The sequence below is a fragment of the Mycobacterium sp. E1747 genome, from assembly GCF_001667775.1.
In the GTDB taxonomy this organism is placed as follows: domain Bacteria; phylum Actinomycetota; class Actinomycetes; order Mycobacteriales; family Mycobacteriaceae; genus Mycobacterium.
Genome location: NZ_LZJI01000029.1, coordinates 1 through 47,483 on the forward strand (window position 1 = coordinate 1; position 47,483 = coordinate 47,483).

Annotated in this window: 40 protein-coding genes, 1 tRNA gene and 4 pseudogenes; 24 read left to right on the forward strand and 21 right to left on the reverse strand. The window is 66.6% G+C overall.

The window, feature by feature from the left end; genetic code table 11:
* The first annotated feature begins 298 nt into the window (after positions 1-298).
* Positions 299-1,114, forward strand: coding sequence for an oxygenase MpaB family protein (locus tag A5695_RS02215; protein WP_068077666.1), 816 nt, complete (start codon positions 299-301; stop codon positions 1,112-1,114).
* On the opposite strand, the gene A5695_RS02220 is transcribed toward A5695_RS02215, so the two are convergent.
* From A5695_RS02220 to A5695_RS02230, 3 genes and pseudogenes are all read right to left on the reverse strand, one after another.
* On the reverse strand, positions 1,111-2,232 hold the full coding sequence (locus tag A5695_RS02220; protein ID WP_068077669.1) for an epoxide hydrolase family protein: 1,122 nt from the start codon (positions 2,230-2,232) through the stop codon (positions 1,111-1,113). The genes A5695_RS02215 and A5695_RS02220 overlap by 4 nt on opposite strands.
* Before the next feature lie 672 nt (positions 2,233-2,904).
* A pseudogene (locus A5695_RS29340) lies at positions 2,905-3,402 on the reverse strand (GNAT family N-acetyltransferase); the annotation flags it as partial.
* Positions 3,399-3,674: a DUF1778 domain-containing protein gene (locus tag A5695_RS02230; RefSeq protein ID WP_068077604.1), complete on the reverse strand. Its 276-nt coding sequence runs from the start codon at positions 3,672-3,674 to the stop codon at positions 3,399-3,401. The gene A5695_RS02230 and the pseudogene A5695_RS29340, both read right to left, overlap by 4 nt.
* Positions 3,675-3,817: 143 nt before the next feature.
* Between A5695_RS02230 and A5695_RS02235 the strand changes: the two genes are divergently transcribed.
* The gene (locus tag A5695_RS02235) at positions 3,818-4,393 is read left to right on the forward strand and encodes a hypothetical protein (RefSeq protein WP_156749418.1); all 576 of its coding nucleotides are present in this window, start codon (positions 3,818-3,820) and stop codon (positions 4,391-4,393) included.
* Positions 4,394-4,823: 430 nt separating this feature from the next.
* Here the strand turns inward: A5695_RS02235 and mobF are convergent, their stop codons facing one another.
* Complete coding sequence (gene mobF / locus A5695_RS02240; protein ID WP_068077671.1) at positions 4,824-7,628, reverse strand: MobF family relaxase; 2,805 nt, start codon at positions 7,626-7,628, stop codon at positions 4,824-4,826.
* Positions 7,629-8,106: 478 nt separating this feature from the next.
* On the opposite strand from mobF, the gene A5695_RS27095 reads away from it, so the two are divergent.
* From A5695_RS27095 to A5695_RS28220, 3 genes are all read left to right on the forward strand, one after another.
* Positions 8,107-8,304: a helix-turn-helix domain-containing protein gene (locus A5695_RS27095; RefSeq protein WP_082945800.1), complete on the forward strand. Its 198-nt coding sequence runs from the start codon at positions 8,107-8,109 to the stop codon at positions 8,302-8,304.
* Between the two features lie 101 nt (positions 8,305-8,405).
* On the forward strand, positions 8,406-9,803 hold the full coding sequence (gene xerC / locus A5695_RS02245) for a tyrosine recombinase XerC (protein WP_068077608.1): 1,398 nt from the start codon (positions 8,406-8,408) through the stop codon (positions 9,801-9,803).
* A gap of 320 nt (positions 9,804-10,123) precedes the next feature.
* On the forward strand, positions 10,124-13,624 hold the full coding sequence (locus A5695_RS28220; protein ID WP_156749419.1) for a lipopolysaccharide assembly protein LapB: 3,501 nt from the start codon (positions 10,124-10,126) through the stop codon (positions 13,622-13,624).
* Between the two features lie 115 nt (positions 13,625-13,739).
* Here A5695_RS28220 and A5695_RS02255 read toward each other — a convergent pair.
* From A5695_RS02255 to A5695_RS02270, 4 genes are all read right to left on the reverse strand, one after another.
* Positions 13,740-13,814 (reverse strand) — tRNA-Val (locus A5695_RS02255).
* Positions 13,815-13,860: 46 nt separating this feature from the next.
* Positions 13,861-14,322, reverse strand: a complete 462-nt coding sequence (locus A5695_RS02260) for a peroxiredoxin (protein WP_068077612.1) — start codon at positions 14,320-14,322, stop codon at positions 13,861-13,863.
* Complete coding sequence (locus tag A5695_RS02265; RefSeq protein WP_068077614.1) at positions 14,322-14,744, reverse strand: DUF3052 domain-containing protein; 423 nt, start codon at positions 14,742-14,744, stop codon at positions 14,322-14,324. Before A5695_RS02265 ends, A5695_RS02260 begins: the two co-directional genes overlap by 1 nt.
* An 81-nt stretch (positions 14,745-14,825) precedes the next feature.
* On the reverse strand, positions 14,826-15,407 hold the full coding sequence (locus A5695_RS02270; RefSeq protein ID WP_082945801.1) for a hypothetical protein: 582 nt from the start codon (positions 15,405-15,407) through the stop codon (positions 14,826-14,828).
* 184 nt (positions 15,408-15,591) lie between these two features.
* On the opposite strand from A5695_RS02270, the gene aceE reads away from it, so the two are divergent.
* The 8 genes and pseudogenes from aceE to A5695_RS02310 all read left to right on the forward strand — a co-directional run.
* On the forward strand, positions 15,592-18,378 hold the full coding sequence (aceE, locus tag A5695_RS02275) for a pyruvate dehydrogenase (acetyl-transferring), homodimeric type (protein WP_068077618.1): 2,787 nt from the start codon (positions 15,592-15,594) through the stop codon (positions 18,376-18,378).
* A gap of 206 nt (positions 18,379-18,584) precedes the next feature.
* The gene (locus A5695_RS02280; protein ID WP_068077619.1) at positions 18,585-19,907 is read left to right on the forward strand and encodes a CdaR family transcriptional regulator; all 1,323 of its coding nucleotides are present in this window, start codon (positions 18,585-18,587) and stop codon (positions 19,905-19,907) included.
* A gap of 143 nt (positions 19,908-20,050) precedes the next feature.
* Complete coding sequence (locus A5695_RS02285) at positions 20,051-20,959, forward strand: ACP S-malonyltransferase (protein ID WP_068077621.1); 909 nt, start codon at positions 20,051-20,053, stop codon at positions 20,957-20,959.
* A gap of 84 nt (positions 20,960-21,043) precedes the next feature.
* On the forward strand, positions 21,044-21,388 hold the full coding sequence (gene acpM / locus A5695_RS02290) for a meromycolate extension acyl carrier protein AcpM (RefSeq protein ID WP_068077623.1): 345 nt from the start codon (positions 21,044-21,046) through the stop codon (positions 21,386-21,388).
* A complete protein-coding gene (gene kasA, locus A5695_RS02295) occupies positions 21,385-22,635 on the forward strand; it encodes a 3-oxoacyl-ACP synthase KasA (RefSeq protein ID WP_068077625.1) in 1,251 nt (416 codons plus the stop codon). The genes acpM and kasA overlap by 4 nt, the downstream gene beginning before the upstream one ends.
* 84 nt (positions 22,636-22,719) lie before the next feature.
* The gene (gene kasB / locus A5695_RS02300) at positions 22,720-23,979 is read left to right on the forward strand and encodes a 3-oxoacyl-ACP synthase KasB (protein WP_068077627.1); all 1,260 of its coding nucleotides are present in this window, start codon (positions 22,720-22,722) and stop codon (positions 23,977-23,979) included.
* Between the two features lie 47 nt (positions 23,980-24,026).
* The gene (locus A5695_RS02305) at positions 24,027-25,448 is read left to right on the forward strand and encodes an acyl-CoA carboxylase subunit beta (protein ID WP_068077629.1); all 1,422 of its coding nucleotides are present in this window, start codon (positions 24,027-24,029) and stop codon (positions 25,446-25,448) included.
* 173 nt (positions 25,449-25,621) lie between these two features.
* Positions 25,622-26,152: pseudogene (locus A5695_RS02310) on the forward strand (hypothetical protein); the annotation flags it as partial.
* A gap of 74 nt (positions 26,153-26,226) precedes the next feature.
* Here the strand turns inward: A5695_RS02310 and A5695_RS02315 are convergent.
* Positions 26,227-27,786 (reverse strand): FAD-dependent monooxygenase, encoded by a 1,560-nt coding sequence (locus tag A5695_RS02315; protein WP_068077630.1) that lies wholly within the window; start codon positions 27,784-27,786, stop codon positions 26,227-26,229.
* A 54-nt stretch (positions 27,787-27,840) separates the two neighbouring features.
* Between A5695_RS02315 and A5695_RS29990 the strand changes: the two genes are divergently transcribed.
* Positions 27,841-27,969, forward strand: a complete 129-nt coding sequence (locus A5695_RS29990) for a hypothetical protein (protein ID WP_255398571.1) — start codon at positions 27,841-27,843, stop codon at positions 27,967-27,969.
* Here the strand turns inward: A5695_RS29990 and A5695_RS02320 are convergent.
* Positions 27,966-29,510, reverse strand: coding sequence for a glycerol-3-phosphate dehydrogenase/oxidase (locus A5695_RS02320; RefSeq protein WP_068077632.1), 1,545 nt, complete (start codon positions 29,508-29,510; stop codon positions 27,966-27,968). The two genes, A5695_RS29990 and A5695_RS02320, sit on opposite strands and share 4 nt — an antisense overlap.
* Positions 29,507-30,082, reverse strand: a complete 576-nt coding sequence (locus A5695_RS02325) for a TetR/AcrR family transcriptional regulator (protein WP_068077634.1) — start codon at positions 30,080-30,082, stop codon at positions 29,507-29,509. The genes A5695_RS02320 and A5695_RS02325 overlap by 4 nt, the downstream gene beginning before the upstream one ends.
* Before the next feature lie 47 nt (positions 30,083-30,129).
* On the opposite strand from A5695_RS02325, the gene A5695_RS02330 reads away from it, so the two are divergent.
* The gene (locus A5695_RS02330; protein ID WP_156749421.1) at positions 30,130-31,710 is read left to right on the forward strand and encodes an FAD-binding oxidoreductase; all 1,581 of its coding nucleotides are present in this window, start codon (positions 30,130-30,132) and stop codon (positions 31,708-31,710) included.
* The gene (locus A5695_RS02335; RefSeq protein ID WP_068077638.1) at positions 31,707-32,624 is read left to right on the forward strand and encodes a diacylglycerol kinase; all 918 of its coding nucleotides are present in this window, start codon (positions 31,707-31,709) and stop codon (positions 32,622-32,624) included. The genes A5695_RS02330 and A5695_RS02335 overlap by 4 nt, the downstream gene beginning before the upstream one ends.
* On the opposite strand, the gene A5695_RS02340 is transcribed toward A5695_RS02335, so the two are convergent.
* From A5695_RS02340 to A5695_RS02350, 3 genes are all read right to left on the reverse strand, one after another.
* Positions 32,621-33,133 (reverse strand): DUF3145 domain-containing protein, encoded by a 513-nt coding sequence (locus A5695_RS02340; RefSeq protein ID WP_068077640.1) that lies wholly within the window; start codon positions 33,131-33,133, stop codon positions 32,621-32,623. The two genes, A5695_RS02335 and A5695_RS02340, sit on opposite strands and share 4 nt — an antisense overlap.
* Before the next feature lie 140 nt (positions 33,134-33,273).
* Positions 33,274-34,092 (reverse strand): serine hydrolase, encoded by an 819-nt coding sequence (locus A5695_RS02345; RefSeq protein ID WP_068077641.1) that lies wholly within the window; start codon positions 34,090-34,092, stop codon positions 33,274-33,276.
* Entirely contained in the window at positions 34,092-35,165 is a 1,074-nt protein-coding gene (locus tag A5695_RS02350; protein WP_068077643.1) for a class I SAM-dependent methyltransferase, read from the reverse strand. Before A5695_RS02350 ends, A5695_RS02345 begins: the two co-directional genes overlap by 1 nt.
* Before the next feature lie 107 nt (positions 35,166-35,272).
* Between A5695_RS02350 and A5695_RS02355 the strand changes: the two genes are divergently transcribed.
* On the forward strand, positions 35,273-36,358 hold the full coding sequence (locus A5695_RS02355) for an S-(hydroxymethyl)mycothiol dehydrogenase (protein WP_068077645.1): 1,086 nt from the start codon (positions 35,273-35,275) through the stop codon (positions 36,356-36,358).
* The gene (locus A5695_RS02360; protein ID WP_068077647.1) at positions 36,358-36,981 is read left to right on the forward strand and encodes an MBL fold metallo-hydrolase; all 624 of its coding nucleotides are present in this window, start codon (positions 36,358-36,360) and stop codon (positions 36,979-36,981) included. Before A5695_RS02355 ends, A5695_RS02360 begins: the two co-directional genes overlap by 1 nt.
* A gap of 124 nt (positions 36,982-37,105) precedes the next feature.
* On the opposite strand, the gene A5695_RS02365 is transcribed toward A5695_RS02360, so the two are convergent.
* Positions 37,106-37,825, reverse strand: a complete 720-nt coding sequence (locus A5695_RS02365) for an SHOCT domain-containing protein (protein WP_068077649.1) — start codon at positions 37,823-37,825, stop codon at positions 37,106-37,108.
* Positions 37,826-38,159: 334 nt separating this feature from the next.
* Here A5695_RS02365 and A5695_RS02370 point away from each other — a divergent pair, with 334 nt between their 5' ends.
* Positions 38,160-39,257 carry an SAM-dependent methyltransferase gene (locus A5695_RS02370; protein ID WP_068077651.1) on the forward strand — a complete coding sequence of 366 codons (1,098 nt, stop codon included), beginning with the start codon at positions 38,160-38,162 and terminating at the stop codon, positions 39,255-39,257.
* 70 nt (positions 39,258-39,327) lie between these two features.
* A complete protein-coding gene (locus A5695_RS02375; protein WP_068077653.1) occupies positions 39,328-39,690 on the forward strand; it encodes a hypothetical protein in 363 nt (120 codons plus the stop codon).
* A 1-nt stretch (position 39,691) separates the two neighbouring features.
* Here A5695_RS02375 and A5695_RS02380 read toward each other — a convergent pair whose 3' ends face one another.
* Positions 39,692-41,398 (reverse strand): Hsp70 family protein, encoded by a 1,707-nt coding sequence (locus tag A5695_RS02380; protein WP_068077655.1) that lies wholly within the window; start codon positions 41,396-41,398, stop codon positions 39,692-39,694.
* A 106-nt stretch (positions 41,399-41,504) separates the two neighbouring features.
* Positions 41,505-42,590, reverse strand: coding sequence for a dihydrodipicolinate reductase (locus A5695_RS02385; RefSeq protein WP_068077657.1), 1,086 nt, complete (start codon positions 42,588-42,590; stop codon positions 41,505-41,507).
* A 107-nt stretch (positions 42,591-42,697) separates the two neighbouring features.
* Here A5695_RS02385 and A5695_RS02390 point away from each other — a divergent pair, with 107 nt between their 5' ends.
* Positions 42,698-43,027: an MmpS family transport accessory protein gene (locus tag A5695_RS02390; RefSeq protein ID WP_197515333.1), complete on the forward strand. Its 330-nt coding sequence runs from the start codon at positions 42,698-42,700 to the stop codon at positions 43,025-43,027.
* Between the two features lie 143 nt (positions 43,028-43,170).
* Positions 43,171-43,710 (forward strand): ester cyclase, encoded by a 540-nt coding sequence (locus tag A5695_RS02395; RefSeq protein WP_068077660.1) that lies wholly within the window; start codon positions 43,171-43,173, stop codon positions 43,708-43,710.
* Between the two features lie 48 nt (positions 43,711-43,758).
* Here the strand turns inward: A5695_RS02395 and A5695_RS02400 are convergent, their stop codons facing one another.
* Complete coding sequence (locus A5695_RS02400; protein WP_082945802.1) at positions 43,759-44,469, reverse strand: haloacid dehalogenase type II; 711 nt, start codon at positions 44,467-44,469, stop codon at positions 43,759-43,761.
* A gap of 15 nt (positions 44,470-44,484) precedes the next feature.
* On the opposite strand from A5695_RS02400, the pseudogene A5695_RS30150 reads away from it, so the two are divergent.
* Positions 44,485-44,562: pseudogene (locus A5695_RS30150) on the forward strand (hypothetical protein); the annotation flags it as partial.
* Between the two features lie 76 nt (positions 44,563-44,638).
* On the opposite strand, the gene A5695_RS02405 reads toward A5695_RS30150, so the two are convergent.
* From A5695_RS02405 to A5695_RS02415, 3 genes are all read right to left on the reverse strand, one after another.
* Positions 44,639-44,875 (reverse strand): hypothetical protein, encoded by a 237-nt coding sequence (locus tag A5695_RS02405; RefSeq protein WP_068077662.1) that lies wholly within the window; start codon positions 44,873-44,875, stop codon positions 44,639-44,641.
* Between the two features lie 285 nt (positions 44,876-45,160).
* Positions 45,161-46,648 (reverse strand): NAD(P)/FAD-dependent oxidoreductase, encoded by a 1,488-nt coding sequence (locus A5695_RS02410; protein WP_068077664.1) that lies wholly within the window; start codon positions 46,646-46,648, stop codon positions 45,161-45,163.
* A 206-nt stretch (positions 46,649-46,854) separates the two neighbouring features.
* Entirely contained in the window at positions 46,855-47,097 is a 243-nt protein-coding gene (locus tag A5695_RS02415; RefSeq protein WP_068077677.1) for an acyl carrier protein, read from the reverse strand.
* A 225-nt stretch (positions 47,098-47,322) separates the two neighbouring features.
* Between A5695_RS02415 and A5695_RS29350 the strand changes: the two are divergent.
* Positions 47,323-47,483: pseudogene (locus A5695_RS29350) on the forward strand (cutinase family protein); the annotation flags it as partial.

The window sequence follows — 47,483 nt, forward strand, 5'->3', positions numbered from 1 at the left end:
GGAGCAACAGCGCCGCCGGGTTCAGCAGGTCGGCGACCCGGGTCGCGGGCCGCTTCATCATCGCGGACGACGCCATGCTTTCGAGTGAACCACGACCCGGACGTTACAACCGGCCCAAAACGGGCACGCCTAGCCCATGAGCACCCAATTCGGTGTCCCGGCCTCCGGGCCGGCGCGCCACGCGGCGAGCGCACCGACGAGCGCGTTCGACTCGCCCCTGCTGATGTGGTGGGTGATCGTCGTGCTGATCGCCGCGGTGGTCGTCGCGGGCATCTTCGCCATGGCGTCGTCCGCGATGATGAAGCGGCCCGCGACCCGGGTCGCCGACCTGCTGAACCCGGCGGCGCTGTTGCTCCCCGCGGCGAACGTGATCATGCAGTTGTCCTTGCCGGGCGTCGGGTATGGGGTGCTGGAAAGCCCGGTGGACAGCGGCAACGTCTACAAGCACCCGTTCAAGCGGGCCCGCACCACCGGCACCTACCTGGCGGTCGCCACCATCGGGACCGATTCCGACCGCGCGTTGATCCGCGGCGCCGTCGACATCGCGCACCGGCAGGTTCGCTCGAAGTCGTCAAGCCCGGTGTCCTACAACGCATTCGACCCCAAGTTGCAGCTGTGGGTGGCCGCGTGCCTGTACCGCTATTTCGTGGACCAACACGAATTTCTGCACGGCCCGCTCGATGACACCACCGCCGAGGCCGTGTATCTCGACGGCGCGCGGCTGGGCACCACTCTGCAGGTGCCCGAGGGCATGTGGCCGCCCGACCGGGCGGCGTTCGACGCGTACTGGAAGCGCTCGCTCGACGAGCTGCGCATCGACCCTCCGGTGCGGGAGCATCTGCGCGGCGTGGCGTCGCTGGCTTTCCTGCCGTGGCCGTTGCGCATCTTGGCCGGCCCGTTGAATCTCTTTGCGACGAAGGGGTTTCTGGCTCCGGAATTTCGCGCACTGATGCAGTTGGACTGGTCGCGGCGCCAGCAGCGGCGGTTCGAGTGGCTGCTGTCCGCGCTGCGGCTGGCAGATCTCTTCCTACCGCGCGGGATCTGGATCCTCGGCTATCAGATCTACCTGTGGGACATGCGGTTTCGTGCGCGACGGGGTTGGCCGATCGTCTAGCCCCGCACCGTCGCGAAGAATGTGCGCACGTCGTCGACGAACAGGGCCGGTTGCTCGAATGCGGCGAAGTGCCCGCCGCGCTCCATCGTCGTCCAATGCGTGATGTTGTAGACCGGCTCACACCAGCTTCTTGGCGCCTTCAGCAGCTCGTGCGGGAAAGCCGCTACGCCCGTGGGCAATTCAACACGGTCCAACTGCCCAAACACCTTGAAGCTCTCCCAGTACAGGCGGGCCGAGGACGCGCCGGTGTCGCTCACCCAATAGACCATCACGTTGTCGAGGAGCTCGTCACGGGTGAACACGTTTTCCGGGTGGCCGTCGCAATCGGCCCACGCCCAGAACTTCTCGACGATCCACGCCAGCTGCCCCACCGGCGAATCGGCCAGCCCGTAGCCCAACGTCTGAGGGCGGGTGGACTGCTGCTTGGAATAGCCGGTGCCCCACTTGCGGTGCTCGGTCAGCGCGGCCATCGCCCGCTGCTCTTCTTCGGTCGGGTTCTTCAGGGACTCCGGGGTCGGCCGCCCGATCGGCATGTTGAGGTGGATCGCCGCGCAGTGGCCCCCGTTTCGCCCGATCTGAGTGGTCACCGCGGCGCCCCAGTTGCCGCCCTGTGCCCCGTAGCGGTCGTAGCCCAGGCGCAGCATCAGCGTCTCCCATGCCTCGGCGATCTTCTCCACGCCCCAGCCCGTGCGCGTCGGTTTGCCGGAGAACCCGTATCCCGGCAGCGACGGGCAGACCACGTGGAAGGCGTCTTGCGCGCTGCCGGACACCGGGTTGGTCAGCGGCTCGATCACCTTGTGGAACTCCACGATCGAGCCGGGCCAGCCGTGAGTGATCAGCAGCGGGAACGCGTCGTCGTGCGGCGAGCGGTGGTGGATGAAATGGATATCCAGGCCGTCGATTTGGGTGGTGAACTGGTCGAAGCGGTTCAGCGCCGCCTCGCGCGACCGCCAGTCGTATTCGTCGGCCCAGTAGCCGGCCAGCTCGCGGGTGTAGGCCAGCGGCATGCCCTGGCTCCAGTCGTCCACGCATTCGGCGTCCGGCCATCGCGTGCGCGTCAGCCGCGACCGCAGGTCGTCCAGGACCGCGTCGGGGACGTCGATGCGAAACGGTTCCACGGATTCGCCATTCACGGCGCGAGCGTAACGCCAGCGCGACAATCGAGGCCGACGGCCGCCCTGGCGTGACGCTCGCGCAGACCGGAAAGCTATGAGTGGGCGCGGACGGTATCGAACCGCCGACCGCTGGTGTGTAAATGGTTTTTTGACGTATTTCTGGCGTCTCGTCTGATGTGTTGGATGCGGATCAACGCAGGTCAGCGCGTCGCAGCCGTTTCACGGCGTCGACGGCCTATCGCCTGTTTTTGCGCGTCTTGGCACACTCTCGGCACAACGGGGGGTCGGGGTCGTTGCCCCCCGTTGGACGCGATCCCTTCCCCTAAGTAGCCGATGCTTTCGCTTTCTTCAGTCGTTGCCGTCGAACGCCTCGCGGATCTCATCGTCGGTCACATCGTTATCGTCACCGACGATGACGCCAGTACCGTCCGACAGCGTCACCGTCCGCAATTCTCGGTCAACGAAGCCCGTGATTTCTCGCGCAAGAGCTAGCGCCGACTCGGCGCCGTCTGGGACAAGCTCGCGCAAACGCTCAGCATTCGCGAGCATCGAAAGGGCGACAAGGCGTTTGAACTGCTCGTCGGTCAACGATTCCAGATGGTCACGGTCCGCACCCCCGGCAACCATGTCTTCGATCAAAGCCCGACGCTGGCTTGCTTGGTCCGGTTGTCCCAAGCCCGCGACGCTCGCCTTCGCATCTTTGATCAGCAACATCAGATGGAGGGGGTCCGTGGGTGTCGGCTCGAATTGGTAGCGGAGGTAGAACCGCTTTGCTTCGTCGTGAAGCGCGTGGACGAGAATCGCTCGGACGCCGATCTGGTCGGCGACTTCAACGCAACGCGCAATTGCGTCGCGCAGCAGGTTCTCGCCTAGCCCACAGCCTTGGTGTTTACGATCAATCGCAAGGCGGGACAACAGGATCACAGGTATCGGGTCGGGCATATTTCGGCGGAACTTGCCGCTGGATCCGGAATGAGACACCGACCCCGAGGCGATGGCGTAGTAGCCGACAACTCGACCATCTAGGCAGGTGACGAAACACCGGGACGCTCCACCGATGTGGTTAGCTAACGCCCTTTTCCGCAGGTAATCGTCGAGGCTGGATTCGCCGCTGTCGAAGCCCTCGGTGTCGTCGTCGGCGCTGATCGGCCTTGGAAGGGTGTAAGCGCTCACGCTTCGGGATCGAATAACGACGGCTTGGCGAATAGCTTTGCCAACGCGGGTTTGTACTGGACCGGCCGGTCAAGTAAGGCGTTGAACTCGGACCATGCGGCGTCGTCGACCAGGAAGTGCCGGCGGTCCGCCAGCACGTCACGCGCGTGCGCAATGGTCGCGGTCACCGTGAAAGTGGTGAGGTCTGTCCCCTCGACCTCGGCAGCATGGCGAATTAGCGCATCCTGCTCAGGGGTCAGGCGCACCGCGAAACGTTCAGACTTCGTAGCCATGCCTCCATTGTGTGCCTGATAGGCGTACACGTCAATCAGGCGCCTGCGTGCTGCCGGATTTCCACCCCATCCGAATCTGACGTTTAGAAAGATTATTTGCCTTCGGGAGCATCATGAAGCTCCGCGGGACGCACAATGACTAGATGACAGCTGAGATAACGCCAACCGCATCGTCGGCAGCCCGGTTCGCTCAGCTGCAAGCAGCCGAAGCGATGGAAGAATCCGCCTTGAACCACGACCGCCTCGCGATCCTCAGTGAAATCATCGCAGTCTCCAGCCGCAAACCGGATGTCCACATGGAGAGGGCGCGCGACTACAGGAAACAAGCCGCTGATGACCGCAAGTTGGCGACGACGTTCCTTCGGCTAGCCAAGCTGACGCCTAGGCCTGACGAGTCCTCGTCGGAACCAACGCCAAGCTGCGACGAGCTTGACACTCAACGACCGGTCCACTTCGACGTAAACGACGGATGGCACGAGGTCGCCGCGAAGGCCGACCGCCTAGCGTCCTCGGTCCGCAGCGAGCGCCTCGAGATCAAGCTCACCGGTTATCGGAGCGACATGCTCTCAAACGCTGCGACAGCTGCCAGCCTCCGCGCAAAATTCTTGGTCGACCAATCCGAGGCCCTACTGGTAGCCCGCCGAAACGCACGGCAGTTGCTGTCTTTGGAAGACATAGACCCCAGCACATCGCGGGATCTAGAGCTAGAACACGGATAACCCACTAACCTGCCTGCCAGTGCTCCGCGTTCCTTCGTCCGCTTCAGAATTGTCCCCCAGTAGACCCCGGCATTGCCGCCAGCACGCTATCCCAATCCGGCTCGGGACAACGGCGAAATGGCGCGGGGTACACGAAGTGGTCAATTCATCTTGAGATGAGCTTGACTGCAACGCCGTTCGCATCATCGCACTTGGGGTTTATCACCTGCACCTGCCGGGGACAGCCACCCTTTTCTGATCGCCGGCGGACGGGCGGGGTGATGGCTTCGAAGTACTACGTGGTGTGAAAAGCCGACGCAAAGTGCGCGCGGGCGATCCAGTGGCACCGTCACGACGACCTACAGAAGCGACGGCCGACCTTCGACGTCCGTGAGAAGCGGTTGGCCAACGGAGCCGGGGGCACGAAACGATTGGTTCGCTGCACGTTCGGTCATAGTTCAATTCCGTAGTCCGTGCTGCGGTGCTGGCTTCTGCTGAGGTGCCGGTCTCGGGCCTGGGCGATGTCGCGGTCACGCGCTCGTTGCTCGGCCTGCCGGGTCTGGTAGCTCTCGTGGCGTCTGTGGTAGGCCGAAGCCCGCCTGTTGAGGAGGTTGTGGACACGTTCAGGTAGTGCGTGATGGAGTCCGCGTGCCGCGTAGTCGTGGGCGCTGACCGCCGATTCGTCGTTGGCGAGAATGCGGTGGACGAGCGTGGTCGCTTCGCGGCTGTCACCCCGCCGGGCGATGTGAGCACCAGCAGATGATTCATGGCCGAATTCGGTTGCCTCGGCTATGTGTTCGTAGATGTAGGAGTGGTTGACGATGCGTCCGCGGGTCATGGCGACGTAGAACAGGTTACGGCTGGTGTCCTCGCGTAAGACGGCGATACTGGCATCGGCGGTGACTCCTTGCGCAGAGTGCACGGTCACGGCGTAGCCGAGGTTGACATACTCGCGGAAATACTCGTGGCCGAAGACGACACGGGCTTTGTCGTCGAGGCGTTCGGCACCAATGAGATTGCGTTCGGTGTCGATGGCGGCCACCCGCCATCGGTTTCCGTTGCGCACTGTCGCCTGCTGCTCAGCGTTTTGGGACCCAGGACGAATGCCGATCGTGCTGTCGTTGCGGCGGCTGATGATCACATCACCGACCGAGACCCTCTGCCCGCGGGCTACCACGACTGCGGTCGAACTGGGGTCGATACGGCTGCGGTGGATACGAAGATTGAGAGCGTCAGCCATCTCGGTTGAGCCACACACCAGCAGCGCGTCACGCCCCAACATGGTCTGGGCGCTGTAGGCACCGAGAGCGTCCTCCGCCATCGTTATCACCTCGCCGCAGTGCAGCCGGTCGTGGGTGCGATACCACTCCAGCGCGTCGCGAACCGCTTTCGATTCACCGTCGCGAAGCGCTAGAGACGCACGGCGTTCGTCGGGGTCGGACATCCGCCACACTTCGGACAGCTTCTGCGTCCAGGGCAGATCACTGCAGAGTTGAGCGAACATGCCACCGCGCGCTTTGACTGGCGCCAACTGGTAGGCATCACCGACCAGAACAGTTTTGGCCCCCGCCTGCGTGGTGGCGGTCAGAAGCTGGCGCAGGTCGTCAGTGCCGATCATGCCTGCCTCATCAACCACCACGAGGGTGCTGTGCTTGAGTTCCAACGTGCCGGCGCGCAGCGCGTGCAGGGATTTCGCGATGGTCATGCCGTCGTCGCCAGCGCCCTCGCGTATCGCGACGTCGACCGCTTGACCGGTCGGTGCCAACACCAGAACGTTCGCGCCGAATCGTTTGCGCACCGCCCCAGCCAGAGCCCGCAGAGAGGTGGTTTTGCCGGCGCCCGCCGGAGCGCACAAGGGCTGGACCAACCACGGCGAACGGCCGATATTCTCCACCGCGGCCTTCTGCTCCGGCGACAATCCCGCGGTGTCCTCCTCGTTCACCCACAGCATGGCACGCGGGTTCTGCGCGTCGACCATGTCGAGCAGCGCGGCTTCTTCGGCCAGGATCCGCGCCAGGGTGAACCGCTCATGGCCCTCGCGTTCATGCGCGGCGCGTGGCGCGGTTAACCGCATTCCAACCTCGTCGACCGCGACCTCCACCGCGGCACGCGGTGGCTGCTCGCCGTCGACCGGGAGTTGCGCGCCGACGATCTCGACAAGATCCGCGCGGGTGAACACCGCTTTCTCGATTTTCTCCGCCGCCGCGGCCAGCTGCGCCTTACTCAGCGAGGCCCGCGGCGCGGCGCGCCGCGCCGCAAGCGCTTCCAGAAATGCCGCGGGGTCAACGGCCAGCCCCCGCGCATCGGCGCGCCACTGCTGCTGCAGCTGGCTCCACGCCAGCTCCTCCGGCTTGGCGGGGCGCGTTGCCTTCTGCGCCGCCGCGAGCTGCACCGCGCTCAATTTCTCGTCCACCGCGGCCAGGTTGTGGGCGGCCCACTCGCGCAACTGCGAGGAGCGGCGCGACCACGCATTGATGGTGTCGCGACTAATCCCTGCGATCTCCGCCATCCCGGTTGCGGGATCGACCGGCGCCCACTCAATCCCCAGCGAATGGTGCAGTTCCCGCCGCAACGTGGCCTGATAGATCACCCCGGCGGCGCGGGCCTCGTGGTACAACGACGTCCCATCCAACGACACCATGCGGCCATCCGCACGGGCCTGTCGGTTCGGCACGATCACATGGGTATGCAAGTGCGGGTCCCCGCACCGCGACGTCTCATGCTGATACGCCACCGCCACCAATCCCGGCAACCGCACGAGATCCTTCTCCCCAGTGGCGGGGTTGTGCACCCTGGTGTAGCCGGCATGCGCGCCCAGGTACTCCATCGCCTCACCCAGCGCGGCGGTGTGCGCCGTGGCGATCGCTTTCTGCGCGATGTCATCTCCGCGCAGCGCCCGCACCAGTGACACACTCTTGGGAGCGGCGAACGTCAAATCAAAGCCGTGCACTCCGCGGGCACCGAATGCGCGGCCCCGCGTACCGTTGGGTGCGACCCCGTCATCAAGCCAACGCGCCACGACTCTCGCGTCTGCCTCTCCGCCTGCGCGCTGCACATCACTCAAACCCACCAGCCGCGCGGCCGTGTGCTCATCTCCAGCACACACCCACACCGGCGTACGAGTCTCATGCTCGGAGTAGTACTCCCCCAGCCCGCCATTCGCGCGTTGCAGATCCGAATTTGCGCGCGAAGCCGTTGTGGCGGTGTCGATGTAGTAGTTGATCGACCACCGCTTGAGCTTCGAGATTGTCAACACCAGCGAGCCCACTCACAGACCGGAGATTCGGCGCTTACTGCGCCACAACCATTCTCGCACCCTTGTGCAAATGTGCCAGCAGGACTTGGGGAGGTGAGACAGATGAGATGAATTGATGTAAGTGTAATGGGGACAGAGGATTTGGGACGTAGTGGTATGTAATGATGTGGCAGCATGGGCGGACGCTGACGTCGGAGAACATTGGGTAGAGGACATGAGGGTAGGAGCGGAAGCCGCTGCCTCAACGCGGAACGTATTCGCAGCCGTGGCATTGGATGGTGCCGATGATGCCCGGCGCAAAAATCTGTGCATGAAGCGTCAGTGGAGCGACTTACAGTTGTGTTAGTCGGCTCGATGGATGCCACACCGGGGCGATCATCCCGCCCGTTGCGGTCCACACCCTCTGGGCATCAATCGCATAAAGCACCTGCTGCGACACCTGGTCGGTCAGCAGGGCCTCCCGAAGGGTGATGATGAGATGCAAGACAGCGTATTTAACAACTTGCCGCTGCTACTGCCCGTGCCTCAAGCAGCCGCACTACTGGGAGTGAGCCGCGCCGCGGCGTACCGGCTGGCAGCTTCTGGTGAACTGCCAACCCGCCGGCTCGGCGGCCGGGTGTACATCGTGACATCCGGCCTGCGCGACCTGGTTGCGCTGCATGGCGAATCGGCATAAGTAGCCGCGTCCGCGCGGACGCGAGGTCTCACGAACCTCATGGAGCACGAGGGCTGTCGCTTTGGCGGCTGTGAAGAATTCACGAACGAGCTGGAGATCCGATGACCAACAACCCTGACGAGGCGTCATCGAAGCGAGCCCGTCGCGCGGAGCCGATCACGCGGCGCACCGCTAAGAACGGCAGTGTCGCTTATACGTTCCAGCTCGACATCGGTGTCCGGCCTGACGGGTCTCGCGAACGACAGCGGTTCACCTTCCCGACGCTGGCTCAGGCTCGCCGCGAGTACCGGCGCATCTCGACTGAGGTCGCCGCCGGCGCATTCGTGAAGCGGAATCCAACGACGGTGGCCGAGTTCCTGATGGGTTGGCTGGATGGCCGACGTGACATCAGGCCCAACACCCTTCAGGGATACCGAAATCACCTCAAACCTGTCATCGAGCATCTTGGCGAGATGCCCCTGCAGCAGCTTCGTATCGCAGACGTCGACGCATTGGTGATTCTGCGGCTCGAAGGGCAGCCAGTCCCCCAACGCGACAGACGGGGTAGGCGTGCAGCGGAGGTGCTCGCATTCCTCCGCGCTCAACCCGATGGCGCGCAGTACTCGGATATCTATGCCGCTCTTGGTAACTCGGGTATCAAGGCGCTGGATCGGCTTGTAACAGCCGGTGACGTACTGCGGCCAACGCGGGGCCGTTACGTGGCGGCCGAGCCCGCAGATCCAAAGCGTCCGAAGGTCCCCGGCGGAGTCACCGCGCGAACAGTTGTGAGCATGCTCGTAGTCCTGTCGGCAGCGCTCGATGATGCGATGAGACAGGGCTTGGTGACCCGCAACGTCGCACGCATGGTCAAGCGTCCAGCGATCAAGCACTACGAGATGGCCACATGGACACCTCAGCAAGCGACGCAGTTTCGGGACCACATCCGTAATGATCGACTTGCAGCGTGCTGGCTGCTCACGCTCGCGGGGCTGCGGCGATCAGAGATCCTGGGGCTGCGGTGCTCCGATGTGGACTTCGACGCGGGCACAGTGTCCGTGGCCCAGGGCCGCGTCGTGGTCCAAGGAGTTGGAACGGTGACAGGTGATCCGAAGTCGAAGCGATCACGACGCGTTTTGCCCATGCCTCCCGAGATTCTCGCCGCGCTACGCACATTCAAGGTTCAGCAGGCCGCAGAGCGGCTCGCGTTGGGGAACGGTTACCAAGAGAGCGCACTGGTGGCCGTCAACGAGGACGGATCGCCGATTCGGCCAGAAACTTACTCGGCTGAATTCGCACGCCAGTCGAAAGCTGCTGGTGTGCCGCCAATTCGGCTACACGATGTGCGCCACACTGCTGCGACGATGCTACTGGATGGTGGAACCACTTCGATCGCGACCGCGAAGTGGTTGGGCCATGATCCCGCCATAACGCTGCGGGTATACGGGCATGTCTATGACGACGCGCTGGCAGCAGCCGGCAACGCTCTGATGGGCCGGACTCGTGCGGGCGACCTCGCGTAGATCCAAAGGGTGCCGCTCAGTTCGGAAGAGAACGCAGTCGGCATAGCCAGCGGCTCATTCTCTGTTGTGAGGGCCGGTTGGGGGCCGCTGCCGAGCTGCATGGCGCACCGTGGACGGTTGGCTGCGTACCTACTACGGCGGCGGCTCGGCGTGAAAACCAATACGCAGCGATGTCGGTGGAACGTCGTAAGCTGGCGCGGCCTGGACTTCGGTCGAGCTCACCGAGTCTCGTCCAAATAAAGCGAGCCATGTATGGAGGCGTTGTGGTAGCGGAATGGGCCATCTCCTTGGCGAAGACTGTAGGACCATCCGCAGGGAAATTGGCCGCGAAGCCGCTCAAGGGCATATACCTGCCCTGGCTGGTTGCTTTTACCGCCCGAAGACAAGCGAAGAAAAAACAACTTGGCGTAATGCCGTACTGGAAGCTGCGCAAATACCTCAGTACTGGTCACGCCCTTGCGGCGTTTAGGACCGGCGATCCAGCGCGATTCGAAGAAGTCGGGCAAGCGTTACAACTCCTCTCCCAGCGCTCAGATGCCAAGAATAAAGTGGAGGCAGAGGGATCCCTTGCAGCGATCTTGCTGGAGGCGTACACCGCATCACTCGACCCAAACATAAACGTCGCCATGTACAGCGCCATCACGGTCGAAAAGATCGGATCAAAACTCGATGAACGGGATTCCACACGCCACATTGCAGACACGGCGTTCGAGCGGAACCTCGACCTCATCCCGCCTCATCGGGTACAGGAGGCCCGCGAGCTCAGAGGCGGCTGGCCTGCTGTAACACAATTCGTCCATGAATTTGTACATTCGAGCGACCGAAGGTCGGCGCTAATTTCTTGGCATCACAATCCTCCGACTTGGTTTCAATCGCTCCCTTCCCAGGCCATCGTATGGTTTGCAAGTCTGGCGATTGACTATGGCCTTCGCGAGATAGCGTCCGCAGCATTTGAGGCGGCAATCGATGCCGGTGCGACACCGGAGGCGCGATTGCGGACTCGTCAAATCCTGTCAACTACCGAAGACATCGCGGAATTAGGGCCGTTACTCGCAGCGTATGCAGACGACGACCCGATCGCATCCGCGATATGTAGGGCCACCGCCGAAAGCTACTCCGCGGCGGCAACAGAACTTCGGAACTGGGAGCCTGAGTCCCAGTCCGACAACGCCCGAAAAATCGTGCTGCTGTCCCAGCTAGTCTCAGCCGACGACATAACCGAGGCGATTGCCCTTTGCCAGCATGGTGCGACTCAATACCGGAGCGCCACCTGCTACGCCCTTCTCGCAAGATTCCTTGTAATCCGTGGCGGAGCGAGAACGACCCCGTTAGATTTTGCGGATCTTGAACGAGCTCTCGAAGCGGCCCTCACCGCACGTGACGCAATTCGGGCATGGGACGGCCCGAGTGAAGAGGCGGTAGGAATCGCCATCGTTGCTGCTCGACTCCTCGGTCGAACGCAGCAAGCCTGGCGCCTAGCGTCTCGACCACCGGAGGGGACGGCTACATCGCGCGAAGCTGCGAGTATCGAAGTTCGTCGAGAGGCGGCGACGATGGCGGCGCAAGTAAAGACACCCCAAGTCGCTCGCGAACTGGCGGTCGGAACGGGACCAAGGACAGAACACGAAGTTGAGGCGCTCATCGCCCTTTTCGGCCGGGACGACGATACCGCGCTCGCTCAGTTCCGTGCGGCGATTGAGCACGTAGTCGAACCACGTGAAATTGAACAGCTGAGCCTGCAAATTGCTCTGCTCGGCGCCCGCTCACCGAAGATCGAACAACTGCCGGCGGAGAAGCAGGAGGAGCTCAATCTTATTGCTGACGCCCGCAACGGCAGTGACGAAGCGATCTCCATTCTTCGCACGCGTGCCAGGTCTAGCCGCTTACTAGCGCGGGTGCTGATCAGCCTTGCGATTGATACCGAGAATGCCCGAGGGGTGGCGGAACAAGCCGAGCAGTCGGGCCGGAGGTGGTCAGACCCTGACTTTTTACTCATGGCGGCTGAGGTGTATATCGATCTCCAGGAGTTCGACTCGGCCGTGCAATGCGCTCAGGAAGCACTGCGTCTCGGCGGCCCGGCCTGGGAAGGGGCGCTGCGCGCTCACAACGTAAAGGTACAGGCATTTACCGTACGTGGCATGTGGGCGCCAGCAGTCAACGTCGCGATGGACGTCCTTTCCAGCGATCCCGAAAACCGCAGTGCTGCATGGGCTTTGACCCTGTGTCAGTATCATCTAGGGCGGTTTGAGCAAGCTTGGAAGTCATACACCGAAGTAGGTAACCGGCCCGCACCTCGCGATGAGCAGGAAGCACTAATTCGGTTAGACCTGTGGCGTCGGTTCGAGCGCAACGCATCCAACATCGACACGCTTAGCTCCATCCTTGAACAGTTTAGTAATAGCCGAGCAGTCAAAGCGTCGGTGGTTAGTTCACTTTTTGGCATTCCGCTTGACGACGACGACTCCGAAACGGCTGAACGCATCCGTCGGATGATCGCGCCTCTACTTGAAGAACTACCAGATGTCTTCGTCCAGCAGGAGATTGATCCAGACAACCCCCTGCAATCGTTTCGTGACCTCCTCCGCGATGAGCCAGATACATCCGAGCAAGACGCAAGGCTCGAAGAAGGCCGATTCCCAGTCGGCATGTCAGCGACACTGCACCGGCGAACCTTGACCGAAGTTCTGGCCATCCGATCCCGTGCACCTCTCTTCGCGGGTGACGCCGAAACCTTCGAGACAGAAGTCTCCACGGCCTCAGCGGCTATGGGATCGCAGGTACTCGTCGACCTGACGGCTCTGTATGCAATCTCAGTGGTGAACGAGCCGTTGTCGGACCTGCTCCTTGGATGCTTTCTCGAGCCTACGGCCGCTCGCGCGCAACTCATCGACTCCATTCAAGGCTGCGATCGATTGGCCACGCTCTCAACGTTGCAGATTGGACTGGCTTCGGATGGCTCTGCCGTCCCAATTTCCATTTCGACCGAGGAGGCGGAAGCTCGATATCAACGAGCTCAACGTATCCGAGCGCAGTTCGAAAAGCTCACGACGAACGACACGCTCGACATTGCGAACTTCCCTGAGATTAGTTCAGCTGGCGCCAGCGCCGCCTTCGCGTGGATCTCCGCGCTTGATGCCGCGATAGAAGGCGGCCACCCGCTCTGGTGCGACGACCGCATGACCAGAAGGTTAGCTGCAGAGAAGGGAGTAAATTCATTCGGCACAGAGGCGCTAATCGAGGCACTCAGGCGAGGCGGCACGCTCGCTGACGATGTGGCGGTTGCGCACCAAGCTGAGCTCGTCGCGCATTATTTTGTCGGCCTGAGCTTCAGAAGCGATGTCCTAACCCACGCTGCAAATATCGACGGATGGAACCCCCGTGGATGCGCCGCCTTCATTGCTCACAGTGCTCCGATTCCTGACGCGGATCCGCTGATCGCGTTCGTGATCGACGCAGTCAGACGCAACATCGGCGACCCAGACTCGATGCGCGGTTGGATTGCGGCTGCTGCTTCTTGGCTCGTCGGCATTGCCCCGTCGGCTGCAGCCGCGCAGGCGAATCTCGAAATCCTGCTATCGATACTGCTGCAGCAGCCTTGGCTGGAATCAAGCAAGCTTCCCTTCGTTCTCCAAGGAATACGGGATGGGATCGGCACCAAAGATGTGCCTGACCCACTGAAGGACGTGATGGAGAAGCACTACCGCCTGTTGGCTCAGCAATCCAGCTGGGCCCAGGCGGCACAGTGGATCCGAGAATTATTCGCGTTGGCCAGCACGGAGGATCGCATCATCGCGGCCGGTGTCGTTCTCGGCGTCCGTTGACTCGTGCGATCTGGATGAGTCAACGCTTCAAGAACGTTGGCACACTCTCGGCACAACGGGGGGTTCGGGACTCTGACGAAAAGCCGGGGCGAAAGCCCTTGAACTGCAATTTTCTTGGTGGGCGCGGACGGTATCGAACCGCCGACCGCTGGTGTGTAAAACCAGAGCTCTACCACTGAGCTACGCGCCCGTGCCCGAGGCAGGCTACACGCACAACGCCCGAGTACCCAAAACTCTCAGCCCCGCAAAGCGCCCAGCGCGTCGGTCCACAGCCGCTGGTTGCGGGATTCGCCAGGTTGTTTCATCTCCGCGAAGCGGATGATGCCGGACCGGTCGATGACGAACGTGCCGCGATTGGGGTAGCCGGCCTCGTCGTTGAACACCCCGTAGGCCTGGCTGACCTCGCCGTGCGGCCAGAAGTCCGACAACACCGGGAAGGTGAACCCGCTTTCCAGCGACCAAATGCGGTGCGTGGGCGGCGGTCCCACCGAGATGGCCAGCGTCGCGCTGTCGTCGTTCTCATAGTCGGGCAGGTGATCGCGCAGTTGGTCCAGCTCGCCCTGGCAGATGCCGGTGAAGGCCAGCGGGAAGAACACCAGCAGCACATTCTTGGCGCCGCGGTAGGAGCTCAGGGTGACACGCTGTTGGTTCTGGTCGCGCAGTGTGAAGTCCGGGGCGGTGGCGCCGACGGGCAGCATCAACGCTTCCCGGTTCGGGACTTCGGCTGCACCAGTCGGCTGGCGCTCCAGTCACCCAGGTTGACCGACGACGTCGGCATCAGGCCGGCGGTCGGGGCCGCCTCAGCGATTTCGGCCGGCAGGACGTGGCCGGGCTTGCCGGTCTTGGGCGTCAGCACCCAGATCACGCCGTCCTCGGCCAGCGGCCCGATCGCGTCCATCAGGGTGTCCACCAGGTCGCCATCGCCGTCACGCCACCACAGCATCACGACGTCGACCACCTCGTCGGTGTCCTCGTCGAGCAGCTCAGCGCCACACGCTTCCTCGACGTCGGCCCGGATCTCGTCGTCGGTGTCCTCGTCCCAGCCCCATTCCTGGACAACTTGGTCTCGTTGGATGCCCAGTTTGCGAGCGTAGCTCGGGGCGTGATCCGCCGCGACCACCGTGGAGCCTCCTTATGCCGTTCCGCGCCGTGCGATGGGGATTATCGTCGCACAGCCGCAACCGCGTCGACACCCGCGCCTTTAGAAGGATGCCAGGCACAGTTTCAGCGCCTTCGTCTTGGCGTCGTTGAGCTGGTCCACGCGCCGATTGAACTCCCCCGTCGCGGCGTGGGTGCCGATCGCGTTGGCCACCCCGCGGGCCGCGTCGATATAGGTGTTGAACGCGTCCTTCAGCTGCTGGGACAGCGCATCGCTGAAGCTGTTGCCCACTGTGTCGGCGCTGTTGTTCAGCGCGTCGATGGCCGGGCCCTCCGTGGGGCCGGTGTTGCGACCCGCGTTGAACGCGCCGACAAAGATGTTGACCTTGTCGATCGCGTCCTTACTGGTGGTCGCCAGGTTGTCGCACGAGGTGCGCACCGCGCGCGTGGTCAGCGACTGCTGACGTTGGGACTCGCGGACGCGCGACGTCGCCGACGACGCGGACGCCGACGCGGAGACCGACTGCCGATACGCCGGCGCGACCTGGGTGTCGGGGGTGGCGGTGCCGTTGGTGACGGTGGTACACCCCACGATCCCCATCAGCGTCGTCGCGATACATCCGAGCGCCAAAGCGCCTCGCCTGGGGGAGCCCCCCGCAAGGACGGCACGCCATCCACTGAGCACAGCTGCTGACGTTACCGGGTGACCTCTTCGATCGTTCCGCCACGCACGGGTTCGTGTCCGCCGAGTGAACCCGCGTCAGCTACCCGATGTCGGCTAGCCGCGCGAATCGCCGGTGCGGCACGATAGAGGGAGACGGTGCACGGCACCCCGAGGGCACAAGCCCCGCCAACTACAGGAGAGTGCGTTGACAACCGAGTTCGCGCGCCACGATCTGGCCAAAACCTCTAGCAGCGCAAGCGAACCCGACCGCGTTCGGGTGATTCGCGAAGGCGTGGCGTCATACCTGCCCGACATCGACCCCGAAGAGACGTCGGAGTGGCTGGAGTCCTTCGACGAGTTGCTGGAGCGCTCCGGGCCGGCACGGGCCCGGTATTTGATGTTGCGGCTGCTGGAACGGGCCGGCGAGCAGCGCGTCGCCATTCCGGCGCTGACGTCAACCGATTATGTCAACACGATCCCCACCGAACTGGAGCCGTGGTTCCCCGGCGACGAGGACGTCGAGCGGCGCTTCCGGGCCTGGATCCGCTGGAACGCCGCCATCATGGTGCACCGCGCCCAGCGGCCGGGAGTCGGCGTCGGCGGCCACATTTCGACGTACGCGTCGTCGGCGGCGCTGTACGAGGTCGGCTTCAACCACTTCTTCCGGGGCAAATCGCATCCCGGCGGCGGCGACCAGGTGTTCATCCAGGGCCACGCGTCGCCCGGGATTTATGCGCGCGCCTTCCTCGAAGGCCGGCTCAGCGAGGACCGCCTCGACGGCTTCCGCCAGGAACACAGCCACGCCGCCGGCGGGCTGCCGTCCTACCCGCACCCACGGCTGATGCCCGACTTCTGGGAGTTCCCCACCGTGTCGATGGGCCTGGGCCCGCTCAACGCCATCTACCAGGCCCGGTTCAACCACTACCTGCACGACCGGGGCATCAAGGACACCTCCGACCAGCACGTGTGGTGCTTCCTGGGCGACGGCGAGATGGACGAGCCGGAGAGCCGCGGGCTGGCGCACGTCGGCGCGCTCGAGGGCCTGGACAACCTGACGTTCGTGATCAACTGCAACCTGCAGCGCCTCGACGGTCCGGTGCGCGGCAACGGCAAGATCATCCAGGAGCTGGAGTCGTTCTTCCGCGGGGCCGGCTGGAACGTCATCAAGGTGGTCTGGGGCCGCGAGTGGGACGCCCTGCTGCACGCCGATCGCGACGGCGCGTTGGTGAACCTGATGAACACCACCCCCGACGGTGACTACCAGACGTACAAGGCCAACGACGGCGCCTACGTGCGCGACCACTTCTTTGGCCGCGACCCGCGCACCAAGGCGCTCGTCGAGACCATGACCGACGCCGAGATCTGGAATCTCAAGCGCGGCGGCCACGACTACCGCAAGGTGTACGCCGCCTACCGGGCCGCCCTTGACCACAAGGGCCAGCCGACGGTGATCCTGGCCAAGACCATCAAGGGCTACTCGCTGGGCGCACACTTCCAGGGCCGCAACGCCACCCATCAGATGAAAAAGCTTGCGCTGGACGACCTTAAGCACTTCCGGGACTCCATGCGGATCCCGATCAGCGACGCCCAGCTGGACGAGAATCCCTACCTGCCGCCCTATTACCACCCCGGGCCGGACGCCCCGGAGATCCGCTACCTGCTCGACCGCCGGCGCACCCTCGGCGGCTTCCTGCCCGAGCGCCGCACTAAGGCCAAGGCGCTCAAGCTGCCGGGGCGCGAGATCTACGCCGCGCTGAAGAAGGGATCCGGCACCCAGGAGGTCGCCACCACCATGGCGACCGTGCGCACCTTCAAGGAAGTGTTGCGCGACAAGGAAGTTGGGCCGCGCATCGTGCCGATCATTCCCGACGAGGCGCGCACGTTCGGGATGGACTCGTGGTTCCCGTCGCTGAAGATCTACAACCGCCTCGGCCAGCTCTACACCGCCGTCGACGCCGAGCTGATGCTGGCGTACAAGGAGAGCGAAGTCGGGCAGATCCTGCACGAGGGCATCAACGAGGCGGGGTCGGTGGGCTCGTTCATCGCGGCCGGCACGTCGTACGCGACGCACAACGAGCCGATGATCCCGATCTACATCTTCTATTCGATGTTCGGATTCCAGCGCACCGGCGACGGGCTGTGGGCCGCCGCCGACCAGATGGCCCGCGGCTTCCTGCTCGGGGCCACCGCGGGGCGCACCACGCTGACCGGCGAGGGGTTGCAGCACGCCGACGGCCATTCGCTGCTGCTGGCCAGCACGAACCCCGCCGTCGTGGCCTACGACCCGGCGTTCGCCTACGAGATCGCCTACATCGTGGAAAGCGGGCTGGCGCGGATGTTCGGGGAGAACCCCGAGGACGTGTATTTCTACATGACGGTCTACAACGAGCCGTACGTGCAGCCGCCGGAGCCGGAGAACTTCGATCCCGAAGGCGTGCTGCGGGGCATCTACCGCTACCGCGCCGCCACCGAACAGCGCGCCAACACGGCGCACATCCTGGCCTCGGGGGTGGCGATGCCGTCGGCGCTGCAGGCGGCCGAGATGCTGGCCGAGTGGGATGTCGCCGCCGACGTGTGGTCGGTGACCAGCTGGGGCGAACTGAACCGCGACGGCCTGTCGGTCGAAAAGGCGAAGCTGCGCCACCCGGACCGGCCCGCCGGGACCGCCTACGTGACCGAGGCCTTGTCGAACGTCCGCGGGCCGGTGATCGCGGTGTCCGACTGGATGCGCGCCGTGCCCGAGCAGATCCGGCCGTGGGTGCCGGGCACCTTCGTCACGCTGGGCACCGACGGCTTCGGCTTCTCCGACACCCGGCCCGCCGCGCGGCGCTACTTCAACACCGACGCCGAGTCGCAGGTGGTGGCGGTGCTCGAGGCGTTGGCGCGCGACGGTGAGATCGACCCGTCGGTGCCGGTCGCGGCCGCCCGCCAGTACAAGATCGACGACGTCCAGGCCGCGCCCGAGCAGACGTCCGATCCCGGGGTGGCCTGAGCCCCCGCCCCCGCCCCGCCTCCCACCTCCTGCTCCGCTGTCGAGTGCGCGGCCAGCCGCACACTGGGCGACTGTGCGGCCAGCCCCACACTCGGCCGACCGTCCGCCGCCGAACTTCACGCCCGCGCCCCGGTTCCAGGGCCGGTGCGACGCAAAACGACCCCCTCTTTGGGGGATCCTTCCAAAATGTGGCGTAGGTTTTAGGGGTGAATGACAACCCGTTCGCTGGCCCATTCGCCAAGCAGCCTCGGTCCCCGCTGGAGCTGCTGGACACGGTGCCCGATTCCGTGTTGCGCCGGCTGAAGCAGCACTCCGGCCGGCTGGCCACCGAGGCCGTCTCGGTCATGCAGGACCGGCTGCCGTTCTTCGCCGACCTGGAAGCCTCGCAGCGGGCCAGCGTCGCGTTGGTGGTGCAGACGGCCATCAACAACTTCGTCGAGTGGATGCAGGACCCGCACAGCAACGTCAGCTACACCGCCGAGGCCTTCGAGCTGGTGCCGCAGGACCTCGCCCGCCGGATCGCGTTGCGGCACAGCGTCGACATGGTGCGCGTCACCATGGAGTTCTTCGAAGAGGTGCTGCCGCTGGTCGCCCGCTCCGAGGACCAGTTGACCGCCCTGACCGTGGGCGTCTTGAAGTACAGCCGCGACCTGGCGTTCACCTCCGCCTCGGCCTACGCGAACGCGGCCGAGGCGCGCGGCACCTGGGACAGCCGGATGGAGGCCAGCGTCGTCGACGCGGTGGTCCGCGGCGACACCGGCCCCGAGCTGTTGTCCCGCGCGGCGGCGCTGAACTGGGACACCACCGCCCCGGCGACCGTGGTGGTCGGAGTGCCCGCGCCCGGCCCCGACGGGTCGACCGGGCCGGGTGACGACCAGCGGGCCAGTCAGCACGTCCGCGACATCGCCGCCCGCCACGGCCGCGCGGCCCTCACCGACGTGCACGGCACCTGGCTGGTCGCCATCGTGTCCGGCCCACTGTCGCCAACTGACAAATTCCTCGGCGACCTGCTGGACGCCTTCTCCGACGGCCCGGTGGTCATCGGGCCCACCGCGCCGATGCTGACCGCCGCCTATCACAGCGCCAGCGAAGCGATTTCCGGGATGAACGCCGTCGGCGGCTGGCGCGGGGCGCCGAGGCCCGTCCAGGCCCGGGAACTCCTGCCCGAACGCGCCCTGATGGGCGACGCGTCGGCGATCGTCGCGCTGCACACCGACGTGATGGGACCGCTGGCCGACGCGGGGCCCACGCTCATCGAGACTCTTGACGCTTATTTAGATTGTGGCGGCGCGATTGAGGCTTGTGCCAGAAAGTTGTTCGTTCATCCAAATACGGTGCGCTACCGGCTCAAGCGGATCACCGACTTCACCGGACGCGATCCCACGCAGCCCCGCGATGCATACGTGCTGCGAGTGGCGGCGACAGTCGGCCAGCTCAACTACCCCACCCCAACCGCTAGCGTCGGCGCCAACCCCCTGCCCCCCGTTCCGCTGCCGGTCAGGGCCGCTGTCGTGGGTCAATCCGAGTAATAGTGACCCAGGCAACAGATAGCGGGACGGTATCGAACACGTAGCTTACGGAGCGGTTTTGTGGGGAGCACACAAAAACCTAAGACGAGGTTCATAATCTGTTACACCCGCCAAAACCGTTTCCACAGTGTTCTCTTAAACACGTGATTGCATTGCTTGCGCCTGGACAGGGTTCGCAGACCGAGGGGATGCTGTTGCCGTGGCTCGATCTGCCGGGTGCCGCGGACCAGCTCGAGCTGTGGTCGAAGGCCAGCGGCCTCGACCTGGTTCGGCTGGGCACGACCGCGTCGACCGAAGAGATCACCGACACCGCGGTCACTCAGCCCCTGGTCGTCGCCGCCACCTTGCTGGCCCACCTGGAGCTCACCAAGCGCGGCCTGCTGGCCGACCAGGACCTCATTGTCGCCGGTCACTCCGTCGGCGAGATCGCGGCGTACGCGATCGCCGGTGTGATGGCCGCCGATGACGCCGTCGCCCTGGCCGCCACCCGTGGCGCCGAAATGGCCAAGGCGTGCGCCATCGAGCCGACCGGCATGTCCGCGGTGCTCGGCGGCGACGAGGCCGAGGTGCTGGCCCGTCTCGAGCAGCTCGACCTGTTCCCCGCCAATCGCAACGCCGCCGGCCAGATCGTCGCGGCCGGTCCGCTGACGGCGCTGGAGAAGCTGGCCGAGGACCCGCCGGCCAAGGCCCGGGTGCGCGCCCTCGGCGTCGCCGGCGCGTTCCACACCAAGTACATGGCTCCGGCCCTCGACCGCTACGCCGCCGCGGCGGCCGCGGTCGCCACCGCCGAGCCCACCGCCACGCTGCTGTCCAATCGCGACGGCCAGCCCGTCGCCTCTGCGGCGGCGGCGATGGAGGCGCTGGTCGCCCAGCTCACCCAGCCGGTGCGCTGGGACCTGTGCACGGCGACCATGCGTGACCGGGAGATCACGGCCGCGGTGGAGTTCCCCCCTGCGGGCACTCTGACCGGCATCGCCAAACGCGAACTTCGGGGGGTTACGACCCGCGCCGTCAAGGCACCCGCAGACCTGGACGCACTGGCTGAACTGTAGAAAGCCGCATCCAGTACAACCACATAACGGTGGAATAAGAACGCTCTGTTCGATTAACACAACACATCACGAAGGGAAGACGCTGTGGCCGTCAGCCAGGAAGAAATCATCGCCGGTATCGCGGAGATCATCGAAGAGGTCACCGGTATCGAGCCGTCCGAGGTCACCCCGGAGAAGTCGTTCGTCGACGACCTGGACATCGACTCGCTGTCGATGGTTGAGATCGCGGTTCAGACCGAGGACAAGTACGGCGTGAAGATCCCGGACGAGGACCTCGCCGGTCTGCGCACCGTCGGTGACGTCGTCTCCTACATCCAGAAGCTCGAGGAAGAGAACCCCGAGGCTGCCGAGGCCCTGCGCGCCAAGCTGGAGACGGACAACCCCGACGCCGTCGCCAACGTCAAGGCGAGGATGGAAGCGGACAAGTGAGCAAGCCTTCCACTGCTAATGGCGGTTACCCCAGCGTTGTGGTAACCGCTGTCGCGGCGACGACGTCGATCGCGCCGGACATCGAGAGCACGTGGAAGGGTTTGTTGGCCGGCGAAAGCGGCATCCGCGTACTCGAGGACGAGTTCGTCAGCAAGTGGGACCTGCCCGTCAGGATCGGTGGTCACCTCAAGGAGCCCATCGACGAGCACATGAGCAGGCTCGATCTGCGGCGTATGTCGTACGTCCAGCGGCTGGCCAAGCTGCTCAGCACTCAGCTGTGGGAGTCCGCCGGAAGCCCGGAGGTCGACCCCGACCGGTTCTCGGTCGTGGTCGGCACCGGGCTCGGTGGCGCCGAGCGAATCGTCGAGAGCTACGACCTGATGAACGAGGGCGGGCCCCGCAAGGTGTCGCCGCTCGCCGTCCAGATGATCATGCCCAACGGCGCCGCGGCGGTGGTGGGTCTGCAGCTGGGCGCCCGGGCCGGGGTCATTACCCCGGTGTCGGCATGCTCGTCGGGCTCGGAGGCGATCGCGCACGCGTGGCGTCAGATCGCAATGGGTGACGCCGACTTCGCCGTCTGCGGCGGTGTCGAGGGTCCCATCGAGGCGCTGCCCATCGCGGCGTTCTCGATGATGCGGGCCATGTCCACCCGCAACGATGAGCCCGAACGCGCCTCGCGGCCGTTCGACAAGGACCGCGACGGCTTCGTGTTCGGCGAGGCCGGGGCCCTGATGATCATCGAGACCGAGGAGCACGCCAAGGCTCGCGGCGCCAAGCCGCTGGCCCGGTTGATGGGTGCGGGCATCACCTCGGACGCGTTCCACATGGTTGCGCCGGCCGCGGACGGCGTGCGTGCCGGCCGAGCCATGCAACGGTCGCTCGAGTTGGCTGGCTTGTCCCCCAAGGACATTGACCACGTCAACGCCCACGGCACGGCGACACCGATCGGCGACACGGCTGAGGCCAACGCCATCCGGGTCGCGGGCTGCGAGCAGGCGGCGGTGTACGCACCGAAGTCGGCGCTTGGCCACTCCATCGGCGCGGTCGGCGCGCTGGAATCTGCCCTCACGGTATTGAGCCTTCGGGACGGCGTGATACCGCCAACGTTGAACTACGAAACCCCAGATCCCGAGATCGAGCTTGATGTTGTCGCGGGCGAACCTCGCTACGGCGATTTCCGTTACGCCATCAACAACTCGTTCGGATTCGGTGGCCACAACGTAGCGCTCGCCTTCGGGCGGTACTGAGCACGACGTCCGGCGACGACGCGGGCTTCAGCAAGCGGCCCAAGGAGAAGCGGGACAAGTACGGAAGGAACGTTCGCAAGACCCATGACAGAGCTGGTTACCGGGAAAACGCTCCCGAACGTGGTCGTCACCGGCATCGCCATGACGACCGCTCTGGCCACTGACGCCGAGAACACCTGGAAGCTGTTGCAGGACGGCCAAAGTGGTATCCGTCCACTCGAGGACCCGTTCGTCGAGGAGTTCGACCTGCCGGTCAAGATCGGTGGGCACCTGTTGGAGGAATTCGACAGCCAGCTGACCCGTGTCGAGCTGCGCCGCACGGGCTACCTGCAGCGGATGTCGACCATCTTGAGCCGCCGGGTCTGGGAGAACGCCGGCTCGCCCGAGGTCGACTCCGACCGGCTGATGGTGTCCATCGGCACCGGCCTGGGCTCGTCGGAGGAGATGGTCTTCAGCTACGACGACATGCGCACCCGTGGCATGAAGGCGGTTTCGCCGCTCGGTGTGCAGAAGTACATGCCCAACGGCGCCGCGGCGGCGGTGGGCCTGGAACGGCACGCCAAGGCCGGCGTGATCACGCCAGTGTCGGCGTGCGCGTCCGGCTCCGAGGGTGTCGCCCAGGCGTGGCGCAACATCGTCTTCGGCGAGGCCGACATCGCCATCTGTGGTGGTGTCGAGACCAAGATCGAGGCGGTGCCGATCGCGGCGTTCGCCCAGATGCGCATCGTGATGTCGACCAAGAACGACGACCCGGCGGGTGCTTGCCGCCCGTTCGACCGGGATCGCACCGGCTTCGTGTTCGGCGAGGCGGGCGCGCTCATGGTGATCGAGACCGAGGAGCACGCCAAGGCTCGTGGGGCCAACATCCTGGCCCGCATCATGGGGGCCAGCATCACCTCGGACGGCTACCACATGGTCGCGCCGGACCCCAACGGGTTGCGGGCCGGGCATGCGATGAGCCGGGCGATCCAGCTGGCCGGCCTGAGCCCGAGCGACATCGACCACGTGAACGCACATGCCACCGGAACGTCGGTGGGTGACGTGGCGGAGAGCAAGGCGATCAACAACGCGCTGGGCCCCCACGGCGGCAACGCGGCCGTCTACGCACCGAAGGCGGCCCTGGGCCACTCGGTGGGCGCGGTGGGTGCGGTCGAGTCGATCCTGACCGTCCTCGCGCTGCGGGACCAGGTCGTTCCACCGACACTGAACCTGGAAAACCTCGATCCAGAAGTCGATTTGGACGTGGTGTCGGGCAAACCGCGGCCGGGCAAGTACGAGTACGCAATCAACAACTCGTTCGGTTTTGGCGGCCACAACGTAGCGATCGCCTTCGGGCGGTACTGATCCGCTTTCCCTACCCGGAGAGCACACCGGAGAACAGGAGACCTGCGATGACAATCATGGCCCCCGCGTCGGTCGGCGAATCGCTCGACCCCAGGGACCCGTTGCTGCGTCTGAGCAACTTCTTCGACGAGGGCAGCATCAAGCTGCTCCACGAGCGTGACCGCTCGGGTGTGCTTTCCGCGTCGGGCACCGTGAACGGTGTGCGCACCATCGCCTTCTGCACCGACGGCACCGTGATGGGCGGTGCCATGGGTATTGAGGGCTGTGCGCACATCGTCAACGCCTACGACACCGCCATCGAGGAGCAGAGCCCGATCGTGGGGATCTGGCACTCCGGCGGTGCGCGCTTGGCCGAGGGCGTGAAGGCGTTGCACGCGGTGGGGACAGTCTTCGAGGCGATGATCCGTGCGTCGGGCTACATCCCGCAGATCTCGGTGGTCGTCGGTTTCGCCGCCGGCGGCGCCGCCTACGGGCCGGCCCTGACCGACGTCATCGTGATGGCGCCGGAGAGCCGGGTGTTCGTCACCGGGCCCGACGTGGTGCGCAGCGTGACCGGCGAGGACGTCGACATGGCGTCCCTGGGCGGCCCGGAGACCCACCACAAGAAGTCCGGTGTGTGCCACATCGTCGCCGACGACGAGCTCGACGCCTACGAGCGCGGCCGTCGCCTGGTCGGATTGTTCTGCCAGCAGGGCCATTTCGACCGCACCAAGGCCGAGGCCGGTGACACCGACATCCACGCGTTGCTGCCGGAGTCGGCTCGGCGGGCCTACGATGTGCGTCCGATCGTGACGGCGATCCTGGACGCCGAGACCCCGTTCGACGAGTTCCAGGCCAACTGGGCACCGTCGATGGTGATCGGGCTCGGCCGGCTGTCGGGCCGCACGGTGGGTGTCCTGGCGAACAACCCGCTGCGCCTGGGCGGCTGCCTGAACTCCGAAAGCGCCGAGAAGGCCGCGCGTTTCGTGCGCCTCTGCGACGCGTTCGGCATCCCGCTCGTGGTGATCGTCGATGTGCCGGGCTACCTGCCAGGTGTCGACCAGGAGTGGGGCGGCGTGGTGCGCCGCGGCGCGAAGCTGCTGCACGCGTTCGGCGAGTGCACGGTTCCGCGGGTCACGCTGGTCACCCGAAAGACCTACGGCGGAGCCTACATTGCGATGAACTCCCGCTCGCTGAACGCGACCAAGGTGTACGCCTGGCCGGACGCCGAGGTGGCGGTGATGGGCGCCAAGGCCGCGGTCGGCATCCTGCACAAGAAGAAGCTGGCCGCCGCGGCCGATCACGAGCGCGAGGCGCTGCACGACCAGCTCGCCGCCGAGCACGAGAAGATCGCGGGTGGCGTGGACAGCGCCATCGAGATCGGCGTGGTCGACGAGAAGATCGACCCGTCGCACACCCGCAGCAAGCTCACCGAGGCGCTGGCCCAGGCGCCGGCGCGCCGCGGTCGACACAAGAACATCCCGCTGTAGGTCGCGGCGGCACCTTATAGCGCGAGCAGACGCAAAATCGCACTCGCGGTGGCCGCGTTGTGCGATTTTGCGTCTGCTCGGCGAGTTAATCCCCAGGGGTGACTGGTCGATTGAGCCGGGTCTCCGCATGCTTCCGCGGTGCACACCGATGCGCTAAAGCTCATGCAGGCAGGGGTCGCCTCGCCACGGCACCCGGATGGACTGCAGTAGAGGTCGCAAGGCAACTGCGCCGGCCGCGGGCGCTGGCGACGCTCGACGCGGCGTTGCGATCAATGCAATGCACTCGCAATGAAATTGGTAGAGCCATTATCGAGCAGCGAGGACGTCGAGACATAGTTGCCGTGCGCGCACTGTTGCCCTTCGCGGATGGCCGTGCGGAATCGCCCATGGAAAGCGAGGCGCGGCTAGTGATGATCGATCGGGGGCTACCGCTTCCTGAGCTCCAGCATCCGATCGTTGGGCGCGATGGCCAGTTGTGGCGCGTCGACTTCGCCTGGCCGTATATGCGTTTGGCCGCAGAATACGAGAGCATCGATTGGCATGTTGGTCGCGAGGAAATGCTCCGCGACAAGACGCGGTGGGCCAAGATCCAGGAGCTTGGGTGGACGATCATTCCAATCGTCGTCGACGACGGGCGACGAGAACCTGACCGCCTCGTGGACCGCATCGCGACGCACCTAAACCGTCCACTGATGGCCGGTTAGCGCCGCCGAGCAGACACATAATCGCACTCAGGACGCTTTGGGCATGCGATTTTGTGTCTGCTCACGGATCACGGTCATGGTCTGCCTAGGATCTTCGTAAGCGCTTGGCGCAGCTCGCCTTCGGCATCTGTGGGCAGCGCGTCACAGCGCCAACCGACGAAATCGTCGGGGCGCACCAGCAGTGCGCCCGACGGGCCGAGCCCGGTGACCGCCGCCCACTCGTCGCTATTGATGCGATGCGCGGCCACCGAGGTCGACGCCACGGCGGCGCACCAGCGTTCGTCGCCGGTGAGCACGGTGAATCCCGGCGCCAGCAGGTCGAGCGTCGAAACCCCGTCGCACACCCAAACGTGCGGAACCCGAGTGCCCGGTTGCGCACGCAGCTCCCCAACCAGCTTCACCGCGTCGGGGTCTGCCGAGGGCCCATCCGGGCTCACCACGGCCGTCGAGTCGTAGCGATATCCGATGAGCAGATCGAACATCGAGCGCTCTTCGTCGGCCGGCAACTGCGGGCCGCCGTCGCTCATGGGAAGCACGGCCAGCGTCGGGCCGGTCAGCGACTGCCGGGCGGCGAACCGGCCCACCGGGTGCCGCTCGGCGTGGTAGGTGTCCAGCAGCGCCGGTCCGGCGGTCCCGTCCAAAACGGCGGCCAGCTTCCAGGCCAGGTTGTGCGCACTCTGGATCGCGGTGTTGGCCCCGCCGGCCTTGAACGGCGGCATGGTGTGCGCCGAGTCCCCGACGAGGAAGGTTCGGCCGCAAAGAAATTGATCGGCCACCTGCTCGTACGGTTGCCAGGCCGCGACCTCGATGACGTCGACGTCGATGGGCTCGCCGAACGCCTTGAGCAGCAGCTCGCGGCACCGCTGCGGCGTGAACTCCTCGGCCGACTCGCCCTTGCTGGGGAAATACATGGTGATGAACATCCCCAGCTCGCCTTGGACCAGCAGGAAAATGCCGTCCACATCGGCGTTCTTGACTTGCACGGCGTCGCCGTCGGCCAGGTGTGCGACGTACTTCGTCCAAGGCGCCCGGAAGTAGATGAAGACGACAAAAATCGGCAGCGCGCCGTAACCAGAGGTGCTGATACCCAACCAGTTTCGGATCGGGCTGTGCACACCATCGGCGGCGACGAGGTAGTCGGCACGGACGGTCTCGCGCTCCCCGGTGTCCCGGTCGCATACCACCGCGGTAACACCCGCTTCGTCCTGCTCGAGCGACGAAAGCTCCGTCCCGTAGCTCACCTCGCTGCCCCGTCGGCGCGCGTCGCCGAGCAGGATGGGCTCGAGCCTGCTCTGCGGGCAGTACTGCGCCGCCGGCTCGGGGCTCAGATTGTCGAGACCCGCAAAGAGCGCGCTGATGTCGATGGCCAATTGCTCCTCGGCGCTGTTGAGTGCCGGTTTGACCATCAAGGCCGAAAGACGGTCGGCGACCGCGTGTACCTCGTCGCCGAGCCCCAGACCGCGCAGGATTTCCAGGCTGCGGAAGCTCAGGTTGCGCGCCTTCGGATAGATGAAGACCTCGCGCCGCTTCTCGACCAGCAGCGAGCGGATCCCGTGTTTCGCCAGCAATGCCGACGTCACGAGGCCGGCGACGCCGGCGCCGACGATGAGGACGGGAACGCGTGAGGTCGCCATGCCATAAAATGATAGTCTCTATCATTAGATATTCTCATTCAGAATGGGTATGCGATGCGCTGGGTGGAAGATGGGCCCCTGGCTCTCCCCATGCTCGACGACGACCGCTGCGCGCCGATGATGTCGGCGTTCATCGCCGAGCATTCCGACCTGTGGCACCAGGACATCGGCCTGGCGCCCTAGCCCAAGCGCGCCAGGAACTCCTCGGCCGCCGGCAGTACCCGCTCGCGATCGGCTTCCACCAAGCCGATGCGGGTCCGCCGGTCCACGATGTCGCAGACGTCCAGGGCGCCCTCATGGGTGATCGCGTACTCGAATTCCGCCCGCGTGACGTCGATGCCCTCGGCGATCGGCTCCGACGGCCGCTTGCACGTGGCGGTGGCCACGACCTTGGCGGCCTCGGCGCCGTATCGCCGCACCAGCGAGGCCGGCAACCCGGCGACCGGGCCGGAGCCCGGCGGCCCGGGGTTGGCGGGCGCCCCGATCAGCGGCAGGTCGTGCGTTCGGCACTTCGCGGCGCGCAGGTGCCGCAGGCTAACGGCGCGGTCCAGCACGTCTTGCGCCATGTAGCGGTATTCGGTCAGCTTGCCGCCGATCACGCTGATGATCCCGGACGCCGACTCCACCACCGCGTGTTCGCGCGAGACGTCGGCGGTGCGGCCCTCGCCCGTGTCGATCAACGGCCGGAGCCCCGCGTACGCGCCGACGACGTCGGCCGAGCCCAGGGCCACCCCCAACGCGGTGTTGACGGTCTCGAGCAGGAAGGTGACCTCGTCGGGCGACGGTGTGGGCACATCCGGGATCGGACCGGGGGCGGCCTCGTCGGTCAGCCCCAGATAGACCCGGCCCAGCTGCTCGGGCATGGCGAACACGAACCGGTTGAGCTCGCCGGGGATCGGAATCGTCAGTGCCGCAGTGGGATTCCCGAACGCCTCGGCGTCGAACACCAGATGGGTCCCACGGCTGGGGCGCAGCCGCAGCAGGCCGTCGATCTCCGCGGCCCACACCCCGGCGGCGTTGATGATCGCCCGGGCTGCCACGTCGAACGACTGCCCCGAGCGCCGGTCGGTCAGCCGCACCGAGGTGCCGGTGGCCTTCGACGCCGCCACGTAGGTCAGGACCCGCGCGCCGTGCTGCGCCGCGGTGCGCGCGACCGCGGTGACCAGGCGGGCGTCGTCGATCAGCTGCCCGTCGTAGGCCAGCAGGCCCCCGTCCAGGCCCGCGCGCCGAACCGTGGGCGCCAACTGCACGACGCGCTCCGCTGGGATCCGGCGCGACCGCGGCAGTATCGACGACGACGTGCCCGCGAGCATCCGCAGCGCGTCACCGGCCAGGAATCCCGCGCGCACCAGCGCGCGCTTGCCCCGGCTCATGGAGGGCAGCAGCGGGACCACCTGCGGCATCGCGTGAACCAGGTGAGGGGCGTTGCGGCTCATCAGGATTCCGCGCTCGAGCGCGCTGCGGCGGGCGATCCCCACGTTGCCGGTCGCCAGGTAACGCAGCCCGCCGTGCACCAATTTGGAGCTCCACCGGCTGGTGCCGAAGGCCAGGTCGTGCTTTTCCACCAGGGCCACCCGCAGCCCCCGCGCCGCGGCGTCCAGCGCGATGCCGGCGCCGGTGATGCCGCCGCCGATCACGACGACATCCAACGGCTCGCCGTCGGCCAGGGCCGTGAGGTCGGCCTCGCGACGGGCGGCGTTCAACGCGGTGGGGTCGGGGATCACGACAGGTATCCGTTCAGCGAGTAGGCGAGTTCGACGGCCAGCGTGTCGGCGTCCAGGAGCGGTTCGACGATCTGCGCCGACTGGATGGTCGATTGGACAATCAGCAACACCATGGTGGCCAGCTGAACGGGGTCGCCGGCGCGCACGCTGCCGGTGCGCTGGGCGACGCGCAGCCGGGCGGCCAGGGCGTCGATCAGCATGTGCTGGCTGGTTCCGAGCCGTTCGGTGATGTAGATCGGCGCGAGTTCGGAGTGCAGCACCGACATGACGAGCCGGTCGCGGCGCAGCAGGTTGGCGACCGTAACGATCTGCCGCACCAGGGATTCGCGGTCGTCGCCGAGCAGCGGCGCGTCCCGCATCACCTCGGTGATGTGGCGGGTCAGCAGCGCCGCCACGATCGACGGCGTGTCCGGCCAGCGCCGATACACCGTCGGCCTGCTGACGCCGGCGCGTCGGGCGATCTCGGCCAGGGTCACCCGGTCGACGCCGAAGTCGACCACACAACTGGCCGCCGCCGCGAGGATTCGTTCCCCCGTGTCCGCCGGAGCGCGCGCGTTACTGATTGACAGCATGTGTAATACTGTAACGCATGACGCAACCCGAGGGCCTCCTCCCCCCGATGAAATGGAACGCGTGGGGGGATCCCGCCGCGGCCAAGCCGCTCTCCGAGGGGATCCGAGCGGTGCTGAAACAGGCCGTCGGTGTGGACGATTCCGGCGCCGCCGAGCTGCAACCCGATCAGGTGCGCCTCCGTCCGTCGGCCTTGTCGCAGGCGCACCGCGACGCGCTGGCCGAGCTCCTCGGCGCGGAGTACTGCCGCACCGACGACCGGGACCGGCTGCTGCACGCCGGCGGCAAGTCCACGCTCGACCTGCTGCGCCGCAAGGACGCCGGGGTGCAGGCTGCGCCCGACGCCATCCTGCTGCCCGGCGACGAGGACGCCGTCGCCACAGTCCTGCGCTACTGCTCCCACCACGGCATCGCCGTGGTTCCGTTCGGCGGCGGCACCAGCGTGGTCGGTGGCTTGGATCCTATTCGCGGCGCATTCCCCGCGGTGGTGTCCCTCGACCTGCGCCGCCTCGACCGACTGTTCTCCCTCGACGAGGTGTCCGGCCAGGCCGTCTTCGGGGCGGGGGTCACCGGGCCGGACGCGGAGCGCATGCTTGGCGCCCATGGCTTTTCGCTCGGACATTTCCCGCAGAGCTTCGAGTACGCGACGATCGGCGGCTTCGCCGCGACGCGCTCGTCCGGGCAGGACTCGGCGGGCTACGGTCGCTTCAACGACATGGTCCGCGGCCTGCGCGTGGTCACGCCGGTGGGCACCCTGGACCTGGGCCGCGCGCCCGAGTCCGCCGCGGGCCCCGACCTGCGCCAGCTGATGATCGGCTCGGAGGGCGTCTTCGGTGTCATCACCCGGGTGCGGCTGCGCGTGCACCGGGTGCCGGAGGCCGTCCGCTACGAGGCATGGTCCTTCCCTGACTTCGAGACCGGCGCCGCGGCCCTGCGCGCCGTCACCCAGACCGCCACCGGCCCCACGGTCATCCGGCTTTCCGACGAGGCCGAGACCGGGGTCAATCTGGCCACCACCGAGTCGATCGGCGAAAACCAGATCACCGGCGGCTGCCTGGGCATCACCGTGTTCGAGGGCACCAAGGAACACGTCGAAAGCCGGCACGCCGAAACCAGCGCCGTGCTGGCGGCGCAGGGCGGAACGTCGCTCGGTGAGGCGCCTGCGCGGGCCTGGGAGCACGGGCGGTTCGGCGCCCCGTACCTGCGCGACTCGCTGCTGTCGGCGGGTGCGCTGTGCGAGACGCTCGAGACGGCCACCGACTGGTCCAACGTCTCCGCTCTCAAAGCCGCTGTGACGCAAGCGCTTACCGATGCGCTCGCCGTGAGCGGCACACCCGCGCTGGTGATGTGCCACATCTCGCACGTCTACCCCACTGGGGCGTCGCTGTACTTCACCGTCGTCGCCGGGCAGCGCGGCAACCCGATCGAACAATGGCGGGCCGCCAAGAAGGCCGCGTGCGATGCGATCATGGCCACCGGCGGGACCATCACCCACCACCACGCGGTCGGCGCCGACCACCGCCCCTGGATGCGCGGCGAGGTCGGCGAGCTGGGCGTGCAGGTCCTGCGCGCGGTCAAGGCGACCGTGGACCCGGCCGGAATCCTCAACCCCGGCAAGCTGATTCCATGACCCGACGCGAGATCGCAAAGGTGATCGCGCTGACCAACCCTGTCTCGGGGCACGGCGCGGCGATCCGCGCGGCGCAGCGCGCGATCGCGCGGCTGCACCACCACGGGGTCGAGGTCGTCGAGATCATCGGCGACGACGCGCAAGACGCGCGATACCTGGTGAGCGCGGCGCTGGAGAAGGGCGCCGATGCGGTGATGGTGACCGGCGGGGACGGCGTCGTGTCCAACGCGCTGCAGGTGCTGGCGGGCACCGACGTGCCGATGGGCATCGTGGCGGCGGGGACGGGCAACGACCACGCCCGCGAATTCGGCTTACCCACTAGAGATCCCGAAGCCGCGGCCGACGTTATCGTCGACGGCTGCACCGAGACGATCGATCTGGGCCGCATTCGCGACGGCGACGGGGCCATCAAGTGGTTCGGCACCGTCGCGGCCACCGGATTCGACTCCCTGGTGACCGACCGGGCCAACCGGATGCGCTGGCCGCACGGGCGGTTGCGGTACTACCTCGCGATGCTCGCCGAGCTATCGCAGCTGCGGCTCCTGCCGTTCCGCATGGTGCTCGACGGGACCCGGGAGCTGGACGCAGACATCACGCTGGCGGCCTTCGGCAACACCCGCAGCTATGGCGGCGGCATGCTGATCTGCCCCCACGCCGATCCCACCGACGGCCTGCTCGACATCACGATGGTGCACGGGGCGTCGCGTACCAGGCTGGTCCGCCTGTTCCCCACCGTCATGAAGGGCACTCACATCAGCCTCGACGAGGTGAGCACCACGCGGGCCCAATCCATTCACGTCGACTGCCCCGGCATCAACGTGTACGCCGACGGCGACTTCGCCTGCGCGCTGCCCGCGGAGATCAGCGCGGTTCCGGGCGCGCTGCGCATCCTGCGCAGGGCGCAGGACCGCTAGCCGACGCCGCGGCTGAGCCAGCTCACCTCGCCGACCTCGCCGCCGTCGCGATACGCCTCCAGGGCGTCGTCCCACGCCGTTCCGAGCACCGTATCCAGCTCGGCCGCCAAGGTGTCGGCGCCCTGCGACATCAGCGCCCGCAGCCGCATCTCCCCGACCATGACGTCACCGTTGGCGCTCATCGCGCCGCTCCACAGGCCGAGCTGCGGGGTGTGGCTGAACCGCTGTCCGTCGACTCCGGGGCTGGGGTCCTCGGTGACCTCGAACCGCAGCACCGACCACGACCGCAGGGCGTTGGCCAGCCGGGCGCCGGTGCCCACGGGCCCGACCCAGTTGGTGACGGCGCGCAGCTGACCGGGCATGGCCGGCTGCGGCGTCCACGTGAGGTTCGCCTTCGCCCCAAGGGTCGATGACAACGCCCACTCGACATGCGGGCATACCGCCGCGGGCGAGGCGTGCACGTACACCACGCCAGTCGTCACGTCGGCGAATTGATTCGACGCACGCATATCCTGCTCCTTCGGTTCCGCGAGGGACGTCTTCCCCAACGACCTGGCGGGACCTACAAGCAGGATCTGCTAACTATTTGTGTGTCGTGCGTGTCTATTGTGCCTTGTGATACCCATGTTGCGCTAGTGTGCATTTTCCATTAGCCGTATTCAGCGATCACGGCGTCCGACAACGCCGGCCACGGACGCAGCGCCCACTCCCCGAAATCGCGGTTGGTCAGGGCCACCAGCGCCACGTCCCGTTCGGGATCTGCCCAGATGAACCCACCCGCCTGACCGAAATGCCCGTAGGTCCGCGGCGAGTTTTGCGCGCCGGTCCAGTGCGGCGATTTGGCGTCCCGGATCTCGAAACCCAGCCCCCAGTCGTTGGGCCGCTGGACGCCGTAACCGGGCAGCACGCCGTCCAAACCGGGAAATTGAACCGTCGCCGCCTCGGCATGCAGCTGGGCGGACACCGTCGCCGGGCGCAGCAGATCCCCAGCGAATTTCGCCAGGTCAGCGACCGTGGACACCGCCCCGAACCCCGCGGCCGCCGCGCCGCCGTCCAGCCGGGTGCAAGCCATCCCCAGCGGCTGGAACACCGCCTCGGCCAGGTAGCGGCCGAATTCGATCCCGGCCTCGCGCTCCACGGTCTGGGCCAGCACGGTAAAGCCGTGGTTGGAGTAGATGCGCCGCGCGCCCGGGGCGGCTAGCACGTGGTCGTTGCCCAGCGCCAGGCCCGACGCGTGCGCCAGCAGGTGGCGGACGGTGGCACCGGGCGGGCCGGCGGCGGTGTCCAGGTCGACGACGCCCTCCTCGACGGCGACCTGGACGGCCCGGGCCACCAGCGGCTTGGTCACCGAAGCCAGCGCGAACACCCGCTCGGGGTCGCCGTGGGTGGCCAGCACGCCGTCGGGGCCGATCACCGCCGCGGCGGCGGCCTCCACGGGCCAGTCATCGAGAGCGTCGAGGGCCGCCATCACTTTCGGGCGATGTAGTAGTTGTTGATCGGGTCCGACTCGACCTCCGCGACCCGCACGTCGCCGAATCCGGCATCGGCCAGCATCGCGGTGGCTAGCTGCGTCCCCCATGCCGTACCCAGCCCGGCGCCGTCCAGCGCCAGCGACACCGTCATGCAATGCATCAGCGACGTGGTGTACAGGTAGGTGCTCATCGGAATGCCGACGTTGTCCTCGAGCCGGCTGGAGGCCTTGATGTCGGCCATCAGCAGCACGCCGCCGGGCCGCAGGGCACGATGGATGTTCTCCAGCACCCGCGCCGGATGGGCCTGGTCGTGGATGGCGTCGAACACGGTGATCACGTCGTATGCGTCGGTCTTGTCCAGCTCGGCCAGGTTGTGGCTTTCGAAGGTCGCGTTCGCCAGGCCGAGGTCGGCCGCCTCGCGGGCGCCGACGGCGATCGCCTCGTCGGAGAAGTCGATGCCGGTGAAGCGGCTGGCCGGGAACGCCCGCGCCATCACGTTGATCGCGTGGCCGCTGCCGCAGCCGAAGTCCGCGACGTCGGCCCCGGCCCGCAGCCGTTCGACCAGGCCGTCCACCAACGGCAGCACCACGTCGACCAACGCGTTGTCGTACACCACCCCGCTCTGCTCGGCCATCAGGGCGTGGAAGCGGGGGAACTCGCTGTAGTGCAGGCCGCCGCCGTCGCGGAAGCAACCGATGATCTTCTGTTCGACCTCGGCGAGCAGCGGGACGAACAGGGTCACCAGCGCGAGATTGTCCGGGCCGGCCGCCCGGGTCAGCACGCCGGCGCGGTGCGCGGGCAGCGAGTAGGTGCCGGCACCGGCGTCGTAGTCGACGACGCGCCCGGTCGTCATCCCGGCCAGCCACTCGCGCACGTAGCGCTCGTTGAGGCCGGCCGCCTCGGCGATCTGCGCGCTGGTGGCCGGCGCGAGGCCGGCCATCGTGTCGAGCAGACCGGTCTGGTGTCCGATGCTCAGCAGCAGAGTCAGACTAGCGCCGTCGATAGCGGCGGCGATTCGTTCGCTGAATTCTTCGGTGGTTTCCGAGGCGGTCTCGAGTGCTCCGCTCATATGCGCCGCTCTCCCCCCGCAAGCGGGTGGTGCTCCCACCCCATCACTTCGCTCTGTGTCGTCCCCGGCGCGCATGGTCAGCGACGGTACACCGTAGTTTGGTGCCCATGAGCCAGACAGTGCGCGGCGTGATTTCACGAAAGAAGGGCGAGCCCGTCGAGCTGGTGGACATCGTCGTCCCCGACCCTGGGCCCGGCGAGGCCCTGGTGGACGTCATCGCTTGCGGGGTGTGCCACACCGACTTGACCTACCGCGAGGGCGGCATCAACGACGAGTACCCGTTCCTGCTCGGCCATGAGGCCGCCGGCCGGGTCGAGGCCGTCGGGCCGGGCGTGACCGCGGTCGAGCCGGGCGACTTCGTGATCCTGAACTGGCGCGCCGTCTGCGGCCAGTGCCGGGCCTGCAAGCGCGGCCGCCCGCACCTGTGTTTCGACACGTTCAACGCCGCGCAGAAGATGACACTGACCGACGGCACCGAGCTGACGCCCGCGCTGGGCATCGGGGCGTTCGCCGACAAGACGCTGGTGCACGCCGGCCAGTGCACCAAGGTCGATCCCGCCGCCGACCCAGCCGTCGCGGGGCTGCTCGGCTGCGGGGTGATGGCCGGCATCGGCGCCGCGATCAACACCGCCGGTGTCACCCGCGACGACACCGTCGCGGTGATCGGCTGCGGCGGCGTCGGGGACGCCGCGATCGCCGGCGCCGCGCTGGTCGGCGCCCGGCGGATCATCGCGGTCGACACCGACGACACCAAACTGGACTGGGCCCGCAAGTTCGGCGCCACCCACACCGTCAACGCCCGCCAGGCCGACGTCGTCGAGGCGATCCAGGACCTGACCGACGGGTTCGGCGTCAACGTGGCGATCGACGCCGTCGGCCGGCCCGAGACCTGGAAGCAGGCCTTCTACGCCCGCGACCTCGCGGGAACCGTTGTGCTGGTCGGAGTTCCGACGCCCGACCTGAAGCTCGAGATGCCGCTGATCGACTTCTTCTCGCACGGCGGGTCGCTGAAGTCGTCGTGGTACGGCGATTGCCTGCCCGAACGCGACTTCCCGACGCTGATCGATTTGTACCTGCAGGGCCGGCTCCCGCTGGAGCAGTTCGTATCCGAGCGGATCGGCCTCGGCGACGTCGAGGAGGCCTTTCACAAGATGCACGGGGGCAAGGTGCTGCGTTCGGTGGTGGTGCTCTGATGGTCCAGATTCAAAAGGTGGTCACCCACGGCACGTTCGAATTGGACGGCGGCAGTTGGAAAGTCGACAACAACATCTGGCTGATCGGTGACAACTCCAACGTCGTGGTGTTCGATGCCGCGCACACCGCCGAGCCGATCATCGAGGCCGTGGACGGTCGCCACGTCGTCGCGGTGGTGTGCACGCACGGCCACAACGACCACGTTACGGTCGCGCCGGAATTGGGCAAGGCGCTCGACGCGCCGGTGCTGCTGCACCCGGCCGACGAGGTGCTGTGGCGAATGACGCACCCCGGCAAGGACTTCCGCTCCGTGTCCGACGGCGAGACGGTCAGCGTGGGCGGTACTGAGCTGCGCGCATTGCACACCCCGGGCCACTCCCCCGGATCGGTGTGCTGGTATTCGCACGACCTGGGTGTGGTGTTCAGCGGCGACACCTTGTTCTCCGGCGGCCCGGGAGCGACCGGCCGCTCGTATTCGGATTTCCCGACGATCCTGCAGTCGATCTCCGAGCGGTTGGGCAGGCTGCCGGGCGAGACGCTGGTGCACACCGGCCATGGCGACAGCACCACGATCGGCGACGAGATCGTGCACTACGAGGAGTGGGTGGCCCGCGGGCACTGAGCCCGGTCCCGCCGCCGCGGCCACGTCCGTAGCGGTTTGCGTAACACCATGCGGTCGTCGAATTTGATATCACCGGCGATATCAAATTCGAGAGTCGTGCATTGGTCGCCGACAGCCGCCGGCGCTATTGCCCCCCGAGTATCCGCCGCTTCTCGGCCTCGAACTCGTCATGAGTCAGCGCCCCCGAGTCACGCAGCGCGGCAATGGTTTTGAGCCGCTCCAGCCGCACTCCCTGGTCGGTCGGCTCGACGGGCGCCGCGGGCTCGACCGGCCCGCGGTAGTACGGGTTGGCCGCCACCACCGCCCGGCGGCGGGTGCGCCGCAACCACCAGGACGACAACACCGAACCGGCCAGGCCCACCACGAAGGTGGCGACGAACAGCCACACCAAAAAGCCGTACGAACTGTTGTGCCCGAAGGCCAGTCGCGGGGCGATGTACCCGTTGACCTGTCCATCGGTGGTGATGGTGTAGGTGCCGCCCGACGCGACGCGGGCTACCCACACCCGCACGTGCGCGTCGTTGTTGACCGTCGTCGTGGTCCCGATGTTCTCGGTCACGACGGGCTGTGCGACCCCGTCGGGCGGCGCGATCGTGACGCCCAACGGCGGCACCGGCAGCCCGCGGTCAGGCCCGCTGATGACGACGGTGTGCAGGCTGATGGTGACGTCACCGGCAGGCAGGTAGAGGCTGCCCGATCCGGGGACGGGCACCTCGCCGTATGCGTTGTATTTGTCCAGGAAGAAGGCGTTGAGCACCAGGGCGGCGATGAAGCCGCCCACCGATATGACCATCACCACGATGGCAGTGGTGAGCGAGATCTTCGCGAGCCGTCGGCTGCTCATCCAGGCAGTGTGTCACCGCGACGGTGAACGGCGCACACTGGGAGCCGGGTGAAACCGGTAAGGAATGATACCCAGGCCAACGATCTCGTCGCCAGGCCGCCCGATCGACATCCTGATCAGCAACGCCGGCGTCATGACGCCACCGGAGCGCTGCGCCGAAGGCGGCGCGTTCTACGGCCCCGCGGGTTCCAGGAGTTGGCCGGCGGCGGCGTACGGCCGGCCGGGGTACCCGCGCCGGCCCGCAACAAGGCTGACTGCCAACGACTTTGGGAGCTTTCCGAGCGGCTCACCGGCGCCAGCTACCCGAAGCCGAACTGACGACTATCGTTGGGACATGCGGCCTGAGCCAAGGATGCCCGAATCGAGCATTGTGGTCCGGCCCGAGCGCGTTTACACCCAGTCGTCGCGGCTGCAGGCCGCCGGGCTGGCACGCGCCATCGCGATGTTCGAGCGCGCCGCCGAGCAGGTAGCGCTGCCGAAGCCACCGCAGCCCATCATCATCGCCGACTATGGCGCGGCCAACGGGCACAATTCGCTCAAGCCGTTGTCGGCGGCCATCGCGGTGCTTCGCCGCCGCACGCGCCACGACCACGCAATCCTGGTGGCGCACACCGACATACCGGACAACGACTTCTCGGCGCTGTTCCACACCCTGGAAGACGACCCGGAGAGCTACCTGCAGCTCGACAACGCGACGTTCGCGTCGTCGATCGGCCGCTCGTTTTACGGCCAGATCGTGCCGTCCAGGACGGTCAACCTGGGCTGGTCGTCGTGGGCGACGCAGTGGCTGAGCGCGATGCCCGGGGAGGTGCACGATCACGTGCACGTCGCCTACAGCGGCGACGAGGCGGCGCGCGCGGCACACGCCGATCGGGCGGCCCTGGACTGGCACAACTTCGTGGCGTTCCGCGGGCGCGAACTGGCCCCCGAGGGGCGGCTGGTGGTGATGACGATCGCGCTCGACGAAGACGGCTCGGCGGGGTTCCCGACGCTGATGGACGCGATGCTCGAGGGGCTGCGCGACCGGGTGCGCGACGGCCTGGTGCGCGAGGAGGAGGCCCGGCGGATGATGATTCCCATCTTCGCCCGCGGTGAGAAGGACTTCCGTGCGCCGTTCGCTCCCAGCGGGCGCTTCGAAGGCCTGACGATCGACCAGCTCGAGATGTTCAACGCCGAGGATCGATTCTGGGCCCGCTTCCAAGCCGACCGCGACGCCGAGGCGTTCGGCGGGCAGTGGGCGGCGTTCGCCCGTGCGGCGCTGTTTCCCGCCCTGGTGCGCGGGCTGGACGGTGGGGTCCACGATGCCCGGGCCGGGGAGTTCGTCGATCAGCTCGAGCGCGCGGTCGCGGCGCAGCTGTCAAGCGCACCCGAGCCGATGCGGATTCCGCTGGCCCTGGTCGAGCTGGTCAAGCGCGAACGATCCGGCTTGTGAGAGTTTCGACACAACGCGGCAACGGGTAACCCCCACAGATCGCGACCTGCGATTACGAGGGGGTTATTGCATGAGCGTGCAGGACGATAAGTCGACTGACCAGGACACCGATCAGAAACTGACGGAAAAGCCCGAGCCTGACGAGAACGACAAAAAGAAGGCCGCCGAAATGATGGAGGCCTACAAGGAAAAGGCGACCATCGTGCTGCCCGGCACCGGCGGGAGCGTTTCTGGCACCGCCGTCAACGAGTGGTTGGACGACGACGGCAATCCCAGGCACGAAGTTCCCGAGGGAGCCGACTCGACGGACCAGTCGAAGTCCGACGACGACCGCGACGAGCAGGCGTTGAATGACCAGATCGACAAGGACAAGGCCCTCAACGAGAATCTCAAAGAGGCCGCCACCGCGAAGAACAAGGGCGAAAAGGATTGACCTATCGGGTCGTTCCGAGCTGAGGACCGAGTTGGGGGATGCCGCTGATGCCCAAGTCGCCCGCGATTCCTTGGACGATCTGGTTGACGCGGTCCAGCCCCGGAATGGGTTCGTCGAGACCGGGCACCGCCGGGATGGGCGGCACCTCCGGGATTCGGGGGGCCACCGGACGGGCGGGCCCGGCCGCGAGTGGCGGCGCGTGCTGTGGTTTGGCTGAGGGGACGCTGGTGGACGGCGTCTCGGTGTTGGCGGGCGGGTTGGTGTCCGTGGTCGGCGGCGGCGGAGCCTCCTGGCTCGGGGGCGCCGGCTGAGCCGTCGCGGTGTTGGCGGGCGGGGGCACCCGGCTGCTGGTCACGCCCGGAGGCGGTGTGGTCGCCGATTTGTCCGAAGAGGTGAGGCCGATCGTGACTGCGGTCCCTACGAGCGCCACCGCGGCCGCCGCGCCGACGATTCCGGCCAACACCGGCAGGCGGAATAGGCGGCTCTTGCGCTTGGCGGGCGCTGCCTGCTGCTCTTCGAGAGGCGTGACCTTGGATTGGTTGCCGGTCTGCGACCAGGCCTGCGCGGGCGCGGCCCCCGTCGGCCTCTCCGGTGCCGCCGGAGCCGCCCGCGCCGTCGCCGTGACGGGCGCGGCGGGCGCCGAGGCCGTCGCCGCCGCCGCGAAGGCTTCCCGGGGCCCGTGCGCCGCCCGCAGCGCCGCCCCGGTGGCCGCCGTCAGCTCCGGGCGCGCCGTGGTGATGACGGGGACGCGGAAGTACTGCGACAACGTGGTGGTGATCGACGGGAGGTGCGCGCCGCCACCAGCGGAGACCACCGCGACCAGGTCGTGAATCTCGTTGCGCACCAACGCATTTTCCAGCACCGCCACGAACCGGTCCAGCGACGTGCGGATCGCGTCGTCGAGCTCCTCGCGGGTGACCCGGATTTCGCCGGTCAGCCCCTCGGTGAGCGTGGTGACCGTCTTCGACGACAGCTCTTCCTTGGCGCTTCGGCACGCGGTCCGCAGCCGGCTCAGCGAGCCGATCGCCACGGTGCGTGCCGGGTCGAAGGACGCGGCGCTGGGCATGTTGGAGACGACGGCGCTCAGCAGCGCCTGGTCGATCAGGTCGCCCGAGAAGTCGCGCAGCCGCAGGGTCGGTGCCAGCGCCTGGTAGTCGCCGTCGGCGCGCAGGAACGTGACGCTGGTGCCGGTGCCGCCGAAGTCGCACACGGCCACCGTGCCGTGGCTCGGTAGGCCGGCGTTGTTGCGCGCGGCGACGAGCGTGGCGGCGGCGTCGGGAATCACCAACAGGGGCCGGGACCGGCTGGACCATTCGGTCACCGAGCTCAGCGCCGTGCCGACCGCGTCGACCGACGCGGTCGGCCAGTGGGCGGGATAGGTCACGGCGACGGCTTCGGGCAGGGTCCGGCCGCCGGTGATGGCGTGGGCCAGGGCGCGCATGGCGTCGGCGATCAGTTGTTCGCTGCGATGCACCGAGCCGTCGAGCGCCACGATGCCGCGCGGGTCAAAGACCCGGTTGACGAATCCGGTCAGCACCAGACCGGGCTGGTCGAGCCGCGGGTTCTCGGCGGGGATGCCGACCTCGGGGGCGCGCTCGGGGTAAAGCGTCAGGACGGGCTTGCGGGTGATGGCCTGGCCGGCGGCGACCGCCGCCAGGTTGGTGGCCCCGATCGACAGTCCCAGCGCGGTCCCAGCTTCATCGGCCATATATCCCAACCCCAACCTCAGCGACTCGCAAACCGGCTAGCCGTTATTGTGCCGCCGGAACCTGTATCGCGTCTCAGCGGAACCTAGGTGCGGGCTGTGTGCCGCGTCAGCGAATGTTGCCGGCCCCCGCGATCAGCGGCAGGTCCAGCGGCGTGACCCAGCCCGGCCGCAGGTCGTTGACGGCCGGCACCGCGTTGAGGGCGCGCATCCCGGTCGCCAGGCACCCGGCAGTGGCCGCGTCGCGGCCCGAGCCGTCGGTGAAGCGGAACGCGGTCTCCTGGAAGACGCTGGGCGTGCCCTCGATGTCCACCCGGTAGACGTCATTGTCGTGGCCCGAGGGCCAGTCGGGGGCGGCGTCGCGCCCGATGCGGTTGACGTGTTCGAGCTGAATCCTGGTGTCGCCCTTGTAGATTCCGTTGATGGTGAACCGGACGGCGGCGACGTGCCCGGCCTTGATGACGCCCTTGACGGTGTGCCGCTCGGTGGGCGTCACCCACTTGTCCCAGGTGGTGGTGATCTCGTCGAGCATGATGCCGGCAGCGTGGGCGATCATCGGGACGGTGGCGCCCCACGCGAAGATCAGCATGTTGGAGTCTTCGAGCATCGGGCTGTATTCGGGTTCGCGGCCGATGCCCATCTCGACCTCGTAGTCGCCCTCGTAGTTGGTGTAGTCGAGCAGCTCGGAGGCGCGCACCCGGCGCACCTCCGAGCACAGGCCCATCAGCGTCATCGGAAACAGGTCGTTGGCGAACCCGGGGTCGATGCCGGTGGTGAAGCAGGACGACTCGCCCAGTTCGCAGGCCTCGGTGATGGGCGCGATCCAGTTCGGCGGGTTGAGGTGCATCGTCGGCCACACCCACGGCGTCATCGCCGTCGAGCACACGTCGATGCCGGCCCGCAGGAAGCGGGTGATCAGCGCGATGTTGTCCTTGGCGTGCATCGCGGTCGGGCCGTAGTGCACCAGCGCGTCGGGCTGCAACGCGATCAGGGCGTCGATGTCGTCGGTCGCGATGATGCCCGTCGGCTCGGGCAGACCACAGATCTCGCCGACGTCGCGACCGACCTTGTCGGGGTTGCTGACGCCGACACCCACCAACTCGAACAGCGGATGCTTGACGATCTCGGCGATCACCATCTTGCCGACGAAGCCGGTGCCCCAGACCACCACACGCTTAGGACCGTGTTCCGACATACTCACCTTCCCGTCCCAGCCCCCGTGGAACTCACCCTAGACCGGCCCACCCTTCGCCTTGGCGGGAAAGCTTCCCTAGCACCGCGCGTGGTGACACGATGCAAAACATGACGAAGTATCTGCGCGGGCTCTCGATTCTGTTGGCTGGCGTCGCGGCGGCCCCGGGAGTGGCGCACGCCCTCCCCCAGATGCCCCAGGCCCGTTATGAGGTGACCGGTACCGGCGTCGCGCAGTACATCTCGTACCAGACCGACGCCGGCCAGCTGCACCAGGTGAACGCGCCGCTGCCGTGGTCGACGGAATTCACCGGCTTCGGGGGCCAGGTGTTCGTGGTCAGCGCGCAGGGGATCGGACCCATCCGCTGCCGGATCCTGCTCGACGGCAACGTCGTCGCGGACGCGCAGTCGGCCGGCGGCCGGACGGTTTGCACGCACTAACGGAGGGCCTCGGTGAGCCTGAAGACGCCTGGACCCCGCCCCGGTAGCGCTCCCCCGAATTCCGCGAACAGACGCAAACTCGCACTGCGCGGTGCCGAATTATGCGAGTTTGTGTCTGCTCGCCCAGGCTTATCGTTACCCGCATGACGATTCCCGCGTTCCCCTCCGCGGAGGTGCTGGCCGCCCGCGAGAAGCTGGTGCTCGACCACTTCCACGACGAGGTCCGCCAGGACTGGGACGACGTGTTGGCGACGTTCCCGCATCCGCGCTACGAGCTGATCCCACAGATGATCGTTCACGACGGCGACAAAGCGGTGCGCGACTACTACGCCTACACGCGCACCGCGTTTCCCGACCAGGACCACGAGATCATCGCGTTGCGGCACAGCGCCGACGCGGTGATCGTCGAGTTCTGGCTGATGGGCACCCATCGCGGCTATTTGGGCAAGGTGCCGCCCACCGGCAGGCGATTCCGGGTCCGGATGACGGCCTACTTCGTGTTCGACGCCGCTGAAACGCTTGTCTGCGAACGCATTTACTTCGACACGCTGACCATGATCAAACAGCTCCTTGGCGGGCTGGACATGAAGAAGCCGGCGAACTGGCTGCTGGCCGCGCGCTGCGCGCGCGGCTTTCTGTCGATGTCGTCGGAAAAGCCCGATCCGGGGCTCACGGGTGCCTAAACTCTGCGCATGCGTGGCGTTTATGCGTTGGGCGGGCAGCGTCGCTGATCAGCGGCCGAGTTGCGCCGCCAGGTCCAGAAAGTCGGACGCGTTGACGTCGAACTCGTCGGAATAGGCGACGTCGGCCCCGCCGTCGACGCCGAACTCCAGCGGGCGCGCCACGAAGGCGGTCCGGAACCCCAGCTCGGCCGCGGCGCGGATATCGTACTTGTGGCTGGCCACCATCATGATCTCCACGGGCTCGAGGCCGAGGTAGGTCGCGGCCATCCGGTAGCTGGCCGGGTCGGGCTTGAACACCCCGGCCATCTCCGCGGCGAAGACAGCGTCCCACGGCAGGCCCGCCCGCTTGGAGAGCTCGACGACTGCCGACACGTCGGCGTTCGACAGGGTGGCCAGCGTGTAGCCGGCTTTTAGGCGCGTGAGCCCGCGCACCGCGTCGGGCCAGGGCTTGAGCCGCCGCCAGGCGCCCGTGAGTTCGTCCCGTTCGGCGCCGGAGAACGCGATGCCGCGCTCGTCCAGCACGGCGTCGAGGGCCCGCCGATACACCGAGTGCACCGACACCCACCCGCTGTGGCGGGACCGCGCCTCCTCCAACGTCGCAAAGTAGCCTGCGCGCCAACGCCTTACCACCTCGGGCCAGTCGGCATCCGGGTGCCGTCCGGCGCTGACCCGCCGAGCCTCCTCGCACACCGTCGAATGAAAGTCCGTCGCCGTGCCTTGCACGTCGAACAGCAGAGCCTTGACCACAACTTTCATCATGCAACGATGTGCCTCGTGGCCGACACCGACCGTGCCGACGAGCAAGAGCCTGACTACCGGTTCACCTTCGCCAACGAGCGGACCTTCCTGGCCCGCCGCGACGGCCGGTCTACATCATCGGCTTGGCGGTGCTGGTGCTGATCGTGGTCACCACGGTCGCCCTGCTGATCTAGGCGGTTGCCTTCAGCCCCGACACGGTCGAGCGCATGGGTCGCAACGACTGCAGGAAGAGCACGCCATAGCCGTTGGCCCGCAAACTGACTCGCAGTGCCGGGCTCGGGATGTTGTGTGCGAGCCACTCGGTCAGGGCGGGGCGGTGTTGGTACGCGGAGGCGCTTTGGACGCCCAGCAGCCGCAACAACGCCGACAACGTGCTGGGCTCGTTGAGCCTCGGTGCTTCGATCACTTGGTTCCTCTCGCGCGCAACAGTCATTGGGCCACATCATCGTTCGCATCGGTTGCGGACAACATCCGCCGGTTATGCTTCAGGCCGATTACCCCGTGGCGGCGCAAGCAAACGGAAATGCTCGAACGGCCGGGCGTCCCACCGGCCTCACCGTCACCGAACGAAGGCGATGCCCTAACTGCCCGCCTCGCAGCGACAACTCGCACCCACACCGCAGTTGTCGCTATGAGGCGGGCAAACTGCCGGCCGCTTCCGCGGCCGGGGGCTGGTGTGGCGGATGTGGCGTCAGGCGATGACGTAGTCGCTGAGCGGGAATGTCGCGGCTTCCCGCACCGAGTTCAATGTCGACGTCGGCCGCAGCAGCGACGCCTCACCGCTGGGACTGAAGTAGTACGACCGCGACGTCGCGCAGTTGCCGGCGTAGAACACCGTGTTGTCCAGCCGCTTGGTCATCCGCTCCATGAAACGGTCGTTGGCCTCTTCGGTCACCTCGAAGGTCGTGGCGCCGCGGCGCTTGACTTCGCCCAGCAGCCGGTCCATGTGGCGCATCTGGTACTCGATGGTGTGGAAGAAGGACAGTCCGGAGAAGGCGAACGGGCTGGCCAGGCTCAAGTAGTTCGGGAAGTACGGCATCGAGACGCCCTGGTAGGACTGGAAGCGGGTCTCCCGCCACCACTTGCCCAGGTTGCGGCCCTTGCGGCCGACCACCTCGATGGCCGGGAAGTTGGCCTCCCACAGGTCGAAGCCGGTCGCCAGCACCAGGGTGTCGATGACGGTCTTGCGCCCGTCGACGGTGACGATGCCGTCCGACTCGATCCGCGCGATCGAGCTGGTCTCCAGGTGCACGTGCGGCTTGGCGAAAGTCGGATAGAAGGAATTGGACATGGTGGGCCGCTTGCAGCCACAGTCGTAGTCCGGCGTGAACTGGGCGCGCAATTCCTTGTTGCGAATCCAGCGGAAACGGTTGATTTTGGCCAGGTCGGCGGCCGAGATGTTCCCGCGCCCGCGGGTCTCCTTAAAGTGCAGCGCCCCGACGACCATGATGATCTCCAAGATCACGTCGGTCACCCAGCGCAGCGCGCGCTGCGCCACCGGCACCCGGGCGAAAAGGCGGCGCACCGACTCCGGGAACTCGAAGTCCGGCTTGGGCATCACGTGGGTGGCTGTGCGCTGGTACACGGTCAGGTCCGCAGCCTCTTTGGCCAGCTCCGGGATCAGCTGAACCGCCGACGCCCCGGTCCCGATGACGGCGATCCGGCGCCCCTTGTAGTCGTAGTCGTGATCCCACGCGGTGGTGTGGACGATCTTGCCCTCGAAGCTCGCGATCCCCGCGATATCCGGCAGGCGCGGCTGGGACAGGAAGCCCGTCGCGGTGATCAGCATCCGGCTCGTCAGCGTGTCGCCGCCAGCCAGCGCCACCCGCCACACCTCGGCGTCCTCGTCCCACTGGGCGCCTTCCACGGTCGTGTTGAACCGCATGTGGCGGCGCACGTCGTATTTGTCGGCGACGTCCGCGGCGTACTGCTTGACCTCCGCGCCGGGCGCGAACAGCCGCGACCAGGTGGGATTGGGTTCGAACCAGTACGAGTAGGTGGTCGACGGGATGTCGACGGCGATGCCCGGGTAGTGGTTGACGTGCCAGGTGCCGCCCAGGTCATCCTCGCGGTCGAGGATGAGGAAGTTGTCGTACCCGAGACGCTTGAGCTGGATCGCAGCCCCTATGCCGCCAAAGCCGGCGCCGACAATGATCGCGTCGTAACGGTCCGTGTTCACAACCTCGCTCCGTGCTTCTCCGCCCCCGGTGCTTACTTAGGAAAACCGTCATTACCCTTACGTAACTCTAATAAAGGAAGGCGCACGACGCACCCGTGGTTGCCAGCATGTGACCATGCTGACACCAGAGCCGGACCCGCAACCAGGGCGGGCGCGCGACGACCGCTTCGCGCCAAAGCCTCTGTCCCCGAGCCGAACCTGCGCAGTTATTTGGCAGCCGGACCGGCCGCGGCCGTTCCCTGCAGCCGGCCCAGCAAGTCGTGGCACCGCCGCGCGCGTTCGGAGTCTTGCTCCATCACCTCGGTGAAGAACGACGCGACGTCGTCCAAGCCGGCGTTTTTCGCATCGCGCACGTATTGGCCGTAATCGTGCCCGGCCTTCAGCGAGTGGTACTGAACGGAGATCAGATCGAACGTCACGTCGTCGAAACCCGTTTCACCGGTGGCCATGTCGTCACCCTTCCGTGTCATTGTCGTTGTCGCCGACCGACTACCCGCGGCAGGCAGCGACAAACGACGGCGGGAAACGTTTGCGTAAGATGGCGCGTATGCGCGCGCAAATGATTCATTTGGTGCGTCGACACGCGGCCTTCATCCGACGCTTGGGGCCGCGCCTCGGTATACAGGAAACGATGACGAGTTTTTCGCCAAATTGACAGTTTGGGAGGCGTCCTCATGGGCAACAGTCGCGGCATGATTGCACGACACTTCATCCGTTCCCTTGCTCCCGCAGTGGTTGCGGCGTCGGGTCTCACCGCTTCGGCCCTCGCCGGCTCCCTTCTCCCCTCCGCCGCCGCCCAATGTCCGGACGTGCAGGTGGTATTCGCCCGCGGTAC

Excerpts from the sequence above, each read along its gene's own strand:
- A5695_RS02400 (WP_082945802.1), bottom strand. The coding sequence starts at position 44,469 with ATGATGAAAGTTGTGGTCAAGGCTCTGCTGTTCGACGTGCAAGGCACG.
- A5695_RS02395 (WP_068077660.1), top strand. The coding sequence starts at position 43,171 with ATGACGATTCCCGCGTTCCCCTCCGCGGAGGTGCTGGCCGCCCGCGAG.
- A5695_RS02315 (WP_068077630.1), bottom strand. The coding sequence starts at position 27,786 with ATGGCGACCTCACGCGTTCCCGTCCTCATCGTCGGCGCCGGCGTCGCC.
- A5695_RS02380 (WP_068077655.1), bottom strand. The coding sequence starts at position 41,398 with ATGGCCGATGAAGCTGGGACCGCGCTGGGACTGTCGATCGGGGCCACC.
- A5695_RS02390 (WP_197515333.1), top strand. The coding sequence starts at position 42,698 with ATGACGAAGTATCTGCGCGGGCTCTCGATTCTGTTGGCTGGCGTCGCG.
- kasB (WP_068077627.1), top strand. The coding sequence starts at position 22,720 with ATGACAGAGCTGGTTACCGGGAAAACGCTCCCGAACGTGGTCGTCACC.
- A5695_RS02350 (WP_068077643.1), bottom strand. The coding sequence starts at position 35,165 with ATGAGCGGAGCACTCGAGACCGCCTCGGAAACCACCGAAGAATTCAGC.
- A5695_RS02230 (WP_068077604.1), bottom strand. The coding sequence starts at position 3,674 with ATGGCTACGAAGTCTGAACGTTTCGCGGTGCGCCTGACCCCTGAGCAG.
- A5695_RS02375 (WP_068077653.1), top strand. The coding sequence starts at position 39,328 with ATGAGCGTGCAGGACGATAAGTCGACTGACCAGGACACCGATCAGAAA.
- A5695_RS02365 (WP_068077649.1), bottom strand. The coding sequence starts at position 37,825 with ATGAGCAGCCGACGGCTCGCGAAGATCTCGCTCACCACTGCCATCGTG.
- A5695_RS02340 (WP_068077640.1), bottom strand. The coding sequence starts at position 33,133 with ATGCGTGCGTCGAATCAATTCGCCGACGTGACGACTGGCGTGGTGTAC.
- A5695_RS02345 (WP_068077641.1), bottom strand. The coding sequence starts at position 34,092 with ATGGCGGCCCTCGACGCTCTCGATGACTGGCCCGTGGAGGCCGCCGCC.
- A5695_RS02415 (WP_068077677.1), bottom strand. The coding sequence starts at position 47,097 with ATGGCCACCGGTGAAACGGGTTTCGACGACGTGACGTTCGATCTGATC.
- A5695_RS02215 (WP_068077666.1), top strand. The coding sequence starts at position 299 with ATGAAGCGGCCCGCGACCCGGGTCGCCGACCTGCTGAACCCGGCGGCG.
- A5695_RS29990 (WP_255398571.1), top strand. The coding sequence starts at position 27,841 with ATGCGCTGGGTGGAAGATGGGCCCCTGGCTCTCCCCATGCTCGACGAC.
- A5695_RS27095 (WP_082945800.1), top strand. The coding sequence starts at position 8,107 with ATGCAAGACAGCGTATTTAACAACTTGCCGCTGCTACTGCCCGTGCCT.
- A5695_RS02370 (WP_068077651.1), top strand. The coding sequence starts at position 38,160 with ATGCGGCCTGAGCCAAGGATGCCCGAATCGAGCATTGTGGTCCGGCCC.
- xerC (WP_068077608.1), top strand. The coding sequence starts at position 8,406 with ATGACCAACAACCCTGACGAGGCGTCATCGAAGCGAGCCCGTCGCGCG.
- A5695_RS02305 (WP_068077629.1), top strand. The coding sequence starts at position 24,027 with ATGACAATCATGGCCCCCGCGTCGGTCGGCGAATCGCTCGACCCCAGG.
- A5695_RS02335 (WP_068077638.1), top strand. The coding sequence starts at position 31,707 with ATGACCCGACGCGAGATCGCAAAGGTGATCGCGCTGACCAACCCTGTC.
- A5695_RS02260 (WP_068077612.1), bottom strand. The coding sequence starts at position 14,322 with ATGCTGCCCGTCGGCGCCACCGCCCCGGACTTCACACTGCGCGACCAG.
- A5695_RS02325 (WP_068077634.1), bottom strand. The coding sequence starts at position 30,082 with ATGCTGTCAATCAGTAACGCGCGCGCTCCGGCGGACACGGGGGAACGA.
- A5695_RS02355 (WP_068077645.1), top strand. The coding sequence starts at position 35,273 with ATGAGCCAGACAGTGCGCGGCGTGATTTCACGAAAGAAGGGCGAGCCC.
- A5695_RS02330 (WP_156749421.1), top strand. The coding sequence starts at position 30,130 with ATGAAATGGAACGCGTGGGGGGATCCCGCCGCGGCCAAGCCGCTCTCC.
- A5695_RS02360 (WP_068077647.1), top strand. The coding sequence starts at position 36,358 with ATGGTCCAGATTCAAAAGGTGGTCACCCACGGCACGTTCGAATTGGAC.
- A5695_RS02385 (WP_068077657.1), bottom strand. The coding sequence starts at position 42,590 with ATGTCGGAACACGGTCCTAAGCGTGTGGTGGTCTGGGGCACCGGCTTC.
- A5695_RS02235 (WP_156749418.1), top strand. The coding sequence starts at position 3,818 with ATGACAGCTGAGATAACGCCAACCGCATCGTCGGCAGCCCGGTTCGCT.